The 41,551-nt window shown below is 36.5% G+C and carries 42 protein-coding genes and 1 pseudogene; 31 read left to right on the top strand and 12 right to left on the bottom strand.

What is annotated here, in order from left to right; genetic code table 11:
- Window positions 1–235: 235 nt before the first annotated feature.
- On the bottom strand, window positions 236–778 hold the full coding sequence (locus CD152_RS05635; RefSeq protein WP_101035356.1) for a TetR/AcrR family transcriptional regulator: 543 nt from the start codon (window positions 776–778) through the stop codon (window positions 236–238).
- Window positions 779–917: 139 nt separating this feature from the next.
- Between CD152_RS05635 and CD152_RS05640 the strand changes: the two genes are divergently transcribed.
- The 3 genes from CD152_RS05640 to CD152_RS05650 all read left to right on the top strand — a co-directional run bounded on the left by CD152_RS05640 (window position 918) and on the right by CD152_RS05650 (window position 3,978).
- Window positions 918–1,568 carry an HlyD family efflux transporter periplasmic adaptor subunit gene (locus tag CD152_RS05640; RefSeq protein WP_012656329.1) on the top strand — a complete coding sequence of 217 codons (651 nt, stop codon included), beginning with the start codon at window positions 918–920 and terminating at the stop codon, window positions 1,566–1,568.
- A gap of 12 nt (window positions 1,569–1,580) precedes the next feature.
- Complete coding sequence (locus CD152_RS05645) at window positions 1,581–3,359, top strand: DHA2 family efflux MFS transporter permease subunit (RefSeq protein WP_101140422.1); 1,779 nt, start codon at window positions 1,581–1,583, stop codon at window positions 3,357–3,359.
- A 79-nt stretch (window positions 3,360–3,438) separates the two neighbouring features.
- Window positions 3,439–3,978 (top strand): ribonuclease FAU-1 family protein, encoded by a 540-nt coding sequence (locus tag CD152_RS05650; RefSeq protein ID WP_101140421.1) that lies wholly within the window; start codon window positions 3,439–3,441, stop codon window positions 3,976–3,978.
- A gap of 31 nt (window positions 3,979–4,009) precedes the next feature.
- On the opposite strand, the gene CD152_RS05655 is transcribed toward CD152_RS05650, so the two are convergent.
- Window positions 4,010–4,879 (bottom strand): SDR family oxidoreductase, encoded by an 870-nt coding sequence (locus CD152_RS05655; RefSeq protein ID WP_101035355.1) that lies wholly within the window; start codon window positions 4,877–4,879, stop codon window positions 4,010–4,012.
- 104 nt (window positions 4,880–4,983) lie between these two features.
- On the opposite strand from CD152_RS05655, the gene CD152_RS05660 reads away from it, so the two are divergent.
- The 7 genes from CD152_RS05660 to CD152_RS05690 all read left to right on the top strand — a co-directional run bounded on the left by CD152_RS05660 (window position 4,984) and on the right by CD152_RS05690 (window position 11,888).
- Window positions 4,984–5,715, top strand: coding sequence for a TatD family hydrolase (locus CD152_RS05660; RefSeq protein ID WP_103214497.1), 732 nt, complete (start codon window positions 4,984–4,986; stop codon window positions 5,713–5,715).
- A 15-nt stretch (window positions 5,716–5,730) separates the two neighbouring features.
- On the top strand, window positions 5,731–6,591 hold the full coding sequence (locus CD152_RS05665) for a LysR family transcriptional regulator (RefSeq protein WP_012656335.1): 861 nt from the start codon (window positions 5,731–5,733) through the stop codon (window positions 6,589–6,591).
- Between the two features lie 14 nt (window positions 6,592–6,605).
- Window positions 6,606–7,262: a GTP pyrophosphokinase gene (locus CD152_RS05670; RefSeq protein ID WP_012656336.1), complete on the top strand. Its 657-nt coding sequence runs from the start codon at window positions 6,606–6,608 to the stop codon at window positions 7,260–7,262.
- Window positions 7,263–7,411: 149 nt separating this feature from the next.
- Window positions 7,412–8,632: a sugar efflux transporter gene (locus CD152_RS05675; RefSeq protein WP_111626096.1), complete on the top strand. Its 1,221-nt coding sequence runs from the start codon at window positions 7,412–7,414 to the stop codon at window positions 8,630–8,632.
- Window positions 8,629–9,111 carry a DUF456 domain-containing protein gene (locus tag CD152_RS05680; protein WP_012656338.1) on the top strand — a complete coding sequence of 161 codons (483 nt, stop codon included), beginning with the start codon at window positions 8,629–8,631 and terminating at the stop codon, window positions 9,109–9,111. The genes CD152_RS05675 and CD152_RS05680 overlap by 4 nt, the downstream gene beginning before the upstream one ends.
- Window positions 9,112–9,261: 150 nt before the next feature.
- Window positions 9,262–9,735, top strand: coding sequence for a DinB family protein (locus tag CD152_RS05685; protein ID WP_101140418.1), 474 nt, complete (start codon window positions 9,262–9,264; stop codon window positions 9,733–9,735).
- 116 nt (window positions 9,736–9,851) lie between these two features.
- Entirely contained in the window at window positions 9,852–11,888 is a 2,037-nt protein-coding gene (locus tag CD152_RS05690; RefSeq protein ID WP_103214499.1) for a cation:proton antiporter, read from the top strand.
- 85 nt (window positions 11,889–11,973) lie between these two features.
- On the opposite strand, the gene pflA is transcribed toward CD152_RS05690, so the two are convergent.
- Both pflA and pflB read right to left on the bottom strand, forming a co-directional pair.
- A complete protein-coding gene (gene pflA, locus CD152_RS05695) occupies window positions 11,974–12,729 on the bottom strand; it encodes a pyruvate formate-lyase-activating protein (protein WP_101140416.1) in 756 nt (251 codons plus the stop codon).
- A 35-nt stretch (window positions 12,730–12,764) separates the two neighbouring features.
- The gene (pflB, locus tag CD152_RS05700; RefSeq protein WP_101140415.1) at window positions 12,765–15,014 is read right to left on the bottom strand and encodes a formate C-acetyltransferase; all 2,250 of its coding nucleotides are present in this window, start codon (window positions 15,012–15,014) and stop codon (window positions 12,765–12,767) included.
- Between the two features lie 248 nt (window positions 15,015–15,262).
- Between pflB and CD152_RS05705 the strand changes: the two genes are divergently transcribed.
- On the top strand, window positions 15,263–15,703 hold the full coding sequence (locus CD152_RS05705; RefSeq protein WP_101140414.1) for a GNAT family N-acetyltransferase: 441 nt from the start codon (window positions 15,263–15,265) through the stop codon (window positions 15,701–15,703).
- 100 nt (window positions 15,704–15,803) lie between these two features.
- Here the strand turns inward: CD152_RS05705 and CD152_RS05710 are convergent, their stop codons facing one another.
- Window positions 15,804–16,313, bottom strand: a complete 510-nt coding sequence (locus tag CD152_RS05710) for a cupin domain-containing protein (protein WP_101140413.1) — start codon at window positions 16,311–16,313, stop codon at window positions 15,804–15,806.
- A gap of 109 nt (window positions 16,314–16,422) precedes the next feature.
- Here CD152_RS05710 and CD152_RS05715 point away from each other — a divergent pair, with 109 nt between their 5' ends.
- From CD152_RS05715 to CD152_RS05745, 7 genes are all read left to right on the top strand, one after another.
- Entirely contained in the window at window positions 16,423–17,298 is an 876-nt protein-coding gene (locus tag CD152_RS05715) for a DUF5068 domain-containing protein (protein WP_086038175.1), read from the top strand.
- A gap of 55 nt (window positions 17,299–17,353) precedes the next feature.
- Window positions 17,354–17,650 carry a hypothetical protein gene (locus CD152_RS05720; protein WP_101140412.1) on the top strand — a complete coding sequence of 99 codons (297 nt, stop codon included), beginning with the start codon at window positions 17,354–17,356 and terminating at the stop codon, window positions 17,648–17,650.
- A 170-nt stretch (window positions 17,651–17,820) separates the two neighbouring features.
- Window positions 17,821–19,152 carry a DNA-binding protein gene (locus tag CD152_RS05725; RefSeq protein ID WP_103214500.1) on the top strand — a complete coding sequence of 444 codons (1,332 nt, stop codon included), beginning with the start codon at window positions 17,821–17,823 and terminating at the stop codon, window positions 19,150–19,152.
- 14 nt (window positions 19,153–19,166) lie between these two features.
- Window positions 19,167–20,852: an immune inhibitor A domain-containing protein gene (locus CD152_RS05730; protein ID WP_101140410.1), complete on the top strand. Its 1,686-nt coding sequence runs from the start codon at window positions 19,167–19,169 to the stop codon at window positions 20,850–20,852.
- 10 nt (window positions 20,853–20,862) lie between these two features.
- On the top strand, window positions 20,863–21,390 hold the full coding sequence (locus CD152_RS05735) for a GNAT family N-acetyltransferase (RefSeq protein ID WP_103214501.1): 528 nt from the start codon (window positions 20,863–20,865) through the stop codon (window positions 21,388–21,390).
- The gene (locus CD152_RS05740; protein WP_103214502.1) at window positions 21,374–21,850 is read left to right on the top strand and encodes a 2-thiouracil desulfurase family protein; all 477 of its coding nucleotides are present in this window, start codon (window positions 21,374–21,376) and stop codon (window positions 21,848–21,850) included. The genes CD152_RS05735 and CD152_RS05740 overlap by 17 nt, the downstream gene beginning before the upstream one ends.
- A 39-nt stretch (window positions 21,851–21,889) precedes the next feature.
- Complete coding sequence (locus tag CD152_RS05745) at window positions 21,890–22,366, top strand: GNAT family N-acetyltransferase (protein ID WP_101140407.1); 477 nt, start codon at window positions 21,890–21,892, stop codon at window positions 22,364–22,366.
- Here CD152_RS05745 and CD152_RS05750 read toward each other — a convergent pair.
- From CD152_RS05750 to CD152_RS05765, 4 genes are all read right to left on the bottom strand, one after another.
- Complete coding sequence (locus tag CD152_RS05750) at window positions 22,363–22,824, bottom strand: YaiI/YqxD family protein (protein WP_157820962.1); 462 nt, start codon at window positions 22,822–22,824, stop codon at window positions 22,363–22,365. The two genes, CD152_RS05745 and CD152_RS05750, sit on opposite strands and share 4 nt — an antisense overlap.
- Window positions 22,811–23,626, bottom strand: coding sequence for a hypothetical protein (locus CD152_RS05755; protein ID WP_086038186.1), 816 nt, complete (start codon window positions 23,624–23,626; stop codon window positions 22,811–22,813). The genes CD152_RS05750 and CD152_RS05755 overlap by 14 nt, the downstream gene beginning before the upstream one ends.
- Window positions 23,627–23,754: 128 nt before the next feature.
- Window positions 23,755–24,171 carry a MarR family winged helix-turn-helix transcriptional regulator gene (locus CD152_RS05760; protein ID WP_086038188.1) on the bottom strand — a complete coding sequence of 139 codons (417 nt, stop codon included), beginning with the start codon at window positions 24,169–24,171 and terminating at the stop codon, window positions 23,755–23,757.
- A 124-nt stretch (window positions 24,172–24,295) separates the two neighbouring features.
- Complete coding sequence (locus tag CD152_RS05765) at window positions 24,296–25,141, bottom strand: undecaprenyl-diphosphate phosphatase (RefSeq protein ID WP_086038190.1); 846 nt, start codon at window positions 25,139–25,141, stop codon at window positions 24,296–24,298.
- Between the two features lie 158 nt (window positions 25,142–25,299).
- Between CD152_RS05765 and CD152_RS05770 the strand changes: the two genes are divergently transcribed.
- The 3 genes from CD152_RS05770 to CD152_RS05780 all read left to right on the top strand — a co-directional run bounded on the left by CD152_RS05770 (window position 25,300) and on the right by CD152_RS05780 (window position 29,447).
- The gene (locus CD152_RS05770) at window positions 25,300–26,898 is read left to right on the top strand and encodes an ABC transporter transmembrane domain-containing protein (RefSeq protein WP_086038191.1); all 1,599 of its coding nucleotides are present in this window, start codon (window positions 25,300–25,302) and stop codon (window positions 26,896–26,898) included.
- A complete protein-coding gene (locus CD152_RS05775; RefSeq protein ID WP_086038193.1) occupies window positions 26,879–28,495 on the top strand; it encodes an amino acid ABC transporter ATP-binding/permease protein in 1,617 nt (538 codons plus the stop codon). Before CD152_RS05770 ends, CD152_RS05775 begins: the two co-directional genes overlap by 20 nt.
- A gap of 115 nt (window positions 28,496–28,610) precedes the next feature.
- Window positions 28,611–29,447 (top strand): DegV family protein, encoded by an 837-nt coding sequence (locus CD152_RS05780; RefSeq protein ID WP_157819664.1) that lies wholly within the window; start codon window positions 28,611–28,613, stop codon window positions 29,445–29,447.
- Between the two features lie 176 nt (window positions 29,448–29,623).
- Here the strand turns inward: CD152_RS05780 and CD152_RS05785 are convergent.
- Window positions 29,624–29,933: pseudogene (locus CD152_RS05785) on the bottom strand (MarR family winged helix-turn-helix transcriptional regulator); the annotation flags it as partial.
- Between the two features lie 235 nt (window positions 29,934–30,168).
- Between CD152_RS05785 and CD152_RS05790 the strand changes: the two are divergent.
- The 8 genes from CD152_RS05790 to CD152_RS05825 all read left to right on the top strand — a co-directional run bounded on the left by CD152_RS05790 (window position 30,169) and on the right by CD152_RS05825 (window position 38,359).
- Window positions 30,169–31,080, top strand: coding sequence for a CobW family GTP-binding protein (locus tag CD152_RS05790; RefSeq protein ID WP_086038198.1), 912 nt, complete (start codon window positions 30,169–30,171; stop codon window positions 31,078–31,080).
- Between the two features lie 122 nt (window positions 31,081–31,202).
- Window positions 31,203–31,940 carry a DeoR/GlpR family DNA-binding transcription regulator gene (locus CD152_RS05795; RefSeq protein ID WP_012656360.1) on the top strand — a complete coding sequence of 246 codons (738 nt, stop codon included), beginning with the start codon at window positions 31,203–31,205 and terminating at the stop codon, window positions 31,938–31,940.
- 10 nt (window positions 31,941–31,950) lie between these two features.
- Complete coding sequence (gene pfkB / locus CD152_RS05800) at window positions 31,951–32,862, top strand: 1-phosphofructokinase (protein ID WP_086038200.1); 912 nt, start codon at window positions 31,951–31,953, stop codon at window positions 32,860–32,862.
- Window positions 32,863–32,880: 18 nt separating this feature from the next.
- Complete coding sequence (locus CD152_RS05805; RefSeq protein WP_086038202.1) at window positions 32,881–34,770, top strand: PTS fructose transporter subunit IIABC; 1,890 nt, start codon at window positions 32,881–32,883, stop codon at window positions 34,768–34,770.
- Window positions 34,771–34,943: 173 nt separating this feature from the next.
- A complete protein-coding gene (locus tag CD152_RS05810; RefSeq protein ID WP_012656363.1) occupies window positions 34,944–35,726 on the top strand; it encodes an alpha/beta fold hydrolase in 783 nt (260 codons plus the stop codon).
- A gap of 227 nt (window positions 35,727–35,953) precedes the next feature.
- Window positions 35,954–37,291, top strand: coding sequence for a hemolysin family protein (locus CD152_RS05815; RefSeq protein WP_086038204.1), 1,338 nt, complete (start codon window positions 35,954–35,956; stop codon window positions 37,289–37,291).
- Window position 37,292: 1 nt separating this feature from the next.
- The gene (locus CD152_RS05820; protein WP_086038206.1) at window positions 37,293–37,592 is read left to right on the top strand and encodes a DUF3817 domain-containing protein; all 300 of its coding nucleotides are present in this window, start codon (window positions 37,293–37,295) and stop codon (window positions 37,590–37,592) included.
- Window positions 37,593–37,648: 56 nt separating this feature from the next.
- A complete protein-coding gene (locus CD152_RS05825) occupies window positions 37,649–38,359 on the top strand; it encodes a pseudouridine synthase (protein WP_086038207.1) in 711 nt (236 codons plus the stop codon).
- A gap of 66 nt (window positions 38,360–38,425) precedes the next feature.
- On the opposite strand, the gene CD152_RS05830 is transcribed toward CD152_RS05825, so the two are convergent.
- A complete protein-coding gene (locus tag CD152_RS05830; protein WP_086038209.1) occupies window positions 38,426–39,211 on the bottom strand; it encodes a TIGR00266 family protein in 786 nt (261 codons plus the stop codon).
- A gap of 123 nt (window positions 39,212–39,334) precedes the next feature.
- Between CD152_RS05830 and CD152_RS05835 the strand changes: the two genes are divergently transcribed.
- Together CD152_RS05835 and CD152_RS05840 are read left to right on the top strand one after the other, a co-directional pair.
- Window positions 39,335–40,171: an aldo/keto reductase gene (locus CD152_RS05835; RefSeq protein ID WP_086038211.1), complete on the top strand. Its 837-nt coding sequence runs from the start codon at window positions 39,335–39,337 to the stop codon at window positions 40,169–40,171.
- A 129-nt stretch (window positions 40,172–40,300) separates the two neighbouring features.
- The gene (locus CD152_RS05840; RefSeq protein WP_086038212.1) at window positions 40,301–41,026 is read left to right on the top strand and encodes a YwiC-like family protein; all 726 of its coding nucleotides are present in this window, start codon (window positions 40,301–40,303) and stop codon (window positions 41,024–41,026) included.
- Between the two features lie 43 nt (window positions 41,027–41,069).
- On the opposite strand, the gene CD152_RS05845 is transcribed toward CD152_RS05840, so the two are convergent.
- Entirely contained in the window at window positions 41,070–41,327 is a 258-nt protein-coding gene (locus tag CD152_RS05845; protein ID WP_086038214.1) for a GlsB/YeaQ/YmgE family stress response membrane protein, read from the bottom strand.
- Between the last annotated feature and the right edge of the window lie 224 nt (window positions 41,328–41,551).

Below are 41,551 nucleotides of genomic sequence, written 5' to 3' on the forward strand. Positions count from 1 at the left end.
TATTTATCAAATGAAATTTTCTTGTTTCTCAAATTAAAAACTCCCTATAAAATTTTCACTTTTTAAGTGTCTACCTTATAGGGAGCATATCATCTTTGTTTTGGATCATCTTTTTGATTTATTGAAGTGTCTGCTCGTGGAACGCCGAAAATAAAAGGACGTGACACGAGCATTCAGACACGAGTGAAATCATGAAAAGATGGCTGGAGATAATTTTTCAGCCATCTTTTTAGTTTTAGCGATTAATTTTCATGATGTTATTATGGATAACCTTGCTGATAACTTCAGGAGGTTCCGGACAATCATTTTGTAACCAGAAATACAACACGCCGAACTGGCCCCCTAATGTGTAACTGATAAAATAATCAGGATACTGAAGACTAGCAGTTGTTTCAAGAACGTGCATATAGTTATTGCGCCAATTTGATAATAGTTTCTGTGTAAAGTTTTGTGCAGGATGCAGGGTGAGTAGCACTCTGAAGAATTGTCTGTGCTCATAGATATACTGGAATATGTGTTCAAGGTATTTTTCTATTGATGATTTTTTATCTTTCTGTAAGTGTAGGTCTTGCAGGTCATTATTTAATATCGATTCTAGATGTGAAATATGTGAATCTATCATACTATCCAGTAATGCGTATTTGTCCTCAAAATAAGCATAGAAAGTAGAGCGATTGATGCCGGCTTTATTACATAGCATCTTTATCGTTATTTCTCTGAATCGTTGTTCTTCCATTAATTGTATTAAACTATTTTCGATTAACTGTTTTTTGTCCATATGTAATCCATTTCTTCTTATTTAATAGTCTCATCTATTTATTTTACTTAATTTCCGACATATTCACAAATATTGTTGGTTGATTGTTTAGTAAATCATTATATAATATTGTTTATGTGAAAAATTGGGAGGAAATAAAATGAAAAAATTAGTAATGATCAATATTTTAACTTTAATCATTTTAGCAGTGCTTGGCGTAGTCGCTTTTCACTTCTATGATGAAGCAACAAATTATGTGAAGACAGATAACGCAAAGATTGACGGAGAACAAATCACTGTCGCAAGCCCAGTAGCAGGCAAACTTGTTTCATTCAATAAAACGGTAGGCGATAAACTATCTAAAGATGACAAACTTGGTACTGTAGCAGGTGCTGGTCAAGACGGTAACCCGACTAAGATTGATATTAAGATGCCACAGGATGGCACAATTGTGAAGAAGCAAGCAACAGAAAATGGATTTGTAGGTGCAGGTACTCCGATTGCCTATGCTTACGATATGAATCAATTATTCGTTACTGCAAACATTAAAGAAACTGAACTTGATGGCATTAAAAAAGGACAGGAAGTTGATGTTTATGTTGACGGATATAAAGATACGACATTGTCAGGGGAAGTTGAACAAATTGGTTTAGCTACTGCTTCTAGTTTTAGTCTATTACCTTCTTCAAATGGTAATGCAAACTTTACTAAAGTCACACAAGTCGTTCCCGTTAAGATTAAACTTTCAAAAGATAAATCTTTAGACATATTACCAGGAATGAATGTAACTGTACGCATTCATAAAAACTAAGGAGGTTATCGTATGACCTCGATGATTATTTTATACATCTTATTTTCTTTGTTGACATTCTTCGTCGTTAATAGAGTAATGCTTAAAAGGAAGCGTAAAGCTCAGCATAGCTCTATTAAAAAACAAGATAAACAAGTATATGAGCCAGTGTCTAACACACAAATTGAACCTACAACCGCAACGAAAGTAAGTGAACCACACATACAAGATGAGCAAATGGAACAGGAAATAGATGTCAATCGTCCTGTACATGAACAGGTAAAAAAACCTGAAGCGCTTGTAACATTCGGTAAAGGTATCACCTTGACAAAGATTATTATTGCATTGATGGCAGGGATGTTCGTTGCAATATTAAACCAGACATTAATAAACGTCGCTCTTCCTGTAATGATCAATGATTTCAGTATTTCTACTTCAACTGCACAATGGTTAACAACGGGGTTTATGCTTGTGAACGGTATTCTCGTTCCAGTCAGTGCTTATTTGATTCAGAAATTTACGTATCGTCAGCTCTTTATGTTTGCGATGATTGCATTTACAATAGGCTCAGTTATCTGTGCTATAAGTACGAATTTCCCCGTTATGATGACAGGTCGTGTAATTCAGGCGGTTGGAGCAGGAATCTTGATGCCGCTTGGAACAAACGTTTTTATGACGGTCTTCCCACCTGAGAAACGTGGAGCTGCAATGGGTATGATGGGGATTGCTTTCATTCTTGCACCTGCAATTGGACCGACATTAACAGGTTGGGTTATTCAGAATTATCATTGGAATGTGATGTTCTATGGTATGTCTATTGTAGGAATACTCGCAATTATTATCGGTTTCTTCTGGTTCAAAATCTATCAACCGATAAGTAATCCTAAGCTTGATGTTCCTGGTGTCATATTTAGTTCGCTAGGATTTGGTAGTTTGCTTTATGGTTTTTCTGAAGCGGGAAATAAAGGCTGGGATTCGGGCATTGTAATTACAACTATGATTATTGGACTCTTATTCGTTGCATTATTTGTTTACAGAGAAATTTCTATGAAAGCTCCGATGATGGATCTACGTGCTTTAAAGTATACGGGGTTTTCATTTACATTACTGATCAATGTAATCGTAACGATGAGTTTATTCGGAGGTATGTTGCTTCTGCCTGTATATCTTCAGTCTATTCGAGGTTTTTCTCCTTTAGATTCAGGATTACTACTATTACCTGGCTCGCTGCTCATGGGACTCATGGGACCTATATCGGGTCGTCTGCTTGATAAATTTGGAATTAAGCCGATTGCGATATTCGGATTATTGATTATGACCTATGCAACATGGGAACTCACAAAGTTGAGCATGGATACTTCTTATTCAACAATATTAGGGATTTATGTACTGCGTTCATTTGGTATGAGTTTTATTATGATGCCGATTATGACAGCAGGTATGAACGCATTACCACAAAGAATGATTCCGCATGGTAACGCCATCAGTAACACGGTACGTCAGCTTGCAGGGTCTATCGGTACAGCTGTACTGGTTACGATTATGACTCAACAGACCACAGCGCATATGGGGGATATTGCCGATACTATGGATAAGACACATCCAGAAATTGCAGGACAGTTCGCTGAGATTGGTCGCAGTGTTGGATCTCAAGAAGCGGGTGGTCAACTAGTGATGGGATATCTTCAGAAGTTCGCAACGATCAATGGTATTAACGATGCCTTCTGGGTAGCGACAGCACTAAGTGCGTTAGCATTTATACTGTCCTTCTTCTTAAAAGGAAAAGAGCATTATCGTGCTGAAGAGCTTTAATTAAAAATAAACAAGTAAGGCATAATTATTTGTCATACTTGTTTATTTTTATATAATAAAGATTAAGGAGTGAGGCGATATGAAGACAAAGTATATTGATAAAAGAAGTTGGCGTCGTCTCTTAAAGAAACATTATAAGGAAATTCGTGTCAGGAATGAATGGTTTGATGGGATAATCGGTGAGATAGAGATGATAAAGGTAAAGTCACCATTAGAAATTACCATTATCGATCAAAGTATCGTAGTAGCTGATAACGGTTTTCGCTGGTTGCAAATCTTACCGAAAGATAAGCATTATAGTATTACTGTAATGTATGATGCACAAGATAAGCCGCTACAGTATTACTTCGATATTAATGAAGAGAATATTGTAGAAATGGGTGAGGCAAGAACCCATGACCTCTATCTTGATGTACTTGTATTACCTGATGGACGCTATGAACTGGTAGATGAGGCAGATGTGAAACGTGCACTTAAGAAGCAGGTCATCACGCAGGCGCAATATGATCTTGCTTATAAGACTGCTCAAGAAGTTATAGATGAAGTGAAAGACAACTTCACACGTTTTGAACAGCTCGCAAGTAAGTGCAAAGCCGAAATTAAAACGGAAAGGACATAATTGTCCTTTCCGTTTTAATATTATTACTTTTTTAACCTGAAATATAATCTCCACCATTGATATGAATCGTCTCACCGGTGATATAAGATGCATCATCACTTGCAAGGAATACATATGCCGGTGCAATCTCACTTGGTTGTCCGCGACGTTCGAGAGCAGTTTCCTGTCCATGGTTCTCTACCTTTTCAGCAGGGAATGTTGCAGGAATGAGCGGTGTATAGATTGGTCCTGGTGCAACAGCATTTACTCTAATGCCTTCTTCTGCTATATTTTGTGAAAGTGAACGTGTAAATGATGTGATTGCGCCTTTAGTAGCAGAGTAATCAATCAATGTCTTAGAACCTCTATAAGCAGTTACACTGCTCGTATTAACGATGGCATCACCTTTAGAAAGATGCGGTAGTGCCGCTTTGGTAACATACATCATACCGAATATATTCGTTTCGAATGTTTCTTTAATCTGCTCGCTAGAAATATCAAGTAAACTTTCTTGGGGGTATTGTACGCCTCCATTATTGACAAGAATATTTAAACTTCCGAATTCCGAAGTAACATCTGCGACTAATTGATTACATTGTTCTTCTGATTTAAGATCGAAAGCATAGGCCTTTGCTTTAACGCCAAGTGATTCTAGACGTGCGACTGTATCTTTGGCGTCTTCATGTTCGTTATAATAACCAATCGCAACGTCAGCACCTTCTTTTGCATAACATATGGCTACAGCACGACCTATACCTGAGTCACCTCCAGTAATAAGCGCAACTTTTCCTCTTAATTTATCTGATCCTTTATAGTTATCATCTTCTGCAATCGGTTTTGGATCCATTTCTTTTTCGATACCAGGCTGTTCGGATTGCGTATAACCTTTAATTTCTTTATCAATCTTTTCATACTTATTCATTATGACTCCTCCTTAAAATGATAGTAATAGTTAGCTATTCCTTTTATGTGACCTATTAAAACATTGCGTACAATTTATGTTAAAATCAAAATGAGGTGTTTAAGATGATAGACGCACATATTCATATCGATCAGTATAGCGATAAAGATATTCAAGATATTATGGCGCAAAACATACAATGTATTGCCGTTGCAACAGACTTGAAGAGTTGCTATCGACTGCTTGTACTTAAGAATGAAAATATACAGATTGCTTTAGGGTATCATCCTGAGCAGCTTATTGATAAGAATGAGGTAGAAGAAATTCTTCGTTTAATCGATACACATCATCATGAGATTGTGGCAATCGGTGAAGTGGACTTGCCGCATTATCTAATGCGTCAGGATCAATCGATAAAATTGCAACCGTATATTGATATACTAGAAGCATTCATGCACAAAGCGAGAGCTTATCAACTCCCTGTCATCGTTCATGCTGTTTATGATGATGCGAGGATAGTGATGGAACTCTTAAGAGAATATGAAATTCAAAAAGCGCATTTTCATTGGTTCAAAGCAGATAAAGAAGTATTCGAAGAGGTTTTAAATAGTGATTACATGGTCAGTGTAACGCCTGATATTCTATGGAATGTCAAGACCAGAAGAGTAGCCCAGGCTTTCCCGCTTCATCGACTCATGATAGAAACAGATGGTCCGTGGCCGCACGAAGGGTTTGAAGCAAAAGAGATTAAAACGCAACTTTCTGCTATAATAAAGGAGCTGGAGCTGTTTTATCCGAAGGCAGAAAACATAGAATCTATTATGACGTATAACACGAAAGCTTTCTATCGAATTTAAGATTGAGGATATAATATGAAAATAGATGATTACAGATTACTTGTAGCTTTGGATGAGGAAGAGACGCTTCGTAAAGCTGCTGAAACCTTATATATTTCTCAGCCTGCAGTCAGTCAGCGACTCAAGACCATTGAGAACGACTGGGGCACGGAGATTTTTATTAGAACGAAGAAGAAGCTGATTGTCACAACACACGGCGAAGCGATTATTAATCACGCACGTAAGATGCTGAAAGAAGAGACAAATCTTAAAGAAATGATTCATTCTTCTGAGGGTGTGGTGAACGGGAACCTGTCAATTGGTGTATCCTCGTTGATTGGACAGACATTATTACCGGTCGTACTTGAACGTTTTGTACATGAGTATCCTAATGTGAAGATTCAGTTGCAGGTTGGTTCCAGTACACGCATTATTAATAATCGTCATGACTTTCACGTGTCCGTCATACGTGGCACAAAGATAATGAACCTCCATAATGAACGGCTGATGCAAGAAAAGCATTATTTTATTTATCCGAAGGGTAAGAAGGATGTATTAGATACGTTACCGATGATTGAATTTCAGGCAGATCCGGTTTATTTGAAAGAGATAGAACAATGGTACACTGAACTATTCAATAAAGAATATGCACCTCAGATAAAGACAGATCAGATAGCAACGTGTAAGGCTCTATTGTTGAGTGGGGTAGGGATGACTGTACTTCCTGAAATTGTTGCAGAAGACATTGATCATGGAGAGTTTGAAGTTAAGCTTGTCGAGGCACACGGACAGGAATTATTAAGGGAAACATACATATCCTATGAGAATGATATATTGAGTCTCCCTCAGGTGAGTGCGTTTATCACATTATTAAAAGAAGTCGTCAACGGCGTATGAATAGAGGATAGCAAATGGATATTGAGAATGTAATGCAGAAAATAGAGGACCAGTCAGAAATCATCAAGCTGGTCGAAGATTTTTCTTATTTATTTAAAGAGTATGAGATGGGTTTACTAGAGTTAAAAAGTGATATAGAGGTCATTGACTTAGAATGGCAGGCGAAGTATGGTTATTCTCCATTTGAACACATAAAGACACGTATTAAGTCACCCATCTCACTACGTGACAAACTAAAACGTAAAGAAATAGACTTTAATTTAAAGAGCATACAGGAGAATATATTTGATATTATTGGTGTACGAATCGTTACTACCTTTGAAGATGATGTCTATAAAATATATGATATTTTAAAGGGACGTAATGATCTTAAAATTGTACGTGTGAAAGATTACATAAAAAATCCAAAACAGAGTGGCTATAAAAGTCTGCATCTGATCGTTGAAACAGAACTAGTGCTCTCTGAAGGTGTAAAGTGGGTCCCTGCAGAAATTCAGATTCGCACTTTATCCATGGATTTCTTCGCATCTACAGAGCATAAGCTACAATACAAATATAATACCAAGAAATTAAATGACAGCATACGTCGTGAACTGAAGGAAGTCGCGGATGCTTCAAGTGAACTGGATCGTAAGATGACAGAGGTGCGCAACACCATATTATTAGATTAAAGAAGTCGCAGTACGAAATCACTGGTATATGATATAAAAAGATGACAGGAGTATTTCCAGTCATCTTTTTAGGTTGATTGGCTACATCATTAAGTCGCAGTTCTCACATAAAAATGTAATTTCATATATAATAAAACAAAATGAATCTAATGAAAAGAGTGTGTTCAATGTTTCGAGATCTTCTCACAATTAAAAACTATAAATTATTTCTTATCAATATGATTCTGCTTGGTATGGCTTTAGCAATTACAGTGCCGTTCTTTGTCCTGTATGCAACTCAGGAACTCGGAATGACACGAGGATTATACGGTGTTATGATGGCGTTGTTTGCCTTGGCAGGATTTATGGTCAATACCATTGTTGCAAGGTTTTCTGATCGGGCGAACTTTAATCGTAAGTATATGATCATGTTTTCAGTAATGATGGCGGCAATCGCATTCAGTACATATTTTTATATCGATAATCCTGTCGTTTTCATCATGATATACGTATTTTTTGGAGGTATGGGTGCGCCTGCTATGCCACAGCTCTATGCATCAGCGCGAGAAAGTATCAATGTGTCAGCCTCAAGTAAAAATGCTGTCTTTGCGAATACGCTCCTTCGTTCTATGTTTAGCTTCGGCTTCTTGTTCGGACCGCTCGTTGGAACAGTTTTGCTTAAGAAGTTTGGATTTGCTGGAATATTTGGCGGCACCATTCTGCTTTATATTATTGTCTTATTGTCGTTCTTATTCTTTTATAAAGAGGTTAAAGTAGAGAAACCAGCACATACTAAAGGTCACATTGAGCCCGTTGCACCGAACCTTTTGAAAGATACGTACTTGCTTATTCCATTCCTTGCTTTTGTATTCTTACATATTGGTCAATGGATGTATACGCTGAACATGCCTTTATTCGTAACAGAATTCTTAAATGCAGATGAAGCGAATGTTGGTTATTTAGCAAGCTTATGTGCAGGACTTGAAGTTCCATTTATGATTATTCTAGGGATATTAGCGAGCAGATTTCAAACGCGTACATTATTAATGATCGGTGCTATATTTGGTGGAGGCTATTATCTTTCAATCGGGCTATTTGACAGTGTGACAGCGATGCTTATCGGTCAAATTGGGTTAGCGTTCTTCTTAGCGATACTGCTAGGTTTAGGAATCAGTTACTTTCAGGATACATTGCCAGACTTTCCGGGATATGCATCGACATTATTTTCTAATGCGATGATTGCAGGACAACTACTCGGTAACCTGCTTGGTGGAGTTATGAGTGATATTGTAGGACTTGGAAATGTATTTTATGTATCTTCGTCGTTCGTATTGATTGCATTTATCTTATTAATATTTACGAAACCCGTTAAGATGGAGGATTTAGCATGATGGTATTATTATGGACGTTTGTCATTATTAGTTTTATCGCAGCATTTGTGGGGCTGGTCGTACCAATGTTGCCAGGTGTGCTGTTGATGTGGGTAGGTTTTTTTGTTTATCATTTTGGTATCAATAACGGAGAACTGACATGGTTCTTCTGGATTGCGATGGCGATGCTGACGTTTGTTACATTAATCAGCGACTATATAGCTGGCAGTTACTTCGTTAAAAGATATGGTGGATCAAGAGCAGGAGAATTTACAGCAGCAATCGGTATCATTATCGGTAGCTTCCTTTTTCCACCGCTCGGCATTATCATTGTGCCGTTTATAATGGTATTATTTGTTGAACTGTTTATCCAAAAAGATATAACAAGAGCTTTTAATGCGAGCATCGGATCACTCTTTGGATTTTTGACGAGTACCGTTGCTAAGTTTTTAATATTGATTATCATGGTCATCTGGTTCGTACTGGATGTATTGATATAGAGTTTAGTGGAAACCACAGTCTTTTTAATAGATAGGGATGTCAAGTTAGCACATAATAAACATGAGCCAACTTACTATAATCAAAATGTTTCATAAGCATCAATTGGTGGGATATAATAAGTACAAATAATATGACTAGGAGGAACATATATGTTTCGCAGCAAAAATGATTTTATTACGCAGTATCGTCAGGAAGGTGAAACGACACTAGCCTGTATAAGAGAGTTAACAGACGAATCTTTAACACAAGCAGTAACTGAACTGGATAGAACGTTAGGAGAGCTTACTTGGCATATCGTTCAAAGTCTTGGTGCGTTTGCAGAACGTGCAGGTGTTTCAGTAGAAGGTGCGAACTATAGCTCTTCTATGCCAGAAACTAAAGCGGAGATTTTAGAGGAGGCAGAGAAGGTAGTTAACAATACGTTAGCAGCTTATGAAGCAAGCCTAACAGACGAGAATTTGAATGATGATGTTGATTTCTTTGGACATAATCTCGCTAAAGGTGCTTTACTTTATTCAAATATTACACACTTGGCTCATCATAGAGGACAGATGACAGTATTGATGAGACAGGCCGATCTTAAAGTCCCTGGCATTTATGGGCCATCACGAGACAGTGAATAATAAATAGTTTATTCAAGCGGGCTGTATCTATTTTGTACAGCCTGCTTATTTTTTGAAGAATATTTACAACTTTGAATCATTAATAGCATCAAATATAAATATTGGAGTGGTCAATTTTGGAGAATTTTATCGTAATACTCAGCTTGGTACTTGCAGTTATCATTTCCACCGTGATTCATTTTTACATCCCTAAAGTCCCACTCGCTTTTATCCAGATAGCTATAGGGGTGCTCATTTTTTTAACACCTATTCCTCTAAATGTAGATTTTGAACCGGAACTCTTTCTAATTGGTATTATCGCACCATTACTATTTCTTGAAGGTTACACTGTATCCAGGCTTTATATGATCAAATATTTAAAACCGATTATATTGATGGCGCTAGGTCTTGTCTTCACAACTGTAATTGGTCTGGGATACATCACACATAGTATGATTCCATTTCTACCTATGGCGGCATGCTTTGCACTGGCCGCCATTATTTGTCCGACAGATGCAGTGGCAGTTCAGGCTATTGCACAAGATAAGAAACTCCCACGCGGGCTGATGACGATATTGGAAGGAGAGTCTTTACTGAACGACGCTGCTGGGATATTAAGTTTTAATATCGCGATTGTCGCTCTAACGACAGGTGTATTCACTATCACAGGATCGATCACACAGTTTTTTATTTCTTCATTAGGAGGATTATTAGTTGGTCTGTTTATTGGTCTCATCTTTGTCCAGATCAGAATTCTTCTTATCAGAAAAGGATTTGAAAATGAATATATCTATATATTAATACAGCTGCTTACACCTTTTGTTATCTACATGGCTGCTGAAAGTATTCATGTTTCAGGTATTATTGCAGCTGTAGTTGGTGGAATTATCCATGGAATTGAACGAGATAGATTATCTCAAGCGACAACACGTTTACAGCTTGGCTACAATAATACGTGGGGACTACTCTCTACTGTTCTGAATGGCCTTGTCTTTACATTGCTGGGATATTTAATCCCGCAAGTCACTCTTTCATTGATTGAACATGATGGAAAAAGTATTTTTTCAACGATCATATACACGCTTGTAATCGCATTACTTGTTTATATTTTTAGGTTTGTATGGGTATTTGTACTATATGATAAGTTTTATATTCCAGAAAGCCGTTTTGAAAGAATACTGAAGCATGAAGATGTTAAAAAATATGATGTTAGACCCCACCGCTTTAAGTATGCATTGATTGCTACAGTTTGTGGTGTACATGGTACAATCTCTATGGCTATCGCATTGACGATACCTGTAGAAATTATGAATGGCGAGTACTTTAACTATCGCGATAATTTACTATTTATCACGGCAGGTGTGGTGGTCATTAGTTTAGTTGTTGCACAAATTTTCTTACCATTATTAACACCAAAAGCAGAAGATAATAGCGTAGATTCCCACCTTAATTTTAAAGAGGCATATATACTGATCAAAGAATTTGGGATGAAATATATTCGTAAGCAAACTACACCTGAAAACAGTATGATCGCAGGAAATCTTATACGCCAGTATACGATGCAAATCGGTTTTTATAGTGAAGTAAACGACAGAGATTATAATCCGAAAGAGTTTGATAGGTTGCATACAATTGCGTTAGAAACAGAGATGAAGACGCTCGACGAACTAGTAGAAAATGATGAGATTACACAAAGTGCGTTCAATAACTACGTTCAGTATATCGAAAGAACAAAGATATTCGCCTCGACCAGTTTCTTTAGAAGGATACTATTTTTAATTCGCATGCATGGTAGGCGCAAAGCATTCGAAAATAGATTGAACCAGTCGAGTTCTCTATCACTAAAAAATAATCTGTTAGAAATTCAAAAAATTGCATCACGTGTACATTATAACGTCGTGCAACGATTGTCCGAAGAAGTAAGTAGAAAGAATCGGATAGAAGTTGCGCTTATTTCAGATAATTATTTGAATCGGGTAAATCAGATTAAGAGAAATGCCACAAATGAAACAATTGATGATGATGAGACATTGTTTGCCCTTGATGTATTAGCAGTTGAAAAAGATATGGTGGCAAAGCTTGTGAAAAAAGATAAGGTCAGTCGTAAAGTAGCAGTTGAGCTAAGACAAGCTTTAAACTATGATGAAATGATGTTATTAGATACAGAGGATTAGATAAATATCAAGATAAGAAAATAAATAAGAAGGAGCTTGAAATGATATTTTTTCAAGCTCCTTCTTATTTATTCTTATGAAAGTGTCACGCATTTAAGGGGGTTTTACCTTTGAAATCGACGTAATCATATGCTTGTTTTACTGTTTCATCTGACGGCGCTTCTACACCTTCTAATGGATACTTAATGCCGAGTGCCTCCCACTTATGAACACCAAGCTGATGATAAGGGAGAATCTCAAACTTTTCTACATTTTCTAGACTATTGATGAACTGGCCTAGCTTGATGAGGTCTTCTTTATCATCTGTAATACCAGGCACTAACACATGTCTTATCCATACAGGCTGTTTTCTGTCAGATAACATACGGGAGAATTTTAGTATATGGGTGTTGGGTTTTCCTGTTAAGCTTAAATGTTTCTCATTATCGATATGTTTAATATCGAGTAAGAATAAATCCGTATTTTCTTGTACAGGATTAAAGTGTTTCATAAATGCAGGTGTTTCATTGAAACAGCCTGCTGATGTATCTATACAAGTATGGATACCTTCTTCTTTTAATCGTCTGAACAGTTGTTCTATAAATGGTAACTGGAGCAGTGGCTCTCCGCCACTGATCGTTACGCCACCGCCTGATGCATTGAAGTAGGGGATATAAGGTACAATTTCTTCAACCATTTCTTCTGCTGTCACTTCACGTGAGGGCGTTCCGATTTCCCAAGTATCAGGGTTATGACAGAATTGACAACGCAGTAGACACCCTTGCGTAAATAAGATGTAGCGTAAACCAGGTCCGTCAACTGTTCCTAAACTTTCGATTGAATGTATATGTCCTTTAATCATTTAAATCCCCGTCCTTCTTGTTAATACTTATGTCATTACATTTTTTCGTGGAATGTTCTAGAAATTACATCTAGTTGCTGTTCTCGCGTTAATTTAATAAAGTTTACTGCATATCCTGATACACGGATTGTAAGCTGTGGATATTCTTCTGGGTGTTCCATTGCATCGAGTAAAGTCTCTCTGTTAAACACGTTAATATTTAAATGGTGACCGTGCTGCATTGCGTATCCATCTAATACCGCAACTAAGTTCGATTGCTGCGCGTCATCTTCTTTACCTAAAGATTTCGGTACGATAGAGAATGTATTAGAGATACCATCTTTACAGCAGTCGTATGGTAATTTCGCCACTGATGATAATGAAGCAAGCGCACCTTTAGTATCGCGACCATGCATTGGATTAGCACCTGGTGCGAATGGTTCACCAGCTTTACGTCCATCAGGTGTGTTACCTGTTTTCTTACCGTATACGACGTTTGAAGTGATTGTTAACACACTCATTGTATGTTCTGAATCACGATAAGTTTTATGTTTGCGAAGTTTTGCCATAAATGATTCTACAAGTTCAACTGCGATATCATCTACACGTGGATCATTGTTTCCGTATTGAGGGAATTCACCTTCAGTTTCGAAATCAACGACAAGTCCATTTTCATCTCTGATTGTTTTTACTTTTGCGAATTTAATAGCTGATAATGAGTCAGCTGCAACTGAAAGACCAGCAATACCTGTAGCCATCGTACGAATGATTTCAGTATCATGTAATGCCATTTCAATTCTTTCGTAGCTGTATTTATCATGCATATAGTGAATAACGTTTAATGAGTTGATATATACGCCAGCTAACCATTCCATCATTTGATCGAATTGTTTGTATACAGTGTCATAATCTAATATTTCATCTGTAATCGGTGCAAAGTTTGGACCTACTTGAGCGCCAGACTTTTCATCTATACCACCATTAATCGCATATAATAAAGTTTTTGCTAAGTTTGCACGTGCGCCGAAGAACTGCATTTGTTTACCAATCTTCATCGCTGATACACAACATGCGATACCGTAATCGTCGCCGTAGCTCTCACGCATTAGATCATCGTTTTCGTATTGGATTGAGCTTGTTTTAATACTCATCTTAGCACAGTATTTCTTGAAGTTTTCAGGTAGGCGTGTAGACCAAAGTACAGTTAAGTTTGGCTCTGGTGCTGGACCTAGGTTATCTAATGAATGTAAGAAGCGGAATGAACTTTTCGTTACAAGTGGACGGCCATCAATACCAACACCACCGATAGACTCAGTTACCCAAGTTGGATCTCCCGAGAATAATTCATTGTAGTCTGGTGTACGTGCAAATTTAACTAAACGTAATTTCATAATGAAGTGGTCGATAATTTCCTGTACTTCCATTTCTGTGATTGTACCTGCTTTAAGATCACGTTCAGCATAAATATCTAAGAATGTAGATACACGACCTAAACTCATTGCAGCACCATTTTGTTCTTTAATTGCTGCAAGATATGCAAGGTAAGTCCATTGAACCGCTTCTTTAAAGTTTTCAGCCGGACGACTTAAATCGAATCCATAAATTTCACCTAACTGTTTCAATTCGTTTAATGCACGGTATTGCTCAGATACTTCTTCGCGTAAACGAATGATATCTTCGCTCATTACACTGGATAAGTTATGGAAATCTTTATGTTTTTCTTTCATTAGGAAGTCTACGCCGTATAATGCTACACGACGATAGTCACCGATAATACGGCCGCGGCCATAAGCATCAGGAAGTCCTGTAATAACACCTGCTTTACGACATGCCAACATTTCTTTAGAGTAAGCATCGAATACACCTTGGTTATGTGTTTTACGGTAATCCGTGAAGATACGTTCTGTTTCAGCGTCTAATTCATAACCATATGCTTCACATGCAGCTTTCGCCATACGAATACCACCGAACGGTTGCATTGAACGTTTGAATGGTTTTTCAGTTTGAACACCAACAATTGTTTCTAAACCTTTGTCTAAGTATCCAGCATCGTGAGAAGTAATTGTAGATACTACTTTCGTATCCATATCCCACATGCCGCCACGTTCACGCTCTTCTTTAGAGAGCTGCATTACTTGATCCCAAAGTTTTTTCGTAGCTTCAGTTGGACCAGCTAAGAATTCATCTTTACCATCATATAAAGTGTAGTTCAGTTGGATGAATTCTCGTACGTCGACGCGTTTGTTCCATTTTCCTGATTTGAAACCTTCCCAAGCATTTGTTCTTTTTGTCTCTTCTTTAAACATATAAATCCCTCCAGATTTTCTTGTTCACCAATTCACATACTTAGTATAACAATAATTACGTGAAAAGTATCACAAAAATATGTAAACGTTTAAAAAAATAAAGAAACCTTTTATATCAATGGTTTATCTGTAATGATACAGGAAATATATATAGAGAATTTTATATAACAGATTAAAAATTTATGATTATTATTTCTTCAAAGTAGTTTTAAGAAATAAATATATGTACAATAACTAAGGTGATAAGAATGATAGAGATAGCAAGTGATGATCTGTTGATCGAGCAAATTGCATGGATACATGAGCAGATACCGAAATCTTATGATAGCTGCTATGTAACTACTGAACTTGAAGTGAAACTCAGAACTGAATCTATACGATTGCTGATGAAATATAATCATGATCGTATCATAGTAGTCGAAAAAGCACAGTTATCAGCCTTTATCTGGTTTCATATTGGAGAGGAGACACATGTTAAGTCCTTATATGTTCATCCAGATGAACGTGGCAAAGGATATGCATATAGGCTTAAGCAATATGTAGAGAGATTATCATTATCCGCAGGCGTAAACTATATCTATGGACATGTTGATCCAGATAATCACGCTATGAGAAGACTTAACCATAAGCTTGGCTATAGCGCAGATGGTAAGATGATGTATAAACATATTGATATGCCAGATGATTAGCACATTATACATCGATGAAAGAAAGCTTGGTGTTAATCAAGAAATTATTTAGAAACGGCGTTTCAGACTTTGTTGAGTCTCGAAACGCCGTTATTCTGCATTAGCCACCTCTGACTGTACTACACTGATAAATATTATGCCATTCTTTAAACATCGGACCTGTATTTCCACCTACTGGGTCGGTATCAGGTAATGGTACAGTATTGATCATCTTGTTTACTTCATTTATATCCTCATAAGAGGTCAATATTTGTGCTGCTGTTGTATCTGGATATGCACCCACAATGGTAAAGTCATCACTTTGGTCTAATTTTTTATGACCATAACCTGCTGGTAATAATAGAACATCACCTTGTGTAACTGTAATATTTTGGCCGTTTTCCCCACCGATTAATAGGGTGGCACGACCACTTTTTACACCGAGGACTTCATGCTGATTGGGATGGAAGTGATGATAATCGTATACACCGTTGGTCCATATGTTATGCCAGGCATTGTTTTCGAAAAGTGTTTCGAAATGATGCTCCTCTGTATTATATATAATTACCGGTAGAATCATATGGTTAGGTATAGAAGGGGAAATGGGTGTGTGTACTATTTTATATTTCATATGCTATACCTCCTTATATATGCAGTATACCCCTTGTAAAGGGTGTTAATACAATATATTTTATTGTTATTATGATAGAATATAGATATATTGTGAAGGTGGGATTGTATTGAAATATGTAACAAGTGTACTGGCACTTACTCTAGTGCTGAGTGCATGTGGTAATAAGGAGACAGACTTGAAGCAGTCTGTAGAAAAGCTGGATGCAAAAAAGACAGAGCTGACAAAAGAATATAATACGATTAAAGAAAAAAATGATAAACTAGATGAAAAAATAAAGGCAAATGAAGATAAATTAAAAGAGATAGAAGAAAGAAATGAAGCCGAAATAAAAGAACAGATTGCGAAAGAAGAAGCAGCTAAGAAGCTAGAACTAGAAAAGCGTAAGACGAGAGATAAGCTAAAGAAAGAAGAACGATTAAAGCAGCAGCAAAAAGTTAAGGAAATGTTAGCTGCTAAAACGATGCCGAACACCATAGAGACAACAACACATGGCAAAGCGACACTTGTGAAATCGATTGATAATGTCGATCTATCGCTAGATGATAACGGTATTGAGAGTGATGTTAAACGTCTGCAGATTTTCAAGATAACAAACATAGAAAATCAAAAGGTTATTTTTAAAGGCGCATCTTCTGGGTATACGCTTCTTTATGAAGTCCATACGAAGAATAATAATCAGACTCCTGTCTACTATAATAATACGAGTAAGCTTGTAGTCGGAAAGACTGCCATTTATTCTGATGCGACATCATTTATCCCTCAGGAATTGCAAGAAGATTTCGTGAAGTCTGAAGAGCGGGCGTACAATGAGTATGGACCAAAGGAGTCTACAGTGAGCTATAAATCGATTACACTAGATGAAAAGGCATATCAAGCTCTAACACAAGATGGAGGGAAGTTCTATTTATTAGGCGGTACATCAACAAAGCCGAATAGTGAAGCACAATCAGAAATTGTATCAGAACCTTATACGATTTCCTGATGTTTTTCTTTTATAATTAAGGGAATAATAAACCAAATATAGTAGAGGTGATATCATGCATGAAGAAAAGTTCGTATTAATGGAAGGCGAAACGATGACATTGGTTGAAATTGCAAGTGAATTAGAGCATATTACAGGCTATACAGCACTTGATACTTTTGGAAATATTGAACGTGTTGTTGCACAAAAACCAAACTTTGAGCAGGATTTTGAAACGTATATAATCAACTATCAGTTTAACGAGTCTGACGATGAAGTTGATGTCACTGTTACAACCCCAAAGGACGGCAGACAGCATCTTAAGAATGATAAAGTAAAGATTAGATTAATATCATATAAAACGAGATCATAAAGCCTTAGCATCTGTTAAGGCTTTTTATAAAGGAGAAGGTTATGAAGAAGTTGATACTTTTATCCATATTGTTTCTCACAGGATGCACGCAGCCGGCACAGTTTTATGATGGACAAGCTGATGTCCTATTTGATGCTGCACATGGATAGACTGCAGGTGAAGCAGATTGGGTGATTGACGGTGCTTTCTCTAGTTTCAATGATGTAATTCGTGATATGGATTATAAAACAGTGAGCACTGATTATGACACGACATTAACATACGAAAAATTAAAGCAGTACAAAGCAGTGATTATACCTGAACCTAATATTCCCTTTAAAGTTGAAGAGCAGAAGGCCATTCAACGTTACGTCGGTGAAGGTGGGAGTATTATGATGATTGCTGACCATTATAATGCTGATCGAAACTTAAATCGTTTTGATTCTTCGGAAATATTCAATGGATATCGAAGGGGCGCATTTGATGATATTACAAAAGGATTATCACACGATGAAAAGCAATCAGAGCGTATGCAGAATGTGAAGAGTTCAGATTTTCTTTCAGATACATTTGGCGTACGTTTTAGATATAATGCTCTCAATAATGTCAGGATTGATGTAAATTCAGCATATGATGCTTTCGGGCTTCTCGATAATGTGAAAAGTATCAACATGCACGCAGGCAGCACAATAGCAATTACGAACCCTAAAATAGCGAAAGGAATTATCTACCCAGGCAAACTATCACAAAATGATCGATGGCCACATGCGGTTGACCGAGGGATATACACAAAAGGGGGTAAAGATGAAGGTGCCTTCGTAGCAATCAGTAAGTATAAAAAAGGAAAGGCTGTCTTTATCGGTGATTCTTCGATAGTAGAAGATGAAACACCAAAATATGTCCGTGAAGATAACGGTAATACAAAGAGGACGTACGATGGTATTGAAGAAGCAAGTCATAAAGTACTGCTCAAAAACTTGGTTACCTGGATGATGAAACCTGAAGCTTATACCACATTAGAAGGTAAAGTGGCGCCAGATCAGAAGACACCTCTATTAAGAATGGAAGTTCCACAGCAATCTAAGGAACCAAAACAAGAACCTTGGGGACAACCAGGCCATGGTTACAAGTGGTATGACCCTACTACTTTTGAACAGGGAAGTTTTGGTGCAGATTCAAATAAACGAGTAGAGAATAAGTCCGTTACAAAGAAATCTGAGCCGCTTGAAATACAGGCTCCGTCATCCATTTATCCAGGAGAGTATATCAAGATCGATATATATAGTCAAAAGCAGATGGAAGATGTTGCAATCGAACTCATAGATAGTGATGGAAGACAGGTAGGATTATTTAATGGTCGTCCTCCAGGGAAATCTGCTACATATAATATGAGCGCAAAAGAAAATCGCTTTCATTGCTATTTTAATGGTAAGATTGCAAGAGAAGCATCACATTCAGTTACGATTAGAGTGTATGTGAAAGGACAAATGATTGATAGTAAGCGTATAGACATAAATAGCTGAAAAGAGGTCGGACAGTGAAGCTTATAAAGTTGATTGTGAGTATTGGAATATGTTCATTAACATTTACTTGTAATGTTCAGGCAACTGAGAAACAGCCAAATAATAATGTACAGTTGCAGAACGCTGAAAAAGTAAAGACAAAACCGATAATTACCCAGAAGAAGACAGTTCAGACGAAAGCAATACCACCTTTTAAATCCAAACCTTATAACGGACCGGTCATTAATGAAAATGTACTGGTTGTATTGATGGATTTTAGTAATGCACCGCATGGAAAGCTTACGCAGAAGGATACCGAAAATTATATAAAATCATATGATAGGAAATACTATAATGATCTGTTCTTCGGTAAGAATGTCACAGGTCCAGGAGGATACAAATATCAATCACTTAAATCCTATTATAATAGTGCATCAAGTGGTAGTCTGTCATTAACAGGACAAGTAGCAGGATGGTATCGTGCGAAACATCCGATTCAATATTACGGCGCTAACAATGATGCGCGGGCTTCTGAGCTGGTTATGGAAGCAGCAGAAAAAGTTGCTAAAGATAAAAGGATTGATATGAAACGCTATGACAGATTTGATTATTATGATCTTGATAAAGATAAAAAAGTAAACGAACCCGATGGTATTATCGATAAGTTTGTCGTTGTATATAGTGGTGTTGGTGAAAGCGAAGGCGGTGGAAAATTTGGGCAGAATACGATCTGGGAACATGTCTCCGAAGTGCCATTCACTAAAGATAATAAGCCGTCAACGATTCCTGGAACCTATAGCAAGACTTCAAAGTTTTTAAAGAAACGACTAGCAATTGCAGAATATGGCATGATATCTGAAGACAGTACAGTAGGAACAGTAGCACATGAGTTCGGACATATGCTTGGTCTACCTGATGAATATGACACAGCAAGTAGCTCGGTGAGTCATGCAGGTGAACCCGTTCGTTACTGGTCGCTTATGAGCTATGGCAAAGATGCTGGAAAGATTCCTGGATTGAATCCTGTCAGTATGAGCCCTTATGCTAAGATGCTTATTCAGAGAATCTACGGTGGTAACTGGATTCGTATCAATGAAGTAGATTATAAGCAGATTAGTTCGAAGAAAAAGTATTATTTGCTGGATCAATCTGCTTATAAAGGACAGAACAATAACGTCATTAAAGTAAATTTGCCTCCGCTGCAAAAGAAGGTAAAGGGTAAGCTAAAAACCTATAAGCGCTATTATTTAATTGAGTGGAGGAATCATACAGGTTTAGATATCGGTTTATCGAGGATTAAAGATTCTTTTGGCATAAATAAATATGGTAAAGGGATGCTTGTGTGGTATGTGAATGAATATTATAAAGATAATAGTAATTTATCTAAACATTTTGGTGAAAGTTTGATTGGCGTAGTCGATGCGAGTCCTGGAAATATCCGTACTGCTGGTGGATATATGCCGATGACAGATATACAAATTTTTGATGCGCCATTCAATACAAGGTCGTTTGGGCAATACAATTCGAATAAAAACTATTTCTTCAAGAAGAAATCTACAGCACCTGTACCACTTTTTGATGACAGGAATTACTCGAAAAAAGCGATGTTAAATATGCAGGCCCCAGATAGTAGCCGTGTATTACCTCAACTTGGTATTAAAATTAAAGTTGAAGACCAAAATAAAGAAGGTACTGTCGGAAAGATCAGTATATATAAATAAGGGGTAATCGATGATATACTTTGAAACGGAACGTCTCATTTTTAGAAATTGGCATAACGCAGATCTTGCGCATTATATCGAACTGAACCGGAATTTTGAAGTGAGAAGATACTTCCCGGATATATTGAGTAAGGAAAGAAGTGAGCGTATCTTTGATATCATGTACAAAGAAATAGAGCGTGACAAACATGGTTTGTTTGCAGTGACTTTAAAAGATGGCACATTTATCGGTTTTATTGGGACGCTGTTTGCTGAATATGACGCTTCAATCCCACATAGTCCATTTTATGAAATTGGCTGGAGGATATTACCGCAGTTCACTGGTAATGGATATGCGACAGAAGGTGCACAAGGTCTGATAGATTACATGCGTATGCTAAAGATAGAAGATTTATATGCGTATACATCTGTAAATAATATAAAGAGTATCAATGTAATGAAGAAGTTAGGAATGAAGGATGTTACAGCATTTGTTCATCCGCACTATCCAGATGAACAAATATTATACAGGAGTGTAGTGAATGATGTTAATCAGTAGTTGTCTTGTAGGACATCCAGTGCGCTATGATGGCCGGAGTAAAACAAATGAAATTATTGCTAGATTAATAGATATGAAAGAGGCGATACATGCTTGTCCGGAAATGCTGGGTGGATTGACTGTTCCCCGTGCACCTGCTGAAATTGTAGGGGGAGATGGCGATGATTGTCTGGATGGAAAGGCGCGTGTGATAACGATTCATGGGACTGATGTCACTGCTGAATTTATTGCAGGGGCCAAGCAGACATTACAGTATTGTATAGATTACAATGTATCTACTGCTATATTAAAAGCAGACAGTCCAAGTTGTGGTAGCGATCAAATCTACGATGGTTCATTTAACGGAAAGCTGAAAAGTGGGGACGGTGTAACAGCTGCTTTACTACGAAGACATGGTATTTATGTCATAAGTGAAGTTGAATTTGTTAATCATCTAGATGATACATCTTTCTTCGAGTAGAATATGTTATGATATGTATTATTGAATGGGGTGAAACGAATGATAACGATTGAACAAGTGAAGGATAGTGCATCGATATCTTTAGAACAATACATGCTGCCAGCAAAACAGATGTTCTTCTCAGGACATCCACGTTACATATTATCCGTTCAAAGAGCAGATTATGCTGCTTTTATTATTAAGAAGGATAATGATGTCATCGGTGTCTTTGCTCTGGATAGAGGTGATATTCTAAATAAGATAGATGCCCCTAGTACAGCAATTTACCTGCGTGGGTTATCGATAGATTATAAATATCAGGGCAGTGGTATTCTAAAGGAAGTCCTGCCTTTGATAGAGACTTATATTAAATCGAACTATGCAGATGTGTGGGCGATTTATTTAATGGTTAATGTAAAGAATGATGCATACTACGCTTTTATCAAATGCGGCTTCATCGATCAGAAGATGATGGTGCGCCAAGGACTTAGCCGTCTTAAAGTATTAAAAAAGATAATAAATAACGTCCCTGATTAATAATTCGGGGACGTTATTATTTGTTCAAGCGTTGTTTTGAATTTCGTTCTGTCAGAAGTAGTAAATTTAGCAGGACCTTTTATTCGCTTGTTCATCTTTCTGGATTCATGGTTGATATATCGTGTGATCAGCAAAGCATCAAGGTTGGACTGGGTATATATAAATCCAGTATGATGCATGACAAGCGCTTTATTGATGACAATACTTGCTAATCCATAATCACCAGTTATGACGATGTCACCTTTATCGACAAGAGATAATATTTTGTAGTCCGCACTATCGCTGGAAGTATCGACATATATCGACCTGACATCTGGACCATATATTTTTGATGAATGATGTGCATAATCCTTTACGAGAATCACTTCAATGTGATGTCGTAAAGCAATATGTACTGTTTCATCAATCACAGGAGAGCTGTCAGCATCGATGATGATTTTATAGTTAACGTCTGCCAATTTTTTCGGCCATCTGTTTTCTATGTTGTTCAAAAAGCTGTGCATTACTAAAATCTTCATCGTTATGGATTTGTGCATTCTGATAATTATTCGGTTTATGTGAATCTGTTAATTCATGTTTCTTGAAACCAAATAGAGAACGATTTTGCTTTGGTGCTTTCACTTTATAGTTTTTGTATTTCTTTAACACTTTAATTCTACGTTTTTCGTTTTCTTCTTTTAACTGTAACTCAGCTTTATGTCTTTCTTCAATTGATTTGTTGAGCTTCTTATCTAATTGATTGATTTCTTTCTTAACTTTCTTATCTTGCTTAGAAGTTACCGTCTGTGTTCCACTGAATTTTCCTTTTTCTGCATGTTTCATTGCTTTGATTAATCGTTTTTCTCGTGCTTTCTCGTGCTTTTCTTCATCACGTCTTCTTGATTCAATAGACTGTGACAATGTTTGATCTAATGTATTAATCTGGTCCTGCTCAGCTATCTTCTGTTTCTTTTCTTCTTTTGCTTGTTGTACAAATGGTTTCATCTTTTTTTTGTAATGTAAGGCTTTTCTCTCATCTTTATATTTGTCTGCAATAAATGAAGATGTCTTTACAACACCTCTTTTAATAGTGCTTGAAACGCCCTTTGCTTTTTTGGCGGCTGTTACGGTTTTATCCTTTGTAACGTCATAAGCTTTAACCGATAAACCTGTCAGTTGTTGAACTTCTTTCTGATCTTTTAGTTTATGACGTTCATTGATCAGAGGGACAAGAATGACTGCAGCAACGTTTACTGCTGTTTTAACTTTGTTTTTATTCATATGCAAACTCCTTTATGTAGTTAATAGTATTATAATATAGATACCCTATAATTAATAAAATTAACAAGAGAGTGGGCAATTAATGCCCACTCTCCTGTTAATGCTTTAAGATGCTCTATTTGATTGGATTAATAAGTCATATTGTTTGAAAGTTTATTTGAAAGTTTCATAAGTAATTGATATTCTTCAGCTGATAGATTGCTGGTCATATACATATTCATAGGGGTTGCTTTAAGAGGTTCAATTAGCTCCTTAGCCTTTTCTGTTAATGTTACTTCAACTACACGTTCATCCGAAGACATTCTTATTCTCTCAACAAGACCATTCGCTTCCATCTTTTTAATGATTGGCGTAATTGTACCAGATTGAAATGCTAACTTTTCTCCGAGCTGTAATACTGGGAGTGCGTGATGTTCATCTAGAACCATTAATACGAGGTAATGTTGATAACTTAAAGAATAGGGTTTAAGAAATTCTCTATTGTATTTCTTGATGATTTCTCTTTGGACAAGATATAGTTGATAGTCCAGAGTGTCTTTATTCATAATATTGACTCCTTCTATTCAACTTTTTGACTAAACTATAACATCAATTGTAAGAGAATGATAGTAAATTTCATAAAGATGAAAGGAAATAAACAATGAAAAAAACAGCAGTGAATACTGCTGTTTAGATTCCCTTGCCGATACCGAATCCAAAATAAAGTACTGCAATAACAGCGACAAGAATGAGACGGTATATTGCAAATGGCATGAGTTTTACACGATTGATTAAACTCAGGAATAGACGAATAGATAATACTCCGAAAATAAATGCAGCGATAAAACCAACAATATAAAATAAAATCTGATCGCTATGGATATATTGTATATTGCTCGCTAAACTTTTAGCACTTGCTGCAAACATGATAGGAACTGCCATGATAAATGTAAAATCACTTGCAGCTTTATGATTCATCTTAAGCAGTACACCTGCTGAGATCGTCGATCCGCTTCTTGAGAAACCTGGCCATAATGCAAGACATTGTGCAACCCCGATTATGAGTGCCTGCTTATATGTCATTTCATCTACAGTCGTTGTATGTGTTACCTTCTTATTGAATAGGTCTGCTGCAATCATCAATAGCGCCCCTAAAGCAAGTCCGATAAGCACCGTAGGAACACTGAAGAGATGTTTGTCGATAAAGTCATCGAACAATAGTCCCATAATTCCTGCAGGTATCAATCCGATAAATATATGAAGTAAATTAAGACGTGGCCCATCAGTCTTAGTTTTTTCTATATGCAGCACTTCCAGAAATCGATGTCTGAATATCCAGGCAGCAGCAAATATGGAGCCGAGCTGAATCACGATTTTAAATGTATTGGCCGATTCCTGGCTATTAAGTACGTACTTCGTCTGTAACCACATATCATCAACTAAGATTTGATGTCCTGTTGAGGAAACCGGCGCGAATTCTGTAAGTCCTTCTACAATCCCTAGTATTAATGCTTTAACAAGCTCAAAAAAAGTCATGTCTTAACCACCTTTTAGTCATTATTAATATTTCCATGAACACTTAAAAGATTATAGCATAAACGACACTTTTCCACACTTTTCATTTCTATATGATATAAGCGAAAAAGTTTGTATTTATAATAAATGTCGTTATAATTCTTTATAGGAGTGATAATGTGAAATTTTTAACAAAATTATCTTTTAACTATAGATGGACACACTTTATATTTTTTGTATTAAGTATATTATTGAGTATTATTATTGTATTGCAAAGTGTACAAATCGGTAAGGTTGTTGATGCTGTACTTTATCATCATAAGATAGATTTTACTTTTGTTCTGTTTACGATTTTTGTCATTTTAATCTCGAGAAGCAGCGTACAGATGGCCCTAAAGGTAACGGGTAACGCGCTCAGTATTAAAGTGAAACATGAACTTAGAGCGTTTTTAAGCAAGAAGAAGGATGATGCAGGCACTGTTATGAATAATATACAGCAGGGTATAGAGGGGGTTCATCCATTCTTTAGTGACTATTTGCCACAAGTGTATCGTTCTACGTTTATTCCTTGTTCGATCCTGATATTTTTATGTTTCTTTCATTATCAGACTGCACTTATTATGTTAATTACAGCGCCTTTTATTCCTATCTTCTATATTATTATCGGTATCAATACTGAAAAAGAAGCGACACGTCAAATGCTTAGTCTCAATAGATTCTCAAACTACTTTCTAAATGTTATGAAAGGCATAATGACGATTAAAGCATTTGACTATGAAGAAAAAGCGCTGAAACAAACAGCACAATATTCTGAACGTTACAAAGAACATACCATGAAAATATTGAAGACAGCATTTCTTTCTACCTTGATGCTGGAATTTATCTCTATGCTATCAATTGGTATCATTGCTTTAGAAATCGGACTGTCTTTACTTGTCTTTCATAGTGTAAGTTTTTATACATCAGTCGTAGTGCTGATGCTGGCGCCAGAATTTTATAATGCGCTAAAGGATCTTGGTCTAGCATTTCATACAGGCAAAACAGCAGCGGGTTATGGAGAAATATTGAGTGAGCAAATGACAGAGCCCGTGTCGCAAGTGGAATATATCACAGAAGACATTATTCGTTTTACAGACGTTAGGACGTATTATGATAATAGTGAGTTTTCTCTTGATATTCCAGAACTTAATCTACCACTTGATCATTATACAATTGCTGGTGCAAGTGGCTCTGGTAAATCAACATTCGCGAAATTACTATGTAATAGGGTTCCTTTTGAAGGACAGATGTCGTTAAGTAACAAGTTACAGAACGAAGTCGTCTATTTATCACAGTTTGATGCAATTCTTTCTGATAGTGTGATCAATAATATTACAATGTTCAATGATTATGACTTTGAACAAGTCGTGGCACTAGCGAAGAAATTTAGGCTTCATGAGCGATTTATAACGATGTCTGATGGTTATGACACAATAATTGGACCGGAGGGTGAGCAGCTTTCTGGAGGGGAAATGAGAAGACTGTCATTAATGCGTGTATTTTTGTATCCAAAAAAACTGATTATTCTTGACGAACCAACGGCGATGCTGGATAAAGAAAGTCGAGATATTATACTTTCAGCAGTTGAAGAATTAAAATCGTATAGTTATGTCATGATGATTGCCCATCATGAAGCAACCGTGAAGCAAAGTAAGCAGCTGTTATATATCAAGAATGGTCATGTTAAACGTGTTTCGAATGAAGAAATGAGGTTGAATAATGATGAGATGGATGAATGAGTGGGTCAATAAATCGATTATCTTATCGATTATTATCGGTTTATTAGGAGCACTTACATCAATCGGAATGTTTAGTTTAAGTGGTCTCATGTTATCCAAGAGCGTATTGGATGTGCCGTTATATACTTTGATTGTACTTGTCGCCACAATTAAATTGTTCGGTGTCGTACGCGCAATATGTAAATATTTTGAGCGTCTTATCTCTCACGAAGCAACGTTTGAGATGCTTAAAAATATCAGGGTTAGGACAGTAGGTATACTACTTGAAAATTTTGAGCATATACAATCAGATTACAAATTGTCTGATGTGCTGAACCGTACTGTCAATAATATTGAAAAACTTCAGAATAAATTGTTGAGAGTGATTTATCCGCCGATTATCGCAATCTTGACAACATTAACAGTAATACTTGTATATATTCAGTATAGTTTGTATGCAGTAATTGTGATTGGAATCGCCATGCTGATAATGATTATCGTACTTCCTAATATATTTGCGAGACAGCTGGAAGTTGTTGTTCATAATAAATATGAATCCACTGAAAAATATGAAAATAAGCTCATGGATTATCAGCTGCATCGTGAGACAATTCAAATCTTTGATGAAGATCATCGCTTTGAGCAGCAGTTAAATAAACTGCAAGATCATATGGAAGCAAGTATAGCGAGAGAAAATAAAGTCATTACGCTGTATGATTTTCTGTTGAATGCGATATCAATGACAGCAATCTTTTTAACGATTGCTATCATGCTTATCGATCCTTCGTTAAATGTGATGATGTACCTGAGTCTTGTGATGGTCACCATTACTTTATTTGAAATGAGCATACCAATGGTGCATTATCCCTACCATAAAGCGGAATCTGATCGTGCGGAAAAAGAGATTTCTGAACTCACATATAATGATGTAAAAAAAATTAACCTCCCGTTTGAATCGTTAGAATTGTGCGATGTATCTGTTAAGAAAAAAAATATGATTCTAGATACAATCAACCTTAAGGTGACGAAGGGTCAGAAGATAGGGATTGCTGGACGTAGCGGTTCTGGGAAAACGACTTTAGTGCATACGATACTGGGTTTAAATCAGATAGAAGGAAATTATATGTTGAATGGTGATTCCTTACAATTACCTGTAGATATGTTGTCGATGTGGAATATCGCGACACAGGATAACCATTTTATTGAAGGGACAATCTCTGAAAATATGTTTGTATCTGTCGCAGATAACGAATTAGAAAGACTACTTCTGCATTTTAATCTGCCCTTCAAAGCTCAAAGTACTGTAGAAGCTTTCGGAAGTAATCTATCTGGAGGAGAAAAGAAAAGGCTGCATTTCATAAGAATGATATTAAGAAATAAAGCGCTATGGTTAATGGATGAACCTTTTAATGGCGTAGATAACGAAAACATTGAAATTATGATGTCTTATTTAAAAAGAAATAAAATTACACTGATACTCATAAGTCATGATACTGAATTATTGGATTCAATGGATGAAATTTTAGTCATGGACGCAGGTAAGATTGTAGAAAGAGGAAGTTTTCAACAATTGTACAAAAATAAATCAACATTATTTAATGCGCTTTCAGAGGGGTAATTGTTATATAAATATAATTAAAAATCGATTCTCTTGATGATATAAATAATAAATTATTATTTATATCAAATATTGTGATAAAATAATAATAAACAATAATCAGGAGGATAAACTATTGAAAGTCGCATGGATTACAGATACTGCATCAGGATGTAAGATTGGTGCTCATGAAGATCTATTTGTCGTACCGATGGGTGTGATATTAAATGATAAGCATTACCAGGATCAAGAAGAACTATCAGTGGAGGAATTCTATCGTCTACTGCAACAATATGGAGATGGCGCGAAAACGACGCAGCCTAATTTTCAGGCATTGCATGAAATTTATGAACAAATTGAAAAGCTTGGTTATACGCATGTAATTGCGATTCATCCTTCAAGTGAGCTTACAGGTTCATACCAGAATTCATTGAGAGCCAGTCAGGATGCTTCTTTAATAAGCGCTGTAATTGATTCCAGGATTGGTAGTTATCCGATGAAGGCTATGATTGATAAGGGTATGGCTTTACTTGAGGATGGGTATTCCTTTAATGAAGTCGTTGAAAAGTTAAAGGCTTATACAGAAGATACAGTGCTATTCCTGCAACCAAAAAATTTAAGTCAGATGAAAAAAAGTGGGCGTGTTTCTAAGACTCAGAGCTTTATGGCAGGATTATTAAATATTCAGCTGATTCTTCAGTTTGAAGAAGGGAAAATATATCCCGTAGAAAAAGTAAGAACTAAGAAGAAAGTCATAGAGGCAATGAAAAGGTGTGTTGAGGATAGACTTAGAACTGCACAGCCAAAAGAAATATGTGTCGTTTACGCGGGCGATAGAAACGAAGCAGATATTTATATTGAATGGTTAAAAGAAAATTACCCAGACATTCATATAACCGACGAAATACTTGTCCCAGTTGCCGGAGTTCATCTAGGTTATGGTACCGTAGGGATAGGCTGGATTAATGCATAGATAAAGAGGATTGGTGTAACCAATCCTCTTTATCTATGTTCAAACGATAGATTAATCGTTCGACAGATTATTGATAAGTTTGTTCAAGAGTGTACTATAGCATCTTCTCTCTTCCTCCGTAAATTGAGAGACTTCATGGATGATTTCAGTCACTTGATATAAATCATCCTTCATTGCAGTACTTTTATCTGTTAAAGAGATAAATACTTCTCTTTGGTCTAGTTCTGAACGTCTACGAACAATTAAGTTGTTAGCTTCCATACGTTTTAGGAGTGGTGAAATTGTCCCGGTATCTAATGACAATTCGGTAACGAGCTTCTTAACATTTACTGGAGACTCATCCCATAAAATTGAGAGTACAAGATACTGGGGATAAGTGATATTATATTTCTTGAAAATCTTATTTGAATAATATCTATTTACTTGGCGTTGTGCATTATATAAACTGAAGCACAGCTGCTCATCTAATCTAAAGTGTTCTGACATTTCTTTCCTCCTACTTTATATGCAAAAATAAATGCGTTTGCTTTTTGCATATCTCTATATTTAGTATACTCTATAATAAATGAATCACCTAACGCATTCTTTTGTAATTTAATACTAAAAAGAACGATATTCAATGCTATTTCCAATCTTTAGGTACGGGTATCGTTAAGTCTTACTGACGTTTACTGTTTAATGGAAAAATATATACAATGATCTAAAAAGGAAGGTTAAATTTATGTCTCAGAAGATGAAGATTATTATTCTTAGTGGATTTCTAGGGAGTGGTAAGACAACTTTATTACTCAATATATTAAAACATAATAAAGAAAAGAACAATTCCAATATCGCAATATTAATGAACGAACTTGGTGGTTTTAATGTTGACTCTAAAATCATCGGAGAAGAAACGCCGTATAATGAATTATTGAATGGCTGTATCTGCTGCGATTTAAAACAGGATGTAGCAGTGCAAATCAGTGATCTCTATCATCGACATCATCCGGACTATGTCATTATCGAGGCAACTGGTGTAGCACATCCTGTAGAAATTTATGATGCTTGTACAGATCCAGTGCTGACACCTATCGCCGATGTTTATAATATCACTACGATAGTAGATGCTAAGCGTTTTCTCGGACGATTCAAATATACTGAATCTACGAGAAGACTGATGGAAGAACAGGTAAAATATGCAGATATTGTGATTGTAAATAAGATAGATACAATAGAGAACGCTGAGCGCATAGAACTATCGCACCATTTGATGCAGATCAATGCGCGAGCACAAATGATAGAAACGTCCTACAGTGAGATTGAATTCAACCTTTTAGAGCAAAAAGGAAACGAGCAGCACGGTGATATACATATGCATCATGGGATATCGTCTGTTGTGTATACGTTTAATGGACCGATTGATTCACGTGCGTTCGTAAAATGGTTAACACAGTTACCCGATAGTGTTTTAAGGGTGAAAGGATTTATTAAGTTCAGAGAGAATAAAGAACAGACCGTATTGTTTCAGTACGCCTATGGTATTCCTCAGTATGAAGAAGAACTAATGAATTTACCGCTTAAACTGGTGGTTATTGGTGAAGGATTAGATAAGCATAAAATTATGGATCAATTGGATCAGCTGCAATTTAGTTAAGAAATGTGAAGGTTTTATCACATTTCTTATTTTTTCTCTTTTTTTGATTGTAAATGAATGAATTTGGTTGACATTGAATGCAAACAATCATATTATGAAAGTGTTCACAAAGGAGGTCTCCTATGCTAACAATTGAAAGACATAATACAATATTAAGGCTTTTAGAAATACATGAAATTATTACGCTTCAAATGCTTATCGATGAGACGCATTGCAGTGAGTCTACAATAAGAAGAGATCTTTCTACATTAGAAGATGAAGGTCAGTTGATTCGCATTCATGGGGGCGCGAAAAAGGTGACCGAAAAACATAGAGATATCGCACTCTCTGTGAAGTCTACGAAAAAAACGAAGGAAAAAGAAGAAATCGCCAAGGTAGCTGCGGCACAAGTGAGGAATAATGACTGTATCTATCTGGATGCAGGGAGTAGCACATTAATGATGATTCCTTATTTGGATCAAGCGCATATCACCATTGTAACGAATGGTTTGACACATGTACCCCCGCTTGTTGAAAAGGGCTATGAAGTCTATATGATTGGTGGTTATATCAAATCGGATACACATGCAAGCATTGGTGTACAGGCAATAGAAAATTTGAAGCAGTTTCGCTTTGATAAAGCATTCATGGGTGCAAACGGCGTACATCTAACACAAGGCATCACAACTCCGGATATCGAAGAAGCCTATGTAAAGCGAAAGGCAATTGAAAAAGCTGAACAAGTCTACTTTTTAGTTGATGACAGCAAGTTTGATGAAGTGACATTTGCGAAAGTATTAGACATGCAAGAAGGTAGAACGATGCTGATTACGAATCGTGAGAATAACCTTCAGCATCGATATAGTAAATATTTAATATAGGAGGCAGTTTATGATTTATACAATAACATTAAATCCATCTATCGATTATGTGATGTTTACGGATGGATTTGAAACTGGAGCATTGAATCGCGCACAGACGACGTATAAGTTTGCAGGTGGTAAGGGAATCAATGTTTCAAGGGTACTTAAATCATTGAACACAGAATCTACTGTTCTAGGCTTTCTAGGTGGATTTCCTGGGCAATTTATCAAAGACAAATTACAGGCGAGTAATATCCAAGTGGATTGTGTGGAAGTAGAAAGTGATACGCGTATCAATGTGAAATTAAAAGGGATGAACGAAACAGAAATCAACGCACCAGGTCCAGATATTAATGAAGAGAATATTCAGCAGCTGATGAACAAACTTAAAGGGTTAACATCTGAAGATACTGTTGTAATTGCAGGTAGTATTCCATCTTCGATGCCATCTGATATTTATGCACAGATTGCAGAGCTTTGCCATGAACGACAGATTAAATTTGTAGTTGATGCAGAAAAAGACTTACTAAACTCTGTATTACCTTATAACCCGTTGTTTATTAAGCCGAATATTGTGGAATTAGAAGAGATGTTTAATACAACGTTGACAACAGATGACGCAATTTATGAAGCAGCGAAGCGATTATTGGATAAAGGTGCTCAGATGGTATTTGTTTCTATGGGTGGAGACGGTGCGATGTTAGTTACTGAAGAACAATGCTTGAAGGCAATGGTACCGAAAGGACAAGTTGTAAATACTGTCGGCTCAGGAGATTCAACAGTAGCAGGAATGGTTGCCGGATTAACGAATGGCTTATCATTAACATCCGCGTTTAGACAAGCGATTGCTTGTGGTACAGCGACAGCATTTACAGAAGACTTAGCAACAAATGAAGAAATTCAAGAGATAATAAACCAAATACAAATTGAAGAGCTTTAATAAATAGGAGGGAAAATAATGAGGATCACTGATTTGCTTACATTTGATACGATGGCAATGGATTTACAAGCGACAACGAAAGACGGTGTGATCGATGAGTTAGTCGATACATTATCAGCTGCTGGTATATTATCAGACAAAGCATCATTTAAAGAAGCAATACACGCACGTGAAGCACAGAGTACTACAGGTGTTGGTGAAGGGATTGCAATTCCCCACGCGAAAAATGACGCGGTTAAGAAACCAGCTATAGCATTTGGTAAAGCGGTAGATGGCATCGATTACGATTCACTTGATGGGCAACCAGCGCGCTTATTCTTTATGATTGCAGCACCTGCAGGAGGTGCACAGACACATCTGGAGGCTTTAGCGAAGTTATCAGGTATATTAATGAATGAAGATGTTAGAACTGAATTACTACATGCTAAGACTAAAGAAGAAGTTATCGAAACAATTAACTTGCATGATGAAATTGAAAAAGATGAAGAAGTCGTATTGGCACCTACTGGAGATGAGGATGATGATAACCTCGTGTTAGCCGTTACTGCATGTCCTACAGGAATCGCACATACGTATATGGCAGCAGATGCATTAAAGAATCAAGCTGTTAAGATGGGTGTGCCGATTAAAGTTGAGACAAATGGTTCAGGAGGCATTAAAAACAGATTAACAGAGGAAGAAATTAAAAAAGCAAAAGGTATTATCGTTGCAGCAGACGTGAATGTTGAAACTAATCGTTTCCATGGTAAGAATGTTGTGACAGTACCAGTAGCAGATGGCATTAAACGTCCTGAAGAGTTGATTAATATGGCTTTAGATACAACGAGACCAGCATATGTAGCAAAGGATGATAAAGGTGCTACGAATTCCAGTGGAGAGCGTAAAGGATTTTATAAACACTTGATGAGCGGTGTATCTAATATGCTACCTTTCGTTGTTGCAGGTGGGATATTAATGGCTATTGCATTTATGTTTGGCATTACATCGTTCGATCCGACGAAATCAGATTATCATCCGTTTGCAGAAGCGTTATGGGCGATTGGGAATAAGTCTGCATTCGCCTTAATGGTTCCGATATTAGCAGGTTTCATCGCAATGAGTATTGCAGATCGTCCTGGATTGGCACCAGGTATGGTTGGAGGTATGTTAGCTGTTATGGGCGGTTCAGGCTTCCTTGGTGGATTGATTGCCGGATTCTTAGCAGGTTATTTAGTAGAAGCAATTAAGAAGATGTTAAGTGGCATGCCACAAGCATTAGATGGATTAAAACCGACGCTATTATATCCATTACTTGGTGTAACAAGCACAGGATTAATTATGTACTACATTATCAACCCACCAGCGAGCTGGTTAAATAAATTAATGGCAGATACTTTAAATAGTATGGATGGAACGAATATTGTATTACTTGGTTTAGTGTTAGGTGGTATGATGGCCATTGATATGGGTGGGCCATTTAATAAGGCATCATACGCATTCGGATTTGCAGCAATTGAAGCGGGGAACTACGCACCGATTACTGCTGCGATGATAGGTGGAATGGTTCCACCATTAGCAATAGCGCTATCAATGATTTTATTTAAGAAAAAATATACAAAGACACAACGTGGCTCAATTGTTTCAAATATCGTAATGGGAGCATCATTCATTACTGAAGGTGCAATTCCATTTGCAGCAGCAGATCCATTACGTGTCATTCCATCAATGATTGCAGGAAGTGCAACTGCCGGAGCACTTGCAATGGCATTCGGATGTCGTGTTCCAGCACCGCATGGTGGTATATTCGTAATTGGACTTGATAAAGCGCACTGGCCGATGTTCTTACTTGCATTACTCATCGGTGTTGTCGTATCAGCAGTCATTTACGGTTTAATTAAGAAACGTCCAGAAGAACTAGAAGTGAAATAAAGTATAAATTAAACCCTGCCGTACTAAAATAAAAGTACGGCAGGGTTTTTTGAAATATTTTCAATAGATTGACATATTATAAATCTTTTCTCATTATTTACTGCGTAATATATAATAAATAGGGTATAATATCATTACTTATTAATTGTGAATGAAAAGAACGGATGATATGGATGCTATATTATAAAACATATATAAAAGATAAAGATGCACCTTGGATTACATTTATTCATGGTGCAGGGGGAAGCTCGACGATTTGGTTTAAACAGATACGATACTTTAGAAAAGATTTTAACATATTACTCGTAGATCTTCGCGGACATGGGCGTTCGTCCGAAGTAATCTGGAAGAAAGAAGACTCATTTAAAACACTGGCCTCAGAAGTTGTCGAAGTACTGGATGAACTTGGGATTCAAAAGACACATATTATCGGAATGAGCTTGGGGACAATTGTTTCTCAAACAGTGGCGAATAAATATCCTGAACGAGTAATATCACTTGTTCTAGGAGGTGCGATTATATCACTTGATATTCGTACGAAATTCTTGCTGATGATTGGGCGCCTAACAAAGAATTTTATTCCGTTTATGTTGCTATATAAACTGTTTGCATGGATTATTATGCCGAAGAAGGCTCATGAAGAATCACGTCTCGCCTTCATAAACGAAGCAAAGAAGATGAGTCAGAAGCAATTTGTGAAATGGTTTAGTTTGACGAAACTGATCAATCCTTATCTCAGTCATCTACAAGTCGCAACGAAGACTATACCAACATTGTTTATTATGGGAGAAGAGGATTATTTGTTTATCCCGCCCGTGGAAAAAGTAGTAAAAGAAAATGGAAACTTTAGCCTGGAAGTGATTAAAGATTCTGGACATGTATGTAATATAGATCAGCCAGAACGTTTTAATGATTTGAGTAAAACATTTATTAATGTCCATTCCGCTAATGCTTAAAGCTCTAATTTAGATATTACAGTGTATTTAAATACACTGTAATATTAATGTACACAAATTTGTGATAAAATATTGAGTAATCTACCGAGGAGGTGACTACTGTTGGGAAGGTCATAAATTGTATAAAAGCAAATTTAAATCAAGAAATAATTGTAACAAAAATCAAATGTGACTTGCGTAGTCACCAAATATATTCCGGAGGTGAATCCCTAGTATTAGGGAATTAATTGGACATACAGACCATATCAAATTTATTATTATTTGCATTATTAATCGCACTCACTGCATTATTCGTAGGATCAGAATTTAGTTTAGTTAAGGTAAGAACTTCAAGAATTGATCAGCTTGTATCAGAAGGTAATTCTGCTGCAAAGATTGTACAACATATGGTGCATCATCTAGATTATTATTTATCAGCATGTCAGCTTGGTATTACAGTAACAGCTTTAGGGCTTGGTTGGATTGGTGAATCAACATTCGAAGCATTAATTCACCCTGTTTTACATTTATTCCATATCCCAACTGATTTAAGTAAGCCGATAACGATATTCTTGAGTTTCTTTATCGTGACATTTATTCACGTAGTTATCGGAGAACTTGCACCGAAGTCTCTAGCTATCCAGTATGCCGAGAGGATGACTTTAGCATTTGCTAGACCCCTTTATTTCTTTGGCATTATTATGAAACCATTGATCTTTGCTATGAACGGTACGGCCCGTTTAATCTTACGTATCTTTGGTGTCCAGCCTGCAGATCATGAACAGGCGATGAGTGAAGAAGAGCTGAAGATTATTATGACACAGAGTTATCAAGGTGGTGAAATCAACCATACAGAGCTTGCGTATATGCAGAACATCTTCAGTTTTGACGAGCGATTAGCAAAGGATATTATGGTACCGAGAACGCAGATGGTAACATTAACACAACCATTCAATATTGATGAGTTGTTGGAAGTGATTAATGAACATCAGTTTACACGTTATCCAATTACTGAAGATGGTGACAAAGACCATATCATTGGATTTATTAATGTGAAAGAATTTTTAACGAAATATGCTTCAGGTAATCCTGTACGTATTAAGGATCATATTCATGATCTCCCGTTAATTCATGAAGTGACGCGTATTAGTGATGCTTTAATTAAGATGCAGCGTGAACGTGTGCATATGGCACTTGTTATTGATGAATATGGCGGTACAGCAGGGATTATTACGATGGAAGACATATTGGAAGAGATTGTCGGAGAGATTCGTGACGAATTTGATGAAGATGAAGTGAATGATATTATTAAGACTGGAGACAATACATACCAGATTAATGGTCGTGTATTGTTAGATGATATTACTGAGAAGTTTGGTATAGAGTTTGAAGATTCAGACGATATCGATACGATAGGGGGCTGGATTCAAGCGCAAAACCCTGATATCGAGAAAGATGATTACATTGATACTAAGTATGACAAATGGGTTGTATTAGAATCTGAGAATCATCAGATTATCACTGTTGCATTACATAAAGACTTCAATGCTTCAAGAAATAATCCAGACGAAGAAGAGGAAGCGTAATATGGAAAGTAGTACTTTGAAGAGCGTGTTTAGATTCTTTGGTTTTCTAGAAGGGGGGTCGCTCTTATTGTTATTAGGTATTGCAATGCCTCTTAAATATTTAGCTGGAAAGCCTGAAGTTGTAACAATAATTGGTTCAATTCATGGGTTTTTATTCACAGTATATATAATTACATTAATATTAATAACGATTCAGACGAAATGGCCCCTAAAGTGGTCGGTCATCGGTCTTATTGTGGCATTTATACCATTTGGTACATTTGTATATGATCATTATTATATTCGTTCAAAATATTATTGAAGCGTGTGAGGCAGGCAATGCCTCAGACGCTTTTACTTTGAAAGGTTGCTGGTTGTATGAGAATTAATAAGTTTTTATCAGAAGCGGGCATTTGCTCACGTCGTGGAGCTGATAAGTGGATCGAGGCAGGACGCATAAAGATTAATGGTGTTAAAGCTGAACTTGGCAGTAAGGTGACAGAAGATGATAGTGTGGAAGTCGATAACAAAGTTGTGACATTGAACACGGATAAAGGATACGTATATATTAAACTGAATAAACCTCGGGGTATTACATCGACAACTGAGCGCCATATTAAAGGGAATATCGTTGATTTTGTGGGGCATAGTGAACGTATATTTCATATCGGTAGATTAGATAAAGATTCAGAAGGCTTAATCCTACTCACGAACGATGGTGATATCGTAAACGAAATATTACGTAAGGAAGGCCGACATGAAAAAGAATATATCGTAACTGTTGATAAACCGATAACTGATGATTTTGTGAAACAGATGTCTGAAGGTGTTGCAATATTGGATACTGTGACATTACCTGCAGAAGTTGAGAAGTTAAATACAAAGACATTCAAAATTATATTAACACAAGGATTGAATCGACAAATCAGGCGTATGACAGAAGCATTAGGATATGAAGTGAAGCAATTACGTCGCATTCGCGTGATGAATATATTGGTGGATGACTTAAAACTTGGGGAATGGAAAGATTTAACTGAAGCTGAAAAGGATGAACTGTTTTCGATGTTAAAGTATGTGCCAAAGCGTTAAACCTATGTAAATCAGAAAAAAAGCGTCAAAACGATAAAGAAAATATCGTTCTGGCGCTTTTATGCATTAATCACTGAACATATCAAATAGTCCACCGATACCGCTTTCTCCTTTTTGTTTACCAGTAACAGGAGCTGCAGCAAAGATTCTGCTTGCGAATCTTGAGAATGGTAGTGATTGCACATAAACGGTTCCTGGACCACGTAATCGTGCTAAAAATATACCTTCTCCACCAAAAAGTTTTGTTTTAAGTCCCGATACTGTTTCGATTTCGTACGCTACATCTTTTGTCATACCTACTAAACAGCCTGTATCTACAAGTAACGTCTCTCCAGGTTGTAGATCACGTTTCATTATGGCACCCCCTGCATGGATAAATGCCATACCATCGCCCGATAGACGTTGCATGATAAATCCTTCTCCACCGAAGAAGCCAACGCCTAAACGTTTCTGAAGTGCAATTCCAATTTGTACGCCTTTAGCAGCTGCTAGAAACGCATCTTTCTGACAAATAAATTCGCCCCCAAATTGAGATAAATCAATCGGAATAATTTTACCAGGGTATGGTGCTGCGAAATAGACATGGTCTTTACCCGTTCCACGGTTTGTAAATGTTGTCATAAACAAACTTTCACCTGTTAATGTACGACGGCCTGCTGCGAATAATTTATCCATAAAGCCATTGCCACCACTTGTTGAACCATCACCAAAGATTGTTTCCATATGGATATTTGGGTTGATCATCATCATACTGCCTGCTTCAGATATTACTGTTTCATTCGGATCAAGCTCAATTTCAACATATTGCATATCATCGCCATAAATTTTGTAGTCTATTTCGTGATTGTTCATTATTTTCCTCCATTTATTAAGATTATCATTATTATACTAAATATTTGAAGCGTCTAAAAATATAATGATATTCATTTTGTAAGAAAGCTTGTTTAGTGTATGATTTAAATAAAGGAGATGATAATGATGAACCATATTCAGCTAAACAATGGTGTAACTATGCCGCAAATTGGACTCGGTGTCTACAAGATTTCGGATGAAACAATGTCAGAGGTCGTCAATGCCGCACTAGATGCGGGATATCGTGCGTTCGATACGGCGCACTTCTATTTTAATGAAGCCTCGCTCGGTAAAGCATTGAAAGAAAGCAATATACCACGAGAAGAACTGTTTATTACGACGAAACTGTGGAATGATCATCAGGGATATGAATCAACGAAGAAAGCATTCAATGATTCACTTCAGAAATTAGATATGGATTATGTAGATCTTTATTTAATTCACTGGCCATGTCCGGAAGACGGATTATTCGTTGAAAGTTACAAAGCGATGGAAGAACTGTATCATGAAGGTAAGATCAAAGCATTAGGTGTTGCTAACTTTAAAGAACATCATCTGGATAAGCTGTTACAGGAAACAACTGTAGTGCCTGCAGTAAATCAAATCGAGTATCATCCGATCTTTAATCAGGACAATTTGCAGCAATACTGTAAAGATAAAGGCATTGCAGTTACTGCATGGAGTCCGTTAATGCGTGGTGGAGAACTGTTTGAAGATGGAACATTGAAACGCATCGCAGAAAAATATAACAAAACAGTAGCACAAGTCATTATTAGATGGCATATCGACAGTGGACGAATCGTCATTCCTAAGTCATCAAACATAGAACGTATTAAAGAAAATATTGATGTATGTCATTTTGAGTTAATGGAACAAGATATAGAAGCAATTAATAATTTAAATAGAAATGAACGTCAATTTAAAGATCCGGATAAGATTAAAATTGGGGATATGAAGTAAATATTGAATAAACGATGAGATGGTGATGTTCAATGGCACCATCTCTTTTTCATGAGTTCGTCACAATTAATGTTTTTTAACATATATATTAAATGTATGTTTGTTGTACAATAAGTTTGAGGTGAGCGTATGAAATTTAAAAAACCAAACCAGCATGGCGCATGGGCAATGATTATTATGCCTGTATTGTTCGGAATGTTTGCAACAAAGTTTAATATATTTCAGCTGCTCTTTTTTGCAGGATGGTTTATGACATTTTTCTTTGCAGATCATTTTCTGTTTTATGTGAAGCAGAGAAAGAAGCAAATTGGGTATTTAAAGTGCGCATTATTGTTTTTATTCATCGCTGCAATTTGTTATATACCGATAATCATTTATGAATATAAAGTTATGATGTTTTTCTTAGCAATGCTACCGTTTGGTATTATCAATTATTTCTTTGCAAAAGCACGAAACGAACGCCATATTGTTAATGATTTCTCAGCAGTTATGATTTTCTCGATTGCAGGCGTGCTGACATACTATATTCAATCTCATCAATTTGAATGGCCAATGATTTATGTATTCGGATTAAGTGTAGCGTACTTCATTGGAACAGTATTCTACGTGAAGACGATGATTCGTGAGAAGAAGAATATCCATTATCGTAATATGTCATGGGTATACCATGTTTTACTTGTTATCGTAGGCTACTTTATTCATCCACTGTTACTCATCGCATTTTTACCGAGTTTGATTCGTGCAGTAATATTATACGGAAAGCAGCTTAAACCGATTAAAATAGGGGTGCTAGAAATTGCGAATGCGGTGTTTATTATAATATTTATCGGTTTATTTTTTAATATCATCACATAAAAATAAGAGCAGCGAATTCGCTGCTCTTACTGTTTGCCGTATATTAACGACGTTTGTGCATTAATTGTAATACAATTGATACGATTGCGATTAATAGGATTGTCCCTACTAATGCTGGTAAGATGTACACGCCCCAGATTTCAGGACCCCATGCACCTAATAATTTACCACCGACTGATGCACCTAAAAGACCAGCGATGATGTTACCAATTTTTCCACCAGGAATATCAGTGCCCATAATCATACCAGCGATCCAACCAATTAGACCACCCATAATTAGCATTAAAATAAATCCTAACATAATAATTTCCTCCTATTAGAAAACAATTTAAACGTATAATAATAAAAACGTTTATAAGCTTTTCTGCCTATGTAAGGTATATACCCCATAAAAATCGTAATAAACACCTGAATATAAAAATAATAAAAAAGTTAAGGAATATTAAAATCAAGCTTATTGATTTTTAAACAATGAGCTTGATTTTAAATAGATAATGTAAAATATAGTAGGGATAATATATAGAT

It is taken from the genome of Macrococcoides caseolyticum (assembly GCF_002902665.1).
Lineage (GTDB): Bacteria > Bacillota > Bacilli > Staphylococcales > Staphylococcaceae > Macrococcoides > Macrococcoides caseolyticum.

Coding starts and splice junctions, on each gene's coding strand:
- CD152_RS05840 (WP_086038212.1), top strand. CDS start 40,301: ATGAAATTTAAAAAACCAAACCAGCATGGCGCATGGGCAATGATTATT.
- CD152_RS05845 (WP_086038214.1), bottom strand. CDS start 41,327: ATGTTAGGATTTATTTTAATGCTAATTATGGGTGGTCTAATTGGTTGG.
- pflA (WP_101140416.1), bottom strand. CDS start 12,729: ATGATTAAAGGACATATACATTCAATCGAAAGTTTAGGAACAGTTGAC.
- CD152_RS05685 (WP_101140418.1), top strand. CDS start 9,262: ATGTTTCGCAGCAAAAATGATTTTATTACGCAGTATCGTCAGGAAGGT.
- pflB (WP_101140415.1), bottom strand. CDS start 15,014: ATGTTTAAAGAAGAGACAAAAAGAACAAATGCTTGGGAAGGTTTCAAA.
- CD152_RS05830 (WP_086038209.1), bottom strand. CDS start 39,211: ATGAACAATCACGAAATAGACTACAAAATTTATGGCGATGATATGCAA.
- CD152_RS05675 (WP_111626096.1), top strand. CDS start 7,412: ATGAAAAGAGTGTGTTCAATGTTTCGAGATCTTCTCACAATTAAAAAC.
- CD152_RS05755 (WP_086038186.1), bottom strand. CDS start 23,626: ATGAATAAAAACAAAGTTAAAACAGCAGTAAACGTTGCTGCAGTCATT.
- CD152_RS05710 (WP_101140413.1), bottom strand. CDS start 16,313: ATGAAATATAAAATAGTACACACACCCATTTCCCCTTCTATACCTAAC.
- CD152_RS05795 (WP_012656360.1), top strand. CDS start 31,203: ATGCTAACAATTGAAAGACATAATACAATATTAAGGCTTTTAGAAATA.
- CD152_RS05790 (WP_086038198.1), top strand. CDS start 30,169: ATGTCTCAGAAGATGAAGATTATTATTCTTAGTGGATTTCTAGGGAGT.
- CD152_RS05810 (WP_012656363.1), top strand. CDS start 34,944: ATGCTATATTATAAAACATATATAAAAGATAAAGATGCACCTTGGATT.
- CD152_RS05740 (WP_103214502.1), top strand. CDS start 21,374: ATGATGTTAATCAGTAGTTGTCTTGTAGGACATCCAGTGCGCTATGAT.
- CD152_RS05775 (WP_086038193.1), top strand. CDS start 26,879: ATGATGAGATGGATGAATGAGTGGGTCAATAAATCGATTATCTTATCG.
- CD152_RS05665 (WP_012656335.1), top strand. CDS start 5,731: ATGAAAATAGATGATTACAGATTACTTGTAGCTTTGGATGAGGAAGAG.
- CD152_RS05635 (WP_101035356.1), bottom strand. CDS start 778: ATGGACAAAAAACAGTTAATCGAAAATAGTTTAATACAATTAATGGAA.
- CD152_RS05640 (WP_012656329.1), top strand. CDS start 918: ATGAAAAAATTAGTAATGATCAATATTTTAACTTTAATCATTTTAGCA.
- CD152_RS05835 (WP_086038211.1), top strand. CDS start 39,335: ATGATGAACCATATTCAGCTAAACAATGGTGTAACTATGCCGCAAATT.
- CD152_RS05680 (WP_012656338.1), top strand. CDS start 8,629: ATGATGGTATTATTATGGACGTTTGTCATTATTAGTTTTATCGCAGCA.
- CD152_RS05705 (WP_101140414.1), top strand. CDS start 15,263: ATGATAGAGATAGCAAGTGATGATCTGTTGATCGAGCAAATTGCATGG.
- CD152_RS05650 (WP_101140421.1), top strand. CDS start 3,439: ATGAAGACAAAGTATATTGATAAAAGAAGTTGGCGTCGTCTCTTAAAG.
- pfkB (WP_086038200.1), top strand. CDS start 31,951: ATGATTTATACAATAACATTAAATCCATCTATCGATTATGTGATGTTT.
- CD152_RS05735 (WP_103214501.1), top strand. CDS start 20,863: ATGATATACTTTGAAACGGAACGTCTCATTTTTAGAAATTGGCATAAC.
- CD152_RS05720 (WP_101140412.1), top strand. CDS start 17,354: ATGCATGAAGAAAAGTTCGTATTAATGGAAGGCGAAACGATGACATTG.
- CD152_RS05660 (WP_103214497.1), top strand. CDS start 4,984: ATGATAGACGCACATATTCATATCGATCAGTATAGCGATAAAGATATT.
- CD152_RS05655 (WP_101035355.1), bottom strand. CDS start 4,879: ATGAATAAGTATGAAAAGATTGATAAAGAAATTAAAGGTTATACGCAA.
- CD152_RS05645 (WP_101140422.1), top strand. CDS start 1,581: ATGACCTCGATGATTATTTTATACATCTTATTTTCTTTGTTGACATTC.
- CD152_RS05760 (WP_086038188.1), bottom strand. CDS start 24,171: ATGAATAAAGACACTCTGGACTATCAACTATATCTTGTCCAAAGAGAA.
- CD152_RS05820 (WP_086038206.1), top strand. CDS start 37,293: ATGGAAAGTAGTACTTTGAAGAGCGTGTTTAGATTCTTTGGTTTTCTA.
- CD152_RS05745 (WP_101140407.1), top strand. CDS start 21,890: ATGATAACGATTGAACAAGTGAAGGATAGTGCATCGATATCTTTAGAA.
- CD152_RS05670 (WP_012656336.1), top strand. CDS start 6,606: ATGGATATTGAGAATGTAATGCAGAAAATAGAGGACCAGTCAGAAATC.
- CD152_RS05805 (WP_086038202.1), top strand. CDS start 32,881: ATGAGGATCACTGATTTGCTTACATTTGATACGATGGCAATGGATTTA.
- CD152_RS05825 (WP_086038207.1), top strand. CDS start 37,649: ATGAGAATTAATAAGTTTTTATCAGAAGCGGGCATTTGCTCACGTCGT.
- CD152_RS05765 (WP_086038190.1), bottom strand. CDS start 25,141: ATGACTTTTTTTGAGCTTGTTAAAGCATTAATACTAGGGATTGTAGAA.